The organism is Methanobrevibacter sp. (assembly GCF_017468685.1).
Classification (GTDB): Archaea; Methanobacteriota; Methanobacteria; order Methanobacteriales; family Methanobacteriaceae; genus Methanocatella.
In genome coordinates this window covers 1-57,671 of the sequence record NZ_JAFUHT010000031.1, presented here as the reverse complement: position 1 = coordinate 57,671, position 57,671 = coordinate 1, and the positions used below count along the sequence as shown (strand labels likewise).

Annotated in this window: 51 protein-coding genes and 1 pseudogene (1 of these 52 running past the window's edge); 27 read left to right on the top strand and 25 right to left on the bottom strand. The window is 34.0% G+C overall.

The features are described 5' to 3' along the window. From IJ258_RS04500 to IJ258_RS04465, 8 genes are all read right to left on the bottom strand, one after another. Positions 1–1,840, bottom strand: the 5' portion of a protein-coding gene (locus IJ258_RS04500) for a cation:proton antiporter (RefSeq protein ID WP_292803626.1). It extends 77 nt beyond the left edge of the window; 1,840 of the gene's 1,917 nt are visible here — the first part of the coding sequence; it begins with the start codon at positions 1,838–1,840; its stop codon lies off the left edge, out of view. Positions 1,841–1,919: 79 nt separating this feature from the next. Continuing rightward, the gene (locus IJ258_RS04495; RefSeq protein ID WP_292803542.1) at positions 1,920–2,531 is read right to left on the bottom strand and encodes an orotate phosphoribosyltransferase-like protein; all 612 of its coding nucleotides are present in this window, start codon (positions 2,529–2,531) and stop codon (positions 1,920–1,922) included. 9 nt (positions 2,532–2,540) lie between these two features. Then, positions 2,541–3,497 (bottom strand): Gfo/Idh/MocA family protein, encoded by a 957-nt coding sequence (locus IJ258_RS04490; RefSeq protein ID WP_292803539.1) that lies wholly within the window; start codon positions 3,495–3,497, stop codon positions 2,541–2,543. A gap of 14 nt (positions 3,498–3,511) precedes the next feature. Further along, the gene (hemC, locus tag IJ258_RS04485; RefSeq protein WP_292803536.1) at positions 3,512–4,381 is read right to left on the bottom strand and encodes a hydroxymethylbilane synthase; all 870 of its coding nucleotides are present in this window, start codon (positions 4,379–4,381) and stop codon (positions 3,512–3,514) included. A gap of 110 nt (positions 4,382–4,491) precedes the next feature. After that, positions 4,492–5,403: a hypothetical protein gene (locus IJ258_RS04480; RefSeq protein ID WP_292803532.1), complete on the bottom strand. Its 912-nt coding sequence runs from the start codon at positions 5,401–5,403 to the stop codon at positions 4,492–4,494. Positions 5,404–5,463: 60 nt separating this feature from the next. Beyond that, positions 5,464–5,910, bottom strand: coding sequence for a hypothetical protein (locus tag IJ258_RS04475; RefSeq protein ID WP_292803529.1), 447 nt, complete (start codon positions 5,908–5,910; stop codon positions 5,464–5,466). Between the two features lie 8 nt (positions 5,911–5,918). Continuing rightward, positions 5,919–7,760: a bifunctional NADP phosphatase/NAD kinase gene (locus IJ258_RS04470; protein WP_292803526.1), complete on the bottom strand. Its 1,842-nt coding sequence runs from the start codon at positions 7,758–7,760 to the stop codon at positions 5,919–5,921. 1 nt (position 7,761) lies between these two features. Then, a complete protein-coding gene (locus IJ258_RS04465) occupies positions 7,762–8,223 on the bottom strand; it encodes a pyruvoyl-dependent arginine decarboxylase (protein ID WP_292803523.1) in 462 nt (153 codons plus the stop codon). A gap of 155 nt (positions 8,224–8,378) precedes the next feature. On the opposite strand from IJ258_RS04465, the gene IJ258_RS04460 reads away from it, so the two are divergent. From IJ258_RS04460 to IJ258_RS04440, 5 genes are all read left to right on the top strand, one after another. Then, positions 8,379–8,774, top strand: coding sequence for a translation initiation factor IF-5A (locus IJ258_RS04460; protein ID WP_116592239.1), 396 nt, complete (start codon positions 8,379–8,381; stop codon positions 8,772–8,774). A 38-nt stretch (positions 8,775–8,812) separates the two neighbouring features. Then, a complete protein-coding gene (gene speB / locus IJ258_RS04455) occupies positions 8,813–9,679 on the top strand; it encodes an agmatinase (RefSeq protein WP_292803518.1) in 867 nt (288 codons plus the stop codon). A 7-nt stretch (positions 9,680–9,686) separates the two neighbouring features. Next, entirely contained in the window at positions 9,687–10,508 is an 822-nt protein-coding gene (locus IJ258_RS04450) for a 4Fe-4S binding protein (protein WP_292803515.1), read from the top strand. A 104-nt stretch (positions 10,509–10,612) separates the two neighbouring features. Next, positions 10,613–10,738 carry a hypothetical protein gene (locus tag IJ258_RS04445; protein ID WP_292803512.1) on the top strand — a complete coding sequence of 42 codons (126 nt, stop codon included), beginning with the start codon at positions 10,613–10,615 and terminating at the stop codon, positions 10,736–10,738. A 167-nt stretch (positions 10,739–10,905) separates the two neighbouring features. Beyond that, positions 10,906–12,243: an NCS2 family permease gene (locus IJ258_RS04440; protein ID WP_292803509.1), complete on the top strand. Its 1,338-nt coding sequence runs from the start codon at positions 10,906–10,908 to the stop codon at positions 12,241–12,243. 38 nt (positions 12,244–12,281) lie between these two features. Here IJ258_RS04440 and IJ258_RS04435 read toward each other — a convergent pair whose 3' ends face one another. Then, on the bottom strand, positions 12,282–12,560 hold the full coding sequence (locus tag IJ258_RS04435; protein ID WP_292803505.1) for a winged helix-turn-helix domain-containing protein: 279 nt from the start codon (positions 12,558–12,560) through the stop codon (positions 12,282–12,284). A 118-nt stretch (positions 12,561–12,678) separates the two neighbouring features. Between IJ258_RS04435 and IJ258_RS04430 the strand changes: the two genes are divergently transcribed. The 5 genes from IJ258_RS04430 to ade all read left to right on the top strand — a co-directional run bounded on the left by IJ258_RS04430 (position 12,679) and on the right by ade (position 17,016). After that, positions 12,679–13,128, top strand: coding sequence for a hypothetical protein (locus IJ258_RS04430; protein WP_292803502.1), 450 nt, complete (start codon positions 12,679–12,681; stop codon positions 13,126–13,128). Positions 13,129–13,187: 59 nt separating this feature from the next. After that, a complete protein-coding gene (locus IJ258_RS04425) occupies positions 13,188–13,640 on the top strand; it encodes a hypothetical protein (protein ID WP_292803500.1) in 453 nt (150 codons plus the stop codon). A 9-nt stretch (positions 13,641–13,649) separates the two neighbouring features. Continuing rightward, positions 13,650–13,955, top strand: coding sequence for a DUF5518 domain-containing protein (locus IJ258_RS04420; protein ID WP_292803497.1), 306 nt, complete (start codon positions 13,650–13,652; stop codon positions 13,953–13,955). Positions 13,956–14,076: 121 nt separating this feature from the next. Next, positions 14,077–15,297 (top strand): TIGR00300 family protein, encoded by a 1,221-nt coding sequence (locus IJ258_RS04415; RefSeq protein WP_292803494.1) that lies wholly within the window; start codon positions 14,077–14,079, stop codon positions 15,295–15,297. Between the two features lie 3 nt (positions 15,298–15,300). Next, positions 15,301–17,016, top strand: coding sequence for an adenine deaminase (ade, locus tag IJ258_RS04410; RefSeq protein ID WP_292803491.1), 1,716 nt, complete (start codon positions 15,301–15,303; stop codon positions 17,014–17,016). Here the strand turns inward: ade and IJ258_RS04405 are convergent. Further along, positions 17,013–17,648 (bottom strand): DUF447 domain-containing protein, encoded by a 636-nt coding sequence (locus IJ258_RS04405; RefSeq protein ID WP_292803488.1) that lies wholly within the window; start codon positions 17,646–17,648, stop codon positions 17,013–17,015. The genes ade and IJ258_RS04405 overlap by 4 nt on opposite strands. 73 nt (positions 17,649–17,721) lie before the next feature. Here IJ258_RS04405 and IJ258_RS04400 point away from each other — a divergent pair, with 73 nt between their 5' ends. After that, entirely contained in the window at positions 17,722–18,732 is a 1,011-nt protein-coding gene (locus tag IJ258_RS04400; protein WP_292803485.1) for an SIS domain-containing protein, read from the top strand. A gap of 31 nt (positions 18,733–18,763) precedes the next feature. On the opposite strand, the gene IJ258_RS04395 is transcribed toward IJ258_RS04400, so the two are convergent. From IJ258_RS04395 to IJ258_RS04385, 3 genes are all read right to left on the bottom strand, one after another. After that, positions 18,764–19,357 carry an Hsp20/alpha crystallin family protein gene (locus IJ258_RS04395; protein ID WP_292803482.1) on the bottom strand — a complete coding sequence of 198 codons (594 nt, stop codon included), beginning with the start codon at positions 19,355–19,357 and terminating at the stop codon, positions 18,764–18,766. Between the two features lie 307 nt (positions 19,358–19,664). Further along, positions 19,665–26,396, bottom strand: coding sequence for an Ig-like domain repeat protein (locus IJ258_RS04390; RefSeq protein ID WP_292803479.1), 6,732 nt, complete (start codon positions 26,394–26,396; stop codon positions 19,665–19,667). After that, positions 26,393–29,980 carry a hypothetical protein gene (locus tag IJ258_RS04385; protein ID WP_292803476.1) on the bottom strand — a complete coding sequence of 1,196 codons (3,588 nt, stop codon included), beginning with the start codon at positions 29,978–29,980 and terminating at the stop codon, positions 26,393–26,395. The genes IJ258_RS04390 and IJ258_RS04385 overlap by 4 nt, the downstream gene beginning before the upstream one ends. A 449-nt stretch (positions 29,981–30,429) precedes the next feature. Here IJ258_RS04385 and IJ258_RS04380 point away from each other — a divergent pair, with 449 nt between their 5' ends. The 3 genes from IJ258_RS04380 to IJ258_RS04370 are packed head-to-tail and all read left to right on the top strand — an operon-like array spanning position 30,430 to position 31,956. Next, positions 30,430–31,041: a TetR/AcrR family transcriptional regulator gene (locus tag IJ258_RS04380; RefSeq protein WP_366514568.1), complete on the top strand. Its 612-nt coding sequence runs from the start codon at positions 30,430–30,432 to the stop codon at positions 31,039–31,041. An 18-nt stretch (positions 31,042–31,059) separates the two neighbouring features. Next, a complete protein-coding gene (locus tag IJ258_RS04375; RefSeq protein WP_292803473.1) occupies positions 31,060–31,662 on the top strand; it encodes a TetR/AcrR family transcriptional regulator in 603 nt (200 codons plus the stop codon). 42 nt (positions 31,663–31,704) lie between these two features. Next, on the top strand, positions 31,705–31,956 hold the full coding sequence (locus IJ258_RS04370) for a cation transporter dimerization domain-containing protein (protein WP_366514569.1): 252 nt from the start codon (positions 31,705–31,707) through the stop codon (positions 31,954–31,956). A 129-nt stretch (positions 31,957–32,085) separates the two neighbouring features. On the opposite strand, the gene IJ258_RS04365 is transcribed toward IJ258_RS04370, so the two are convergent. The 3 genes from IJ258_RS04365 to IJ258_RS04355 are packed head-to-tail and all read right to left on the bottom strand — an operon-like array spanning position 32,086 to position 35,048. Continuing rightward, positions 32,086–33,111 carry an NOG1 family protein gene (locus IJ258_RS04365; RefSeq protein WP_292803470.1) on the bottom strand — a complete coding sequence of 342 codons (1,026 nt, stop codon included), beginning with the start codon at positions 33,109–33,111 and terminating at the stop codon, positions 32,086–32,088. Between the two features lie 9 nt (positions 33,112–33,120). Then, positions 33,121–33,678 carry a TIGR00296 family protein gene (locus tag IJ258_RS04360; protein WP_292803467.1) on the bottom strand — a complete coding sequence of 186 codons (558 nt, stop codon included), beginning with the start codon at positions 33,676–33,678 and terminating at the stop codon, positions 33,121–33,123. Then, positions 33,678–35,048, bottom strand: a complete 1,371-nt coding sequence (locus tag IJ258_RS04355; RefSeq protein WP_292803464.1) for a TldD/PmbA family protein — start codon at positions 35,046–35,048, stop codon at positions 33,678–33,680. The genes IJ258_RS04360 and IJ258_RS04355 overlap by 1 nt, the downstream gene beginning before the upstream one ends. 167 nt (positions 35,049–35,215) lie before the next feature. Between IJ258_RS04355 and IJ258_RS04350 the strand changes: the two genes are divergently transcribed. Continuing rightward, complete coding sequence (locus tag IJ258_RS04350; RefSeq protein ID WP_292803461.1) at positions 35,216–36,418, top strand: GMC family oxidoreductase N-terminal domain-containing protein; 1,203 nt, start codon at positions 35,216–35,218, stop codon at positions 36,416–36,418. Between the two features lie 19 nt (positions 36,419–36,437). Here the strand turns inward: IJ258_RS04350 and pyrI are convergent, their stop codons facing one another. Genes pyrI through hisA form a run of 5 tightly spaced genes read right to left on the bottom strand, consistent with a single transcriptional unit; the run spans position 36,438 to position 39,656 of the window. Continuing rightward, entirely contained in the window at positions 36,438–36,908 is a 471-nt protein-coding gene (gene pyrI, locus IJ258_RS04345; RefSeq protein ID WP_292803459.1) for an aspartate carbamoyltransferase regulatory subunit, read from the bottom strand. A gap of 8 nt (positions 36,909–36,916) precedes the next feature. Then, positions 36,917–37,405 carry a flavodoxin gene (locus IJ258_RS04340; protein ID WP_292803456.1) on the bottom strand — a complete coding sequence of 163 codons (489 nt, stop codon included), beginning with the start codon at positions 37,403–37,405 and terminating at the stop codon, positions 36,917–36,919. Positions 37,406–37,417: 12 nt separating this feature from the next. Beyond that, entirely contained in the window at positions 37,418–38,440 is a 1,023-nt protein-coding gene (gene argC, locus IJ258_RS04335) for an N-acetyl-gamma-glutamyl-phosphate reductase (protein WP_292803454.1), read from the bottom strand. 11 nt (positions 38,441–38,451) lie between these two features. Then, positions 38,452–38,913 carry an FAD synthase gene (locus tag IJ258_RS04330; protein WP_292803452.1) on the bottom strand — a complete coding sequence of 154 codons (462 nt, stop codon included), beginning with the start codon at positions 38,911–38,913 and terminating at the stop codon, positions 38,452–38,454. Next, positions 38,910–39,656, bottom strand: a complete 747-nt coding sequence (gene hisA, locus IJ258_RS04325; RefSeq protein ID WP_292803450.1) for a 1-(5-phosphoribosyl)-5-[(5-phosphoribosylamino)methylideneamino]imidazole-4-carboxamide isomerase — start codon at positions 39,654–39,656, stop codon at positions 38,910–38,912. The genes IJ258_RS04330 and hisA overlap by 4 nt, the downstream gene beginning before the upstream one ends. Positions 39,657–39,740: 84 nt before the next feature. Here hisA and IJ258_RS04320 point away from each other — a divergent pair, with 84 nt between their 5' ends. The 3 genes from IJ258_RS04320 to IJ258_RS04310 all read left to right on the top strand — a co-directional run bounded on the left by IJ258_RS04320 (position 39,741) and on the right by IJ258_RS04310 (position 44,444). Then, positions 39,741–40,688, top strand: a complete 948-nt coding sequence (locus tag IJ258_RS04320; RefSeq protein ID WP_292803447.1) for an AraC family transcriptional regulator — start codon at positions 39,741–39,743, stop codon at positions 40,686–40,688. A 220-nt stretch (positions 40,689–40,908) separates the two neighbouring features. Continuing rightward, entirely contained in the window at positions 40,909–42,699 is a 1,791-nt protein-coding gene (locus IJ258_RS04315; RefSeq protein WP_292803444.1) for an ABC transporter ATP-binding protein, read from the top strand. After that, positions 42,699–44,444, top strand: coding sequence for an ABC transporter ATP-binding protein (locus tag IJ258_RS04310; protein WP_292803441.1), 1,746 nt, complete (start codon positions 42,699–42,701; stop codon positions 44,442–44,444). Before IJ258_RS04315 ends, IJ258_RS04310 begins: the two co-directional genes overlap by 1 nt. A gap of 374 nt (positions 44,445–44,818) precedes the next feature. On the opposite strand, the gene IJ258_RS04305 is transcribed toward IJ258_RS04310, so the two are convergent. Further along, entirely contained in the window at positions 44,819–45,007 is a 189-nt protein-coding gene (locus IJ258_RS04305) for a hypothetical protein (protein WP_292803438.1), read from the bottom strand. 1 nt (position 45,008) lies between these two features. Then, positions 45,009–45,662, bottom strand: coding sequence for a hypothetical protein (locus IJ258_RS04300; RefSeq protein ID WP_292803436.1), 654 nt, complete (start codon positions 45,660–45,662; stop codon positions 45,009–45,011). Between the two features lie 209 nt (positions 45,663–45,871). Here IJ258_RS04300 and IJ258_RS04295 point away from each other — a divergent pair, with 209 nt between their 5' ends. The 5 genes from IJ258_RS04295 to IJ258_RS04275 all read left to right on the top strand — a co-directional run bounded on the left by IJ258_RS04295 (position 45,872) and on the right by IJ258_RS04275 (position 53,870). After that, positions 45,872–46,576 (top strand): ABC transporter ATP-binding protein, encoded by a 705-nt coding sequence (locus IJ258_RS04295; protein ID WP_292803433.1) that lies wholly within the window; start codon positions 45,872–45,874, stop codon positions 46,574–46,576. Positions 46,577–46,580: 4 nt separating this feature from the next. Further along, positions 46,581–48,851, top strand: a complete 2,271-nt coding sequence (locus tag IJ258_RS04290) for an ABC transporter permease (protein ID WP_292803430.1) — start codon at positions 46,581–46,583, stop codon at positions 48,849–48,851. Then, entirely contained in the window at positions 48,852–51,122 is a 2,271-nt protein-coding gene (locus IJ258_RS04285) for an ABC transporter permease (protein ID WP_292803427.1), read from the top strand. A 70-nt stretch (positions 51,123–51,192) separates the two neighbouring features. Continuing rightward, a complete protein-coding gene (locus IJ258_RS04280; RefSeq protein ID WP_292803424.1) occupies positions 51,193–51,414 on the top strand; it encodes a hypothetical protein in 222 nt (73 codons plus the stop codon). 197 nt (positions 51,415–51,611) lie between these two features. Then, positions 51,612–53,870, top strand: coding sequence for an ABC transporter permease (locus tag IJ258_RS04275; protein ID WP_292803421.1), 2,259 nt, complete (start codon positions 51,612–51,614; stop codon positions 53,868–53,870). A 297-nt stretch (positions 53,871–54,167) separates the two neighbouring features. Here the strand turns inward: IJ258_RS04275 and IJ258_RS04270 are convergent, their stop codons facing one another. Next, complete coding sequence (locus IJ258_RS04270; protein WP_292803418.1) at positions 54,168–54,344, bottom strand: hypothetical protein; 177 nt, start codon at positions 54,342–54,344, stop codon at positions 54,168–54,170. Positions 54,345–54,458: 114 nt separating this feature from the next. Then, positions 54,459–55,349, bottom strand: coding sequence for a hypothetical protein (locus IJ258_RS04265; protein WP_292803415.1), 891 nt, complete (start codon positions 55,347–55,349; stop codon positions 54,459–54,461). A gap of 476 nt (positions 55,350–55,825) precedes the next feature. On the opposite strand from IJ258_RS04265, the gene IJ258_RS04260 reads away from it, so the two are divergent. The 4 genes and pseudogenes from IJ258_RS04260 to IJ258_RS04245 all read left to right on the top strand — a co-directional run. Continuing rightward, positions 55,826–56,239 (top strand): C-GCAxxG-C-C family protein, encoded by a 414-nt coding sequence (locus tag IJ258_RS04260; RefSeq protein ID WP_292803411.1) that lies wholly within the window; start codon positions 55,826–55,828, stop codon positions 56,237–56,239. 11 nt (positions 56,240–56,250) lie between these two features. Further along, the gene (locus IJ258_RS04255) at positions 56,251–56,706 is read left to right on the top strand and encodes a hypothetical protein (RefSeq protein ID WP_292803408.1); all 456 of its coding nucleotides are present in this window, start codon (positions 56,251–56,253) and stop codon (positions 56,704–56,706) included. Positions 56,707–56,813: 107 nt separating this feature from the next. Next, complete coding sequence (locus IJ258_RS04250; protein WP_292803405.1) at positions 56,814–57,188, top strand: helix-turn-helix transcriptional regulator; 375 nt, start codon at positions 56,814–56,816, stop codon at positions 57,186–57,188. 18 nt (positions 57,189–57,206) lie between these two features. Then, positions 57,207–57,671: pseudogene (locus IJ258_RS04245) on the top strand (cation-transporting P-type ATPase); the annotation flags it as partial.

Here is a 57,671-nt window from a genome sequence, read left to right as displayed (position 1 = left end):
AATCAGATTTAACATCAATAAAAGTATCTTTACCACGAACTACTCCTGTTACTTTTAAATTGTTCTCTTCAAACGGCAAATCATCAATATGAGTATTTTCAGACACTCTTAATGAATCAATTTCTAAATCTGTGTACTTATAGTTGAGATAGCTTGAGATGTCTTCTGAAGTCACGGTTCTAAATGCATCATAGTTATCTGACCTTAAGTCATTTACGGCATCGGTAATTTCATTAAGATCTTTGTTATAGTAATTCATCAATCTTGTAAACATCAAAATACTGGTTTCAAATTCTTTTGGTATTACTTCATCTGCACCGGCTTCAATAACTTCATCAATACTTCTTAAATAACGTGTACGTACAATAATGTGTATGTCAGGGTTCAGGCGTCTTGCAGTATCAATTGTCTTTAAAGTCTCCTCATATGTTGAGGCGGAAATTACAATGCACTGTGCTGAAGTAATGTTCAGCTCTTTTAGGACACTTTCATTTGAAGCTTTACCGTATATGATAGGCAAGCCCAATGCCTGTTGATTTTCAACAATGACAGGATTCATATCCACAATGCGAATAGGTATTTTGAACTGTCTGCAGGCTTTGGCGATATGTTTTCCATTACGGCCCAAACCGACTAAAATCACATGATCTTCTATTTCATGCTCTTCTTCCAATTCTTCAGGCAATGTTTTTAATTCATTATCAATCTGGAAATAGGACAATCGTGCAAATAACCTGACAATTTTTGGTGTTGCCTTTTCTAAAAATGGGGTTAGGGACATTGTAAGAATGCTGACTCCTAAAAATATGCTGAAAAACTGATTAGTCATTAATCCATAATTCATTCCTTCCTTTGCAAGAACAAAAGAAAATTCCCCGATTTGACTTAAAAGAATTGCAATGCTGATGGATATTTTGGTAGGTAATTTCAAAACCATTCCTGTGATTAATGTTGCAGTAAAGTTGATTATTAAAATAACTGCAGTCAACACGAGGATTATTCCAATGTTTGTAAGGAATAAATGCAAATTAACCATTAAACCAATACTGATGAAGAATAAACTCATGAATACGTCTTGGAAAGGCTGGATATAACCTAATGTCTGATGGGAATATTCGGTATTTGATATGAGCAATCCTGCAAGGAATGCTCCTAGTTCTGGACCAATTCCAATTAAACTGGTTGCAAATGTGGTTCCCATACATATGAACAAGGTTAACAGTAAAAACAGATCCCTGTTTTTTGTTCGAGCTGCATCTCTTAAAGCCAATGGGATGAACCATTTGGCACCGGCAAATATTATTAACCCAAGACCAATTGCTTTTATAAGTAATAAGGGGATCGTATTCAGATTAATTGATTCTCCACCTAATAATGGAGTAATTAAAATTACAATAATTACTGCAATGTCCTGAAATATCAAAATTCCTAATGTCACTCTTCCCTGAACAGAATGGGTAATGTGTCTTTGCTGCATTACTTTCATAACAATTGCTGTTGATGAAAATGCAACTAAAAATCCTAAAAATATTGCACTGTTTAAACTGAGACTTAACACTAATCCGAGTAATGTAATCAGTACTGTTGTTAAAACTACTTGTAGTATTCCTCCAATCAGGGCATAGTTTTTAATTGCCGAGAATTTCTCAGCAGAAAATTCCAGGCCGATGATAAACAGTAGAAATATCACTCCTAACTCTGAAAATGTGGATATGATACTTGTATCATTAACGACATGTCCGAGGACAATGCCTGTAATAAATAATCCTATCATTGTGGGTAATTTTAATTTGTTAAATATCAACAATACGATCACTGCTGTAATCAGTATTATTGACATGTTCTGTAGCAATAGTATATTCATGGTTAATGTTCCTTTAATGTGGTGTTATTGGAAAAAATAAGAAATGGTAGTAGATTTATAATCTACTTACTTTAATTAAAGATTCAACAGGCACACCTTCAATTTCAGAAAGTCCTGCTTTATCGATTAATACGGTAACGCAGGTAGGTTCTCCACCTAAGTCTTTAACTGTATGAATCACTTCTTTTGCAGTTTTTCCACTTGTAATGACGTCGTCTACAATTACAACTTTTTTACCTTCAACGGTTCCGAAGTTAGTACTGATGGTACCTTCATCATTACTTTCATCAACGTCTTTTCTGTGTTTTTGAGGGTGGAAAATAGCTAAGGATGTATCTTCACCGGTCATATCCTCAACATGCTCTGCCATGACAGTTGCAAAAGGAATACCACTTACTGCAATACCGACAATAGTGTCAACATCTCCGTGTGATAATGCCATGTCACTTAAAGCACCTGAAACATAACTTAAACGTGTTGAGTTTCCACCGATGCTTTTCCAATTAATAGCAAAATCCACTGGTGCTTCAGCTTTTACTTCAGCGGTTTTTTGAAGTGTTAACCATCTTGCAGTGTCCATACTTACATTAAGTTCATCTGCAATTTCACCAGTTGTAAATCCGTGGCTTCTAAGTTCTTGAGCTTTTTGAATTAATTTTTGTTTCACATTATCACCTTATTGTAGTTCTTCAAAGCTAATTGGTTTATGTTCTTTGGAGGATTGATTTGCAGCAATAACCATTTTAAGAGCTTTTAATCCATCTTCACCAGTTATTTCTGGTTCGTCTCCGTTCATTACTGCATTTAAGAATGAAGTTAATTCACTTTTGAGTGGTTCTTCATGTTTGATTTGAATATCTTGGGCGAATTTACCGTATACCTCAATACTCTGTTTGATATAGTCGACTGAAATGATTCCAGCGGTACCGGTAAGTTCTAATTCTCTACGTTTGTATGGGGTTAACCAGTTTACTTCAATTATTCCAGTAGATTCGTTGTCAAAGTTAACCATAATCTCTGCATGGTCTTCAAATTCACTGTCATCAAAACTACTGTTCATGGTACCGTAAACTTGAGTCACTTCCTCTTCAAATAAATAGTTCATAATGTCTAAATCGTGAATAGCTAAATCTATTGATACTCCAACATCTTTTATTCTTGGTGGGAGTGGTCCTACTCTTTTTGCAAATGCGGATACAATATCTCCAATAACTCCATCATCAATAAGTTCTTTAGCCTTTTGAACAGCAGGATTAAATCTCTCAACATGTCCGGTTGCAAGCATGACTCCTGCTTCTTTAGCAGCAGCAATCATTTCTTCAGCTTCCTGCACTGTAAATGCAATAGGTTTTTCGACTAAAACATGTTTTCCATGTTTAATGGCTTCCATAACCACTGCATGGTGAAATGTGGTTGGTACACAAACACTCACTGCCTCTATGTCAGGATTTTCCAATAGTTCGTTGTAGTCCGTATATCCTTTAGCACCATATTTTTTCTCGATTTTTTTAAGTGCTCTTTCACTTACATCACTTACAGCGACTAAATTTGCTTCTTCTATTTTGTGATAGACACGAACATGGTTTTCACCCATCGCACCTACTCCGACAACTCCTACGTTAATAGTTTTCAATTTAATTCCTCCGTCTAAACATAATCTGTGAAAATTTTTCCGATACGTCTGCCAAGTTCAACCGCATCTCTGATGGATCCTTTTTCACTTTGTTCTTTTAGGATTTCTCCTTCTTTGGTTAATAATATAGAATAAATATTAAATTTATTATCATTCATTCGTGCTATTGCACCTATTGGCCATTGGCAACCAACGCCAAGTTCCTCAAGCACTTTTTTTTCAGCAAGAACTTCCTGCATGGAATAGTAATCATTTAATTTTGAAATTGCCTCTTTTTTATCACTGTCTTTTCTAGTAATAATTGCCAATGCACCTTGGCCTGCTGGAGGGGTGATATAATCCAGTGGAAATACATTCTTGATATATTTGGTTAGATTTAATCTTTTCAGTCCTGCCTGTGCCATTATGGTCGCATCCAAATCACTTTCTAAGGCTTTTTGAATTCTGGTTTCAATATTTCCTCTGATAGGTTTGAGTTCAAATTCCTTGTTGTAATGATTACAAAAAGCTTCTCGTCTAAGACTGCTGGTTCCAAGTTTTGATCCGGGACCTAAATCATTCCAGTCTTTTTTTGAGATTAGCACTTCATTTGGAGATTCTCTTTTAGGAACAGCAACAATTTCCAAATCTTCATCTAATTCTGTAGGCAAATCTTTAAAACTGTGAACAGTAAAATCAACTTCTTCTTCCAAAAGGGCAATATCCAATTCTTTTGTAAAAAGTCCTTTGGAATCCATATTGTACAGTTGGGATGTAGTAATCTTATCACCTTTGGTTTTAATAATTTCTACATCAATTGATTCGCCGGTTATTTTAGATAAATCTGCACATACTTGATTTGTTTGTGCTAAAGCTAATTGACTACCGCGTGTTCCTACAATCATTAATTATCTCCATTTTTAAAATTTGTTTTGTAAGATGACCTTACAATATTTTGTTACATTATTAATTTTTAGAATTAATATATATTAAATGTTTCAATTTTTTGAATATATCATCTTTGTGAAACTTTACGGTAATCTGATCTATAAATAAAAAGAAGATTCTTATTAGTTTTTATAGCTAAATCGTAAACATCTGTGTATTTTTCAATATATGTATAAGGTTTAGTTATTTTTTTTGAAATTGACAAACCTAAATCTCCAGTTAAAATTATCTCACATTGCAGTGTATTTAGGAATTTTGTTAATTTTTCTTCATCAATTTCTTCGCAGGTTATGCCGTAATCTCCTCCAACTGAAATGTAATAATCGTTTAAATTATTAATCATATTGATAGATTCCTTTATGGCTTCTGTATTCAGTCCAGGATTTATTTCTTCAATAATTATTGAATTTTCAACAGTCTTTTTATTTGTTCTGCCGGGAATTCCTCTGTAATTTTCAAGGCCTTTGATGATTCGGCAGACATCAATTTCTAAGCTGAGGCAGCTTAAAACAACTCCTAAAACATTGCTTACATGATGCGGTCCTGGTGCAAATGTTTTTAATTTGATTTCACCTGAAATAATCTGATCATTAATCGTTTTGACATTATTGTATATTATTTCAAGTTCTGTTTGATTTAAATCATACTCTGCTTTTTTAACAAATAGGTTTGATGATAAATCACTTAATGAAAACGTATTGATTTTGTCATGTTTTACATCTTTATAATATTCATCCAATGCCTCCTTTTGTATGCAAACACAAGGACATCGGAATATCTGCTTTTTAGCTTCACTTGCACAGCTTTTATTTCTTGCGATAGGATAATTTTCAGCAATGTTTAATAATAGTCCAACATCTCCGATTCCGCTAACGCCAAGGGATGATTCAAAAATGGTAGAGTTATATTTTCTTAAATTTTCACTTTCAACAACTCCGTCTGCTATTTTACAGATTGGATTAGCGATTTTATAAGCCAAATCGACAGTTTCTTTGATGTTTGCAGGAGTTATTGAAATATCCTTTTTCAGGATTATTTCTTATTTATCTTCATATAATATTGCACCAAGACTGGATAAAATAAGGGGATTTTCATCAATTAAAATTTCTTTAAGCATAAAAACTGAAGTGGTTTTTCCTTTAACTCCGGTCACTTCTATTTTTGGAATGTCATCTCCCCAATCATTGAGAAGGTCCCTGATGCATTCATGATGGGTTTGAAAAGTATAATTCAAGTCAGGATTGTTTTCTTTTATTTCTTCAAAAGACAACGGCATATGAATTGGGTAAATTACATTCATATCTCCTTTAAAATTAATCAAATCTTTCAGTTGAATTAATTCCACATCATAAACTTGTAGCATTTTGGCATCAATGCCTTTCAGGGTGTCATACAGGTCAAATGCTAAAACATTTTTGCCTTTTTTTGCCAGGCTAATGGCTATTTTTACTCCACCATGGGTCAGGTCAATTACAAGATTGTTCATTAATCCACCTATTTGCTGTCAATGCCGCCTTCGTTTAATTTGTCTTTAACCTTTTCATAGAAGTATTTTGAAGAGGTTCTTATGAAATGCGCATCTTTTCTTGATTTTTTAAATTTGATTTCCTCTTCATATTTTGCCTCTTCATTAATTTGACCGTCCATAACAAACACTGCATTTTTACCTTTTTTAAGTAGTTTTACAGTTATTTCACTGTTGTCTGATACGACAAATGGTCTTGCTCCTAGCTTGTATGGACAAATTGGATTTATGATGAATCCTTCAACTTTCGGATCGACAATAGGTCCTCCGGCAGACATTGAATAAGCTGTAGATCCGCTTGGTGTTGATATGATTAATCCGTCTGCTCTGACTTCTTCAATTATCTCTCCATCAACTAATATCTGGAAATGAAGCATTTTTGCAGGTTTATCAGTCATTACAACAACTTCATTCATTGCTTTGAAATTATGATTTTCGTGAGACACGACAAGACGGGTTCTTTTTTCTTTATAATAATCTCCTCTTAATATGTCATCCAATGCATCGAAAGTGTGTTTAACTTCGATTTCAGTTAAAAATCCTACTGTTCCCATGTTAATTCCAAAAATTGGAATTTCGTCCTTCATTTTATTATGGGCTCTAAGAAGGGTTCCATCTCCTCCTAAAATTATTGCCATATCGCAATCAAAATCAAAGAGATTTTCAGAAATTTTATCATAATCGATGTTGAAGTCGATTTCATCCAATTCAGAAGCGATTTCAGGATAATTATCTTTAGTTTCCTGAATAATTTTGCTTAAATCGGGATTTTCTTTTAGTTCAAGTAATTTATGTGCCAGCTGTTTTTCAACTACCACTTCGCGTCCATTTGTGAAGATGTAATCAATAATCTTTGCAGCAAACACTATCGGAGAGTCTTGGTCAATTCTTGAAATCACTCCGATTTTTCCAATTATTTCAGCTTGATTGTCATTTAGAATATCAATAATCTGTTTGTGCATTATTTTATTATTTGCAGCCACAACTATTGCCTTTTCATAAATACTCAATACGTTATCAAGTTTCTGGCCGTATTTGTCGGTAATTATTCCTCCGGCTTCTTCAAGTATTAATTTTCCAGCTGCAATGTCTATTATTCGGCTTCCTCTCAAATCAAGAAATGCATCATATTTTCCGCTTGCCACATAAGAAAGCTCTAAAACAACACTTCCAAGCACCCTCATACGACGTGCACTGTCAACCAGTTTTGAAGCTTCTGAAGTTCCTGTTTTTGTAAATCCTCCCAATGTCATTTCATTGACTTTAATCACATCACTAGGTTTTACTGCTTCATTGTTTAATTTGCATCCTTTTCCTTTTTCGGCTTCAAAAAAGTTACCGTTTGCCAAATTGTATAAAAATCCTAGTTCCACGTCATTTATTGTTGCAACACGTCCCTGATTAACATCAGCTATTGCTACAGAAATTGCATATGCAGGAATTTCTTTAATTGCATTGCTTGTTCTGTCAACAGGATCGATTAAAAATATGAATTTTGGTGTCTCTTCATCAGCTAAATCTGTACGTCTTAATTCCTGAGTTAAATTTATGCTTCTTTTTGTTCCTTTTCCTAACTTTAACTCTCCAACTTCTTCGCTGACTAGGTAGGAATAGACTTCTGCATTTTTCAATATGTTTATGATTTTCTCTTCAGCTACCTGATCTATAAATGATGTTGGGGTTCCGTCCGCACCGGTCTTTACTTCTGTTCCTCCCAAATCTGTTCCGACATATTCTCTTACTGCAGGTCCGACTTCTTTGATAATTTTATTTGCCAAATGTCTTGCGATTTTTCTAGTTTCCTTATCCATCCTATCCCTCGATAATGTCATCATTCAAATAAACAACTGAAGAAACTACGGATGCAATGTTTTTGACTTTTGTTGTGGAGTATTCAACCAGCATTTCCTTAATCTCCACATTGCGTTTTTCCATCATATATCTGACCATTTCTTCAGCTTCTTTTATAAGCTCGTCATTATCTTTATTGATTCCACTTGTTTCAACAACACAGCCTAGTTTTTCTCCAATAGCTAGCGCGATGACTGCTGTGATTTCATCACCAGGATTGTCAGAAGTGACTTCAGATAAAACACAATTCACCATGGCTCCGGCTTTGAGTTTTGGCAACTTTTCTATTTTTGCATTGCCTGCCAGCATGCTAGAAACTTTTATAAGATTTACATCACCAATTCCTGCCTGGGTTAAAGCATTATCAAATGCATTAAGTTTTGTTGGACCTTCATCATTTCCAGATACAATAGCTATTCTCATGTTATCACTTATTTTTTAATATGTAATTTAATGTATTTAATATTATTAATAAGCGAATACTTTAAATAAAATGGAAAAGATAGTTAATAGTAATCTAATAATATTCCTTATTATAAGATTAAAAACCGGTTTTTATATAAAATGGAGGAAAATTAATGTCAACAAAAGTTGTAGAAATCAAAACATTAAAAGTTGGAAAATATATTGTTTTAGGTGGAGAAGCTTGTAAAATCATTAGTTACACTACTTCATCTCCTGGTAAACACGGAGCAGCAAAAGCAAGAATTGAAGCTGTTGGTGTTTTCGATAATCAAAAAAGAAGTCTTGTAAAACCTGTAGATAACAAAGTAGATATTCCTATTATTGATAAAAGATTAGGTCAAGTTATCTCTATCCAAGGTGACAACGTACAAATCATGGATATGGAAAACTATGACACTATCGACTTACCAATGCCTGAAGACTTAAAAGATGAAATTACTGAAGGCAGAGAAGTCGAATACATTGTTGCTATGGGAAATATGAAAATAATGAGAACTAGAGGATCATAAGTTCTCTTTTTTATTTTTTCCTTTTTTTTAGATTTATTATGCTTTTAAATACTTATGAACCGTGGAAATTTGCATTTTCTGCTGAAAATGATGAAATTGTTGAAGATTCATTTGGAATAATCGGAGTTCCATTTGACAGCACTACTTCTTATCATTCCGGTTCACGTTTGGGACCAATTGTTGTACGTGAAGCATCATTTGGTTTTGAAAAATACAATACTGTTTTTAATAAAGATTTAACAACTACTTTTTATGATTTCGGGGATGTCAATGTTGTCCCGGGAAACTGTGAGTCAACCTGCCATATCATTGAGGATACTGTTAGGGAAATGTTGGACTTAAAAATCAAACCGATAATAATTGGCGGTGAGCATTCCGCATCTATCGGAGCGATTAATGCATTAACTGACAAGTATGAAAAATTAACTGTTATTCATCTTGATGCTCACAGAGACCTTGCATTTGAATTTATCGGCGAGAAATACTCTCATGCGACTGTTATGAGAAGGGCTCATGAAATGGGGGTTGATTTAGTTCAGATTGGAATCAGATCATCATCAAAAGATGAAGAGGAATTTGTCAAATCAACATATAATATTCAGACATTTAAGAATAGGGATGTCCACAAACATATGGATGCAATTGAATATTATTTGGTGAATATTGACGGTCCGATTTATATTTCAATTGATATGGACGTATTTAATCCTGCTATTGCACCTAATGTTGGAAATCCTACTCCTGGAGGATTGTTTGTTCATGATATTGAAACAATTCTTGAAACATTGTGTCATAAAAATGTCGTGGGTTTGGATGTTGTCGAAACTGCCAGTGATAAATTGGGTGATGCAACTGCAGTTGTGGCAGCTAAGATTATTTATGACTTTTTAACTTTAATCAAGTAAGATTCACATGATTAAAAAATCGCCAGTTATTATTGAGCTAGTTTTTGTGGCAATAGCCATTTTAGTATACTATTTGACTTCAAATATATTTTTTATATTCAATTTTCTTTATATTGGTTCTGCAATCACTGTAGGAGTGTATCTGATTGGAAATGGCTATAAATATGCAAGAAACTTTATTATGCTTGCAATTGGATCCTATTTGTTATTCTATGTAGGAATTTTGGGGCATGAAAACTTGTCACTTTTCGGATTTTGGTATTATCTGTCATTAGGTGTTTTTGAGGCAGCTGTAATTCATTTTTTAATTGCAAAGATTATTGGACCGTTTATTTTCGGCCGTGGTTGGTGCGGTTATGCATGCTGGACTGCTATGATTTTGGATTTGCTTCCGTATAAAACTCCTCAACATGAGCAAAAAAATTGGGGATATGTGAGATATATTCTTTTTGCAGTGATTTTAACAGCGTTTATAGGTTTATTGGTGGTTAAAGTTAATAATTTGGATGATATAATTTTTTATCTATTTATATTTGGTAATCTGGCGTATTATATTATTGGTATTGCTTTAGCATATATTTTAAAGGATAATCGTGCATTTTGTAAGTATGTATGTCCTATTACAGTCTTTTTAAAGCCTGCCAGTTATTTTTCATTTTTAAGGGTCAGTGTTGATGGGGATAAATGCAATGAATGTGGGCTTTGTGTTAAAAATTGTTCTATGGATGTCGATTTGTTAGATTCATCACGAACAAGACACAATGGTACCGAATGCATTTTATGTGCCGAATGTATCAAAAATTGTCCTAAAAATGCGATTGATTTTTAAATTTAGGTTTAACAAAATTTCTGTGCTTTTTTTAGGTTAAACTAATTTTAAAATGCTTAAATTTATATATAACTTATTAGTTATTATTATTTAGAGGTGAAATCATGTCTGATGATAAAAAAGTATGGTCTTTAAATCCAATAGAAAGAATAGGATATAAATGCCTAACACAGGCTTTCATTGGAGCATATATGGTTAAAGACATTTTAGACCTCAATAATAAAGAATAAATAAATTCTTTGTATTTTATTGCCATTTTTTCCTATGGGAAATAATCTTATCTGAGCTTAGATTATTTTTCCAGGATAAAGTAAAAAATTATAGATAAATTTAATACTGTTTTTTTAAAAAAATAATACTATCTAACGAAAACTATTTTTTTCGTAAGAGGTGTTATATGTTGGATAATTTTTTTAAATTTAAGGAAAATGGTACAGATTTTAAAACTGAAATTCTTGCAGGTATCACCACATTCCTTGCTATGGCTTACATTTTAGGTGTAAACCCAGTAATCTTGGGTGATGGTGGAATGCCTGTTACCGGAGTGTTTTTTGCAACAGCTGTTGCATCCGGTGTAGCTTGTATAATTATGGGGCTAGTTGCTAAATATCCAGTCGGATTAGCTCCGGGAATGGGACTGAACGCACTGTTTACATATACTATAATTTTAGGAATGGGAAACACTTGGGAAACTGCACTTGCAGCAGTATTCATATCAAGTATAATCTTTTTAATAATCACTATTTCTGGTCTTAGGGAAGCTATCTTGAATGCTATTCCTATTGACTTGAAATTGGGTATCGGTGCAGCTATCGGATTTTTCCTTGCATTTTTAGGTCTTAAAGGTGCAGGAATCATTGTTGATGATCCTTCCACTTTAGTTGCAATGGGATCACTCATGTCAGCACCAGCACTTTTAGCATTAATCGGTATTATAATTACTTTAGTATTATATGTAAGAAAAGTGCCTGCTGCAGTATTTGTCGGATTAGTTATTACTGCAATAATTGGTGTAATCTTTACAGCTTTAGGATTCGGTGCAGGAGACATGTTAATGCCTGCTGTTCCAGCTGAATTCATTACTACTAATTTTGATTTATCATTATTTGCAGGATTTACTAAAGGATTTGGACAGCTGTTCTCAAATATTCCAAACTTGATTATGATGCTTTTCTCTCTTGTATTTGTAACATTCTTTGATACAACAGGAACATTAATGGCATTAGGTAGACAATGTGGGTTTATAGATGAAGAAGGTCAAGCTGTTGGAATTGAAAATGCATTTTTAGCTGATGCTGTTGGTGGTATTGTAGGTGCAATATTCGGTACCAGTACTGTAACTGCTTATGTTGAAAGTGCAACAGGTATTGGTCTTGGTGGTAAAACTGGTTTAACTGCTGTAGTAACTGGTATATTATTCATATTATCAATATTCTTTGCACCATTAGTGTTAGGATTATTCACTTCTCCAGTTACCTGTGCTGCATTAGTGATTGTTGGTATACTAATGATTGGTCAATTAAAAGAAATTGAATGGGATAATTTAATTGTAGCAGCTTCTGTATTCATGACCATTGTAATGATGATTTTAACCTACTCCATTTCATTAGGTATCGCTTGGGGATTCGTAGTTTATGCAGTTGCAAGCTTAGCTACTGGAAAAGCAAAAGAGTTAGGTTGGGCTATCTGGTTAATGGTTATAGTATTTGTAATATACTTGTTCTTCGGACTTTAGACTCAAATTTGAGTCTAACTTTTTTTTATTTTTTAAAATTATTCTTTATAGTCTTTTTCTACTTTGTCAAGATAGTATTTGCCCTTATCGGTGATGCTGTAGAATCTATATCTTTTGTCTTCTTCATTAAGACATTCCACTAACTCCGCTTCTTTTAATGTTTTCAGATATTTTGAAACGTGGTTGCTGTTATCATCAATATCTTTACTAATCTTTGATGGAATTTTATCTTCTTTTTCAAGAGATTTTAGCACGTTGATTCTTTTTTTAGAGCGAGCTAGCAGTGATATAATGCTCATATCATCCTTTTTACTCATATTTAAAAATTTTAATTTTAGCTATTTAATAGATATCTATATGATATTAGCATGCTAATAGCAATGTTTATATTATGTGTTTACTAAAAATATCATTACAAAAATAAGGAGGTTCAATATGAACAAGAAAATTTTAACTTTGTTGGTTGTATTTTTTGTAGCGGTTTCAATAGCTACTGTATATGCTGAAGGACTTGAGTCTCATAATTTTGGACAATTTAAAATGGATATTCCTAATGCCTCAAATCTTGAAATAAATGAAACTCAGGGTGGTACTGGAAATCATCCTATATATGAAATTCCAAATTCTGATCTTACTCTTTTTGCATATGTGGACTATATCAACATAACTCATGTAAATGGAACTAAAAATGTAACTGATTTTGCTTTAAAGAAAATTAAAGAAAATTATACCGTAACTATTGAAAATGGCACTCCAACTTGGGTTTATGAAGATAGTGGTGATAATGGATATTTAATATCTTCAGATGATGATACACAGGTAGTGCTTATTCAAGGTAGAGATATTTATCTCCAAGATGCTATGGATAGTATTGAATTTAAATGAGTAAGCAATTGCTTACTTATCTATTTTTAAGGTGATCTTTAATGAATAAAAAGATTATTTTGGGTCTAGTAATTTTATGTGTAGCTATTGCTTCTGTATCTAGTGTTAGTGCTTGGTGGATTTTTGGTGGTGGAAATGATGTTACTGTTAATGGGGTTAATTTCCATTTGCCTGACGGTTTTGATGTTGATAATCCCGTAAAATCTGACATTGATGATGCCTATGAGAATATGGTTTATAAAAATACTGAAACTGGAGATACAGTTGATATTGCAGTTGATAATAAGGTAGCTGATGACTCAGCAATAAGTAATTCCTTAATTAAAAAAGGATTTCAACAAAAAAATATAGCTGGAAAAGATGGATTTTATAAAATGTATTTGTCAACTGATGTGGAGTTTGCTTATATAGATAATGATAAAGTTGTTTCTATTATAGTTCCATTTACCTATGACAAATATGGAGATAATTTTATGAAATATGATGAACTTCTTGGGGAAATAATAAAATAAGGAGATATTATGACTGAAGATATTGCAAGCAATTTTGAATTAAAGCCTGTTATTGTAGGAGCTGTTATTTCAATTGTATGTTTGTTGGTAGGAATGTCAACAGGAATTGGAGTTATAGGTATCTTGGGGTTGATTATTGGTTCGGCAATTTCTGGATTTTTAACTAATAATTCAACAACGCATGCTTTAATTTATGGGGCTATTGTTGGTTTTGTAAGTAGTTTTTTAATGTTTACTGTATTTTCAATACCAATATTTATTATAATAGGTTTATTTGGAGGATATATAGGTAAAGTTGTACAAAACAATTATTAGGTAGAATTCTATTTAAAATAAATTTATTTTTATTATCTTTCTCTTTTTTTAACATAACAATACCATTAAATATCACCAAAAATATAATTATTATATTAACTAAAAAATGGAGCATATTGTTATGAATAAAAGAACTATTGACCTTTCAGGCCATATTATTGACTCATTGATGTTAACTAAGACAATGGGTATAATTATGGACAAAGGAGGAGAATTTGATATTTTAGAAATCGATGTTGGACGTAAAAAATCAGACGAAAGTCATGCGAAAATTCAAGTGTCAGCTGATTCTCCTGAACTATTGGAATCTATTTTAGATGAACTGTCTGTACTTGGTGCATCTATTGATGAGATTAAGGAAGTTAATCTTGTTGCGGCACCTAAGGACAAAGTTGCTCCTGAAGGTTTTTATTCATCATCCAATCACACAACCCATATTTTCTTTGATGGGGATTGGATTTTAGTTGAGGACATTGAAATGGACTGTCTTGTTGTTGTTGATGAGGAAGCTAAACGCGCATTTGTAAAACCAATTGCTGATTTAAAAGCTGGAGATAAGGTCATTGTTGGTCTTGACGGTGTAAGAGTCACTCCACCTCACAGATCAAGAGAAGAACAGCAAGTTTTCGAGTTCATGAACAGTGAAGTGTCTTCTGAAAAGCCTTTAATGAATCTTATTAATGGAATTGCTTCTGAAATGAAGGAAATTAAAGCCAAAGGCGGAAAAATAGGTATTGTTGGTGGGCCTGCAATAGTTCACACCGGTTCCGGAAAATATCTGGCAGAACTTGTCAAACAGGGTTATATTGATGTTATCATGGCTGGAAATGCATTAGCTACTCATGATATCGAATCTAACCTCTTTGGAACTTCTTTGGGTATTGAAGTTGAAACAGGTAAGATTGTCGCTCACGGTCACACTCACCATATGAGGGCAATCAACAGAATCAACAATTCAGGTTCCATAAAGGATGCTGTTGAAGACGGCACTTTGACTGGTGGTATAATGTATGAATGTGTCAAAAATGATGTTCCATATGTTTTAGCAGGTTCCATTCGTGACGACGGGCCACTTCCTGATGTCATAACTGACACTGCTGAAGCACAAAAGTTAATGAGACATTATGCTCAGGAAGTTGATATGGTTATTATGATTGCCACTATGCTTCATTCAATTGCAACAGGTAACCTTCTGCCTTCAAGAGTTAAAAGTATCTGTGTAGACATTAATCCTTCTACTGTTACAAAATTATCTGACAGAGGTAGTGCTCAGGTGGTTGGTATTGTTACAGACATTGGAACCTTCTTGCCATTGCTTTTCAATGCTTTGAAGGAGGATTAGGCAATGTCATTTACAGCTTATATTCTTGACGTTTTGACAGATTCTGTTTATCCTGCAAGAATAACAGTTGCTGATGGAATTTTTAAGGAAATCATACCAATTAAAGTTACTGAAGAAACTAAAATCGATGTTGAAGGATTGTTGCTTCCGGGGTTCATTGATTCTCATATTCATATTGAAAGCAGTATGCTTACTCCTGCACAATTTGCTAAAATTGCAGTTCGTCATGGTACTACTTCTGTAGTGTGCGATCCTCATGAGATAGCTAACGTTTGCGGAATTGAGGGTATTGAATTCATGATTGATAATGCTTCAACAGTTCCATTTAACTTTTACTTTACTGCACCTTCCTGTGTTCCTGCCACTTCATTTGAAACAGCAGGTTGTGTTTTGGATTCCTCTGACATTGAATACTTGCTTAAAAAGGATGAGGTTGTGGCATTGGGTGAAATGATGAATTTCCCTGGTGTTTTAAGTGGGGATGAGGAAGTAATCAGGAAATTGGATTTGGCAAGGCAGTACAAAAAACCTATCGATGGTCATGCTCCACTGCTTTCAGGTAAAGAATTGGATAAATATATGGAGCAGTATATAGTAACTGATCATGAATGCAGTAATTTCTCTGAAGCTATTGAGAAAAAACAGAAAGGCATGAAAATTATGGTTCGTGATGGGTCATCTGCTAAAAATATGGAAGCTCTATTTGATTTCTCTGAACGTATTGACCATTTGAAAAATCAGGACAGTTTTGGCATCATCCCAACTGAAGTATTGGAGAGAAGAATCCACTCACCAATATTTGACTTCATAGTAAGTGACGATAAGCATCCAAATGACCTAATCAAAGGACATTTAAATAAATCTGTCCAAAAGGCAGCAGACCTTGGAATAGATGTCATAAAAGCCATTGGTATGGTTACAATAAATCCTGCAGCGCACTATGGATTGGATGCAGGAGTAATTGTAACCGGTGCAAAAGCCGATTATATAATCATTGATAATTTAAAGGACTTCAATATCCTGAAAACATTCATTGCAGGGGAATGTGTCTTTGATGGTAAAAATGTTTTATTTGATGTTCCGGAAGTTGAGGCTGAAAACTCAATTAACGCAACCAAAAAGACCTCCAAAGACTTTGAGATATACTATGATGGCGATGAATGTGAAGTTAATGTCATTGAATGTTTCAATGGGGAACTTTTAACTCAAAAGACCACTGCAAAACTAAAGTGCTGTGAAGGAAAAGTCATGTCCGATATTTATGATGACATTTTAAGGATATCAGTTGTGGAAAGATATGGTCAAAACCATGTTGCAAATGCGTTTATTAAAGGATTCGGTCTTAAAAAAGGAGCAATTGCATCATCAGTAGCGCATGACTCACATAATATTATTGTTGTAGGTTATGACACTGAAATGATGGCTCAGGCTGTAAACAAGATAATTGATAATAAAGGTGGATTTGCAGTGGTGAGCGAAGACTTCAGCGACTCATTGTCCCTTCCGATTGCAGGTCTTATGAGCAATGAGGATGCATATGGTGTGGCCAAGAAATTAAACACCTTGCATAAGATGTCTTCAGCATTAGGATGTAAACTCGATTCTCCATTTATGACAATGGCATTTATGGCATTGTTGGTAATTCCTTCACTTAAAATATCTGATTTGGGATTATTTGATGGAGATGCATTTGAATTTATTGATGTTATTAGAAATTAAGGTTTAAAACCTTTTTTCATTAATTCTTTTTTTATTTCATTCATTGCCTGAATGTCTTCAGGATAACCGATTTTTCGAACGACTCTATTCGCTTCTCTAAATCTGTCTAAATACTCTTTCTTTTGTGAATTACTAACCAAATCAAAACGTGTAAGATTTGCCAGTGTTTCAACAACATAACCGAAACCTCTATTCAATGCATTGGTGTTGTTTTTGATAACTAATTCTTTTACTTCAGATTTAATTACAATCGCTTCGCCTTTCTTTTTAATCGGGTCGCTTTGCTTTACAGCATCCTTGAAACTAACCACTTCACATTTGAAATAGGCATCAACATTTTTTACAGATCCATCATCTTCAAAATAATCTTCAGGAAGATTTCCAATTGTCGACAGCATAAATAATTCAGGGTCATGGGTAATATTGACAATAAACTTTTTTTGTGACAGGATATTATCCAAAGTTTTTCCACCTTTAAAAATTCTACATACAACTTTATCAATACCTGAACATATGATTCCAATTGGTGCAGCATTTTTGACATTTTGTGAATTTTCAGTGCTCACAATTGTTTCATATTGTTTTCCTTTCTGCATTCCGATTGTTGATAAATTAATTTCTTTAATCGACATTTTCAAAAAACCTTTTTATATGTTGATTAACAATATATAAATTATAATATTTAATTTTAAGGAGTTTAAGCTTATGAAATATAAAATGTATGATGAAATGATGGAACAACCAGACTCACTTAGAAAAACTTTTGAAAGTGAAATGTCTACTATGGATGAAGTTTCAAAATTAATTTCAGATAAGGATAAAGTTTATCTAATCGGTTGTGGAAGTTCTATTTCAACTTGTTATAGTGTTAGGGACGCTATAAGAATGTCAAGTACAAATATTGACCTTGAAGTATATACTGGTTATGAATTTTACTATAATAAAAGATTAGTTGAAAATGAAAACTCTATAGCCATTTTCACTTCACAATCAGGTGAAACTGCTGACACTCTCGCTTCACTTAGAAGGGCTAATGAATTTAATATACATACTGTTTCTATTTCAAATGAACCTGACAGTTCAATGATTAAAGAAGCTGAAACTCCAATTGTCACAAAATGCGAAACAGAAACAGCAATTCTTGGAACAAAAACTTATATTACTCAACTTGCATGTTTATATCAGATTCTTTTCAGTGCAAGTGATTATGAAGCTAAAGATGAATTGTTATCACAATTGGCAGAAATGCCTGATATAATTGAAGACTTATTAAAAACAACTGAGTATGATAATCGTATGCTTGCACAGGACTTTAAAAAAGAAGACATCTTCTATTGTCTTGGAAGCGGTCCTAACTTTGGTCTTGCATATAAACTAGCTATGACCATGCTTATGGAAGGTGCAATCAAGCATGCTTGTCCGGAATATTCAGCTGAATTCAGACATGGTTTGATTGAAAGAGCTGAAAAGGATGTTCCTATCATATTCTTAAGATCTGACTTTGAATCTGATGAGATTACTGATAAGGCAATTGAGTTTTCAGAAAATCTCAAATTAAAATCAATAATTTATGAATTGAAAGACTATGCTGATGTTGATAAATTATTATCTCCATTCGTATTGGTAATTCCGCTTGAATGGTTTATTTATTATTTAGCACATTACAATGGTGAAGATCCTGGTGCTACAAGACACATCGGTAAGGTTAGATACTGATTTTTTTAAAAAAAGATAAAAAATGTGGAGTTTATTCCACATTTACTTTATGTTTTGGTATAATTAATTTTGGAATGGTTATAGTAACGATTCCGTTTGCAAATTTAGCAGTGATGTTTTCCAAATCAAGGCTGTTTTCGAATCTAACTGTTTTTACGCATCTTCCAGATTTGATGGATGATGAGATTACTTCTGCAGTTTCGTCTTCTTCAAATTCTTCAATGTAAGGTTTGAAGGTAGTTTCGATAGTGATATCGTTGTCGCCTGCTTCGATTAATACGTCTTCTTTTTCAACGCCGGGTACTGCAGCTTTGATGTAGTAAATGTCTTTGGTTTCAACTAAATCAATGTCTAATGTTTGAACAGTTGATTTTTTGTAATCAGCGTATTTCTGATCAGCTGTTTTTTGCATGTTTTTAATGTTTTCTTTGAATTCATCAATGCTTTTGTATAAATCATTGATTACATTGTCTGCAATGTTTTTACCTTTTTCTTTTCTTTCTTCAAATTTTTCTTTTTGTTCTTCTTTTTTTTCATCGAACTTTTCTTTTACTTCTTCGACTTTTTCATCAAGTTTTTCTTTTTTATCAGAAATTTTTTCTTCAATGGTTTCGGAATCTACCATATTTTTCACGCTCCTTATTGATGAATCTCTATAAGTATATATTAGTTACTTTTTGTTAGTATATATACTTTTCTATTAAATTTACTAAAAGTTATTAAAAAGTAATACTATTGAACTTTCCTTTTATTGTATTGGAAGTAGTTTATTTTATTTAATGATTAAAATATCATGGTTATATGACTAATTGAAATCTCATATTGGTTAGAATTAAATAAGATTATTTTTATACATGTTCTTCATTTTTGAAAAACATCCAATTTAAAAAAAGAAGAAGTGAGGATTAGATAATCCTCAAAAATTTTGTGTTTTATCTGTATCTTTTAACATAGCATTTAGCTGTGTTTTTAAGTGTTTTTCCGTTTGCTTTTACCTTGTAGGTAAAGGTTGCTTTGTATTTTTTACCTTTCTTAAGTTTTTTGGTAACTTTTTTAGGTACTTTGAATGTTGCAATTCCTTTCTTATTGGTTTTTGCCTTGTATGTTTTACCCTTAAATTTCATGTAAACTCTTTTCTTCTTAAGGACTTTTTTGCCTTTGAGTTTAACTTTGATTTTAAGATATTTAGATTTCTTTTTAGCTTTTGCAGTCTTTTTAGATTTGCTTTTAGATTTCTTATTAAGTTTCACTAACTTTTTAAGAGGTTTCACAACAGATTTAACAGTCACTGTATTTTTAGTGGTAAATCCTTTGTATGTTATAGTAATAGTGTGTTTTTTAACTTTTAAGCTTAATTTAAGGGTGGCATAACCATTCTTATCGGTTTTAACAGAGTAGGTTTTGCCTCCAACATTCATTTTAACAACTTCACCTGCTCCAACATAATTGCCGTCGTCACCAACAATTCTAACAGTATATTTGGAATTGTCAGCAAAGAAGATTTTCACGTTCTTATTACCTGTAATCCTTGCAGCTATCTTTAAATTATTCAATTTATATTCGCCGGTTACCGGATTAATGATAACAATAGCATGATTTCCGACAGCCAATTTATTGTTTAATCTCAAGACACCATTGGAATCGGTTTGGACAGTGTATGTGTTAGTATCCACCTTGACGGTTACCTTTGCATTTGCAAGTGGAGATCCTTCTGCATCAAATAATGTTGCAGTGTAATCCAAGCCACTATTATAACCTCTGGTCATGTCAGAAGAAATAATTGAAGCATTGTTCTTGACGACAGCTGACTTATTGACTGGATCATAGTTATCATCACCGCTGTAGACAACAGTAACAGTATTATTACCAGGTTTTAAGCCTGTAACGTTGACAACTGCACTGCCGTTGGTCACGTTAACGACTTGTATCACTTGGCCATTTACATAGAGAGTTACATTTCCAGTGGCATCCGCAGGCAATCTCACGGTTATTGAAGGGGTGCTGCCAGTTATGTTTTCAAGGTCGATATCGATATTTGGTTCGCCTTTAATCACGGTTATTGCACTGGAGTTGACTCTTGACTTATTGGTGTAGTAGGAGTCGCCTTCAAAAGTACCTGTGACAATGTAGGTTCCTAGTTTCAAGTTAGGGACAACAAGGTCTTCAAGACATGATTGTTTGATAGTGTAAACTACTTCCTCGTTTTGATATACAGTGTATGTAATGTTTCCATATGCATTGACAGGAGCAGTTACTCTAATGGTTGCATTTTCACCATAACCAATCACATCGTTTGATAACCTGAAGAATCCATCATCAGATTTATTGACTGTTAAAGTGGCGTTTGCATATGCTTCGGTATAATTTTCACTTTCAAACACATAAACTTTGATTTCATAAGTGCCTGGCTTGAAGAGTGTACCGTCGAATGTGAATGTTGAGGTATCCTCAACAAGTAATGAAACTGATTCATCACCTATGAATACGGTGTAATAATCAGTAACATTTGCGCTTACAGGTATTTTGATCTCATCGCCATAGTTGACTTCAACATCACTTACTGTCATGTTTGGTACGGCCTTGTGAACTTTCACATGAACGAATGCAGTAGCCGGAAGGTAGTTTTTATCTCCGCTAGATTTTGCAACAATTACATAATCACCCGCTGCCAATGTGAGATTTTGCAGAGTCTCATTAGTGTAGGTCTTGCCGTTCAATTCAAAGACAACATTGTTAGGTTTATTAGCGAGTATGGTAACATTTAATTTCTCACCATAGGTAATGTCTTTAATTGTAACGTTTAATAGCTGTTCTACTTGGTTGACAGTAAATATTTTAGTTACTTTATCAAAAGTGTAACTGTTTGAATTACTGTCTTTGGTATTCAATACTACAGTATGGTCTCCAGCGCTAGGACGTGTTAATTTATGGGTGAACTTATTGTCAGTTACGTTTACTGAATAAGTTTTGGAGTCGACTTTCAAATTAACAGTAAAGTTTAGGTTTGTACCGATATCGATAGTACCTTCAATTGTTTCATTTTGTCCGTAGTCAATGTCATTAACAGTAAAATCAACGTTTATAGCATCAAACACGGTATTGGTGATTTTTACATTAGGAGTTTCACTATAGATGTTTCTGTAATTGTCTGCATTATTGTCTGTAAATACACAGCCATCGACAGTTGTATTTATATTTGTTCCAATGTATAATGCACCGTTTTCTGAAAGTGTGTTGGCTGTAAATGTGGATTCAAGAACAGATATGTTTTTGTCATTAATTTTAATAACATTTTCAACAGCATTATCTGTGAATGTACAACCTGAAATAATGGATTGTTTATTATCTATTGTTTGGATCACATCACGATCCATGATATTGGATGTGAATATTGAATCTTCAATGAGTAGATTGGAATTTCCGCTTGCATGAATAACATTTGCACCTTCAGTGTTATTGATAAATGCAGAATTAATGAGAACATTTCCACAGCCTATAACATCAATGATATTTTCCGCTAATCTGTTTTCAACAAATTCAGTTGATATGATTTTTACTGAATCTGCATTTCTTATTAAAATCATGTTTCCCGGACTGTTTGTGTTGTTCTCAAATGTTGATTCGTTAATAATGACATTGCTTGATTTAAGACTACTATAAACTATAGGAGAGTCAAGAATATTGTCATTAAATCCAGATTCAACAATGGTTAAATTTCCTTTATTGTAGATAACGGCTTTATCTGAACCGCTACTTAAAGTGTTATTGACAAATGTACAACCGTTAACAGTCACATTACCTTCATTATAAATAATTGAATCATCAGTATTAAAACCTGTGATTACAATATCTTCTAGGGTAACATCGGAAGTTGAATAAATAGTCAAAAAGCTATAATCTGCTGAAGCCGCATCAAAAACAACATCTCCAAGTGGAGTAATAGTTAATTTCTTACCTATAATTGATATTCCGAAATTTCCAGGACCAGTATAATTTCCTTCGTTTACATAAATGATGTCTTCATCTGAACAATCATCGATTGCTTCACGTAATGAATCGAATTTATGACCGGTACTGTTGACAATGAAATTGCCTTCATATTCACTGACTTTGAATGCGGTTGTGTTCACTGCGTCATTATAGTTTTCATCACCTTCACGGACTGCAAATACAGTGTAGTTTCCTTCCCCAACACTTTCCAAGGTTATTTCAGCATAACCACCAGTAATGTTGGCAGTTGTAAACTTGTTATTGAATAGAATGTTGATGATTCCGTCTTTGCTTGCATTGACTTTTAAAACAGGTGCAGCTTCGAATGCATCCTTAAGTTCAATGTCATCAACAGTAAGAGTGATGTGTACATTTGCCTTATGGATGATGAGCCTGTCAATTACTGCTTCACCATAATAGATGTTGCCGTTGCTGTCATAAATGATTTCATTTAATATGACGTCATAAATGCCTTTTGGCATGACTCCTACATTGTGTTCAAATATGCCTTCTGTAATGTCGACTGTTGCATCAGTATTGTTGACAAATCCAGGTAATACAAGTTGAAGATCCATGTTGAATTGAGGGTCAAGGGTACCGGTAATTATTACAGGGACGCCGTATTCACCATCAGGTATGTGCAATATCACATCATAGAAATCAAATATGTTTTTACTGAATTGAATATCTCCAGCATTGTATATGTTTGCAAACTCGTCGGCATAGTTAATTCCAAAGACAGATTCTGTAAGTTCCAAAGATTTGTTGTTATAAATTGCTCCACCTTTACCGTTTGCGGTATTGGCAACGAATGTTGAATTATTCACAGTAGCAATATTATTATTGTAAATAGCACCACCGTCAATTTCTGCATAGTTTCCTGTGAATGTTGAATTAAAGACATTTAATTCATTTTCACTGTAAATTGCTCCACCGTATCCGTTTGCGGTGTTGTCTTCAAAAGTGGAGTTGATAACTTGTAATGTTCCTGTACTGTAAACTGCTCCACCATTAATACCTTCATTTTCTGTGAAAACACTGTTGTTAATGTTTAATGAATTTGTGCTGTATATTGCACCACCATTTCCATAATTAATGTTTTCTGTGAAATTAGATGATATAATGTCTGCATTTCCATTGTTGAATATTACGGAATTAGCATTAATGATATTGCTTGCAAATACAGTTGAATCAACGGATAATTCTCCTTCATTTAAAACAATTGCACTGTTAATTGTATTGTCGGAAAATTCACTGTTTAATATGTTCAATATACCAGCATTGTATATGATTGCTTCGGTTTCAAAATCAGTGAATATACAGTTTTTAAATGTTAAATTACCATTATTTTCAAATGCTGCATTGGTTTTTATGATTCCATCGGTAAAGTTTATGCCTTCAAACACAACATTGTATCCTTCATTCACTGTAAAGAACCAGTTTGTACTGTTTCCATCGAAAATAACAATACGGTCTCTGAAATTTTTAAGAGTGAAGGATTTGCGGATTTCTATTTCCATATTCTCCTCAATATGGTAATTATGATTTGCATAAATAATGCCATTTTCCACAACTGCATCAATAGCATCGGTTAAGTTTTCATACACTTCATCCTCTGATATGATGAAATTCGCATTAATCATTTCAAATTTATACCCAAAGAGATAAGTATTGAAGTTATGATCATTCATTAGACCTACTGTATAGTTACCTCCCAATACTTCTTCAAAAGTGATGTAGAAATTCTGGGACCCGTTATTGTACATTGTGTATGCTGGTACTTGGTCGAAGTACATTAAAACCACTGAATCAAATTGATCTAGGGTTGTACCGTTAATTATGACTGTCTGGTTGATTTTATCAATGGTAACATTGTATATTTCACCAGTACCGTTGAAGACACAATATTTGCTGGTTATTTCACTAACTTCAGGGCCTGCAAAGTAATTCATCTTACGGTTTTCCCCTTCTCCCTGGAAGTTATCTAAAAATGTACAGAATCCAAATGTTGCTGATGAATATTGTTCGAGATCGGCCTCAATATAAATTGCTCCACCTTCTTCACCTGCAAAATTGTCTATAAATGTACAGTTTAGTGCAATGAGGGTTGCATCCTGGTCTGAATCCATTGAACCGATACATATTGCTCCACCATAATCTTCAGCAATGTTATTGTAGAAATTACAGTTAGTCATGGTCAAGGTACCTGCAACCAGTTCAATAGCTCCACCTTCAGAGTTGTATCCATTAATTACTGTAATGTTTTCAAGTGTAATTGTAGGACCTTCGGTATTATATGGAACTGGAATAGGAGGTACTGTTTCAATCCATTCCACCTCAGTATCATATGTTAAATGCAGGAAGTAATCTTCACCTTCACAGTCAAAGATAACCTCTTCGCCAGGATAAGCTCTGATTGTTATTTCCAATTCTCCTTCAATGTCAATGCCACGGAAGTCTTCTCCTTTATAGGTTCCACCTCTAACTGTAATGATACCGCCCATTAGTGAAGCTTCGTCGATTGCATCTGCTAGGGTGTCGAAATATTGTGGTTCATCATCTTCATCCTCTTGGTATATGAAGTTGCCAGTTTCTTCATAGTCATCGAAAATGGAATCTTCATCACTAAGTAGGTCATTGTTTGAGGCAATAAGAAGATCATCATGGGAATTCCAATTGAAATTATTAACGTTTTCGTCATCTACTTCCTCAATTGAGGATTGGCCGAGAACATTGCTGGTAGTGCCAAGTGATGATCCGCCTTTGACATTCAAAGTGGCCTCAGCAGAACCTGATAAGTAGTTTACACGTTCCTGTGAAGTGACCTTGATTGTGTAAGTTCCAGGAGCAAATGTTTTATCCACTTCAATGGATTTGCTGCCATTAATCAATGTGATGAGTTTGTAATCACCAATTTCTATTGTGTAGATTGATGGAACATTTGTTTCAATGTTTACAGTAATGTTTTCGTCAGATCCAACTTCCACATCCGCTACAGATATGGTTGGATTGGCCTTTTTCACTTCAAAATCAATAATGGAATATGTAGGCTCGAAAGCTTCGTCATTATAGAAGGCTACAAGAGAGTATTTTCCTGCATCTAATTTCAATGATTCAAGTTCCTCTTTTGTATAATATACTCCATTCAACTGGTAGCTTATTGTACCCATGGCATTTGCAGGTAGTGTTTCAGTTACTTTTATTGTTTCACCATATGTGATATTGTCAACGGAAACATTCAAATCAAAGCTTGCACTGTTGACTTTGAACATTTTAGTAATGCTGTCCATATGATATGCATTTTCATTGTAATCTACAATACCGTTTAAAACAGCATGATATTTGCCCGGATTCAATATGTCTGTATTATAGGTGAATGCATTGTCTTTGATTTCCACAGTGATGTTTTCACCAGCGACTGTTAAATTAGCTGCAGCATAGATATTAGCACCAATATCTGCTGTACCGCTGATTATTGAGCTTTCACCGTATTTAACATTCAATGCTTTTAATTCAACATTTTTAACATCAAAAATGGTATCATGAGCTACGGTAAATCCATTGTTGTAAATATTTCTGTATTCACCGGTGTTATTTGCAAGAACACAACCGTCAATGAATGCTGTAACTTTAGGAGATGTTGCAATAGCTCCAATTGTTGCCTCGTTGTTCATAATGAGGCTGCTGTCAATAAATAACCTGAGCTTTTCATTATTAGGGTTTTGATTAAAATAACAGAACCCCTTTTACCTTTATTGTTATTGAAAGTACAGGTGTCGATGTTTGCGTTTGAAATTCCGTCAAGGCAAATGACTCCACCATTAACATCCTTGTTGGAGTTGCTTTCAAAGTTGGATGAGTCAATATTAAAGGTTACTTCCGCATCGTTTGCGTTGACATAAATTACTCCACCTTCAAGTTCTGCATCTTCGCCTGCATCATTTTTGATGTCGTTTTTAATGAACTCTGATAATGTGGCGCTCACATATATGGAGTTATTTCCGATGTATATTGCAGATCCTTTAACAGCAGTATTCTGTTCAAAGTCACATGAAGCAACTGCTGGTTCAATTTGAATTAAGTTTTTGAAGTGCAATGCTCCGCCTTCACGTGCAGTGTTATTAATGAATTTGGAAGATGTGATTGAAACATCACTATAACCTAGTGATGTGACTGCTGCAGTGCTTGCTTTTAAAGGAGCGACGTTGTTTATGAAATTACAGTTCTCAATTTCTAATGATTCCCCATCACTGAATATAGCTGCTCCACCATTTTCGGCAAATGATGTCTTAGTAATCATATTGTTAGTAAAGTTACATGAATCCACTGTAAGATCTCCATGATTGACTATAGCTCCATAATTGGTGTTTCTGTTGCGGATTCCTTTGAATGTTATTCCGTATATGGTGACTTCAGAGGTTTCCTGAACTATAATGAAATTGCCGTCATGGCCTTGGGCATCAAAGACTGCACCTTCCAATGCAATGAGGTCTAAAGTCTTATTGGATATTACAATTCCGGTTTCACTATAAGTTCCTTTTTTAATGAAAATTGTATCTCCATCATTGGAATTTACGATAGCCTCTTTTAAAGTATCATATTCAGCATTTGTGCTCACTACAACGAAGTTGCTGTAGGTTTTGCTTACTGAAAATGTTGTGAAATTCAATGCAAGAGTGAAGTTCTCATCACTACCGCTCATACCAAGGACTGTATAATTACCTAAATCAAGGCCAGTCAATTGTACACTGCCTTTACCGTCTACAACTTCAACCTGATATTGTGTGTTTCCAATGAAAATTGTGAAAGTTTTATCCCAATTTGCATAAACATTTAAAACAGGTATTTCAGGTATTAATACATCTTTTACTTCAAGTTTCATTATTATTTTAGCTCTTTCAATAAATATTTTTGCATATGGGTAATTATCCAAATAGAATTCGTTTCCATTTATATCGGAGTAATAGTTATGTCCAAAGAAATGATCATTACTGTCGGATTGTGTATCACTTCCGGACATATCGATTTCATGTGTTCCTCCGGAAAGTAATCCCATACTCATATTGAATTTATTATCTTCAATTGTAACTACATCCCCAATAATATCATCATCTAAAAGTCCTGATAAAAGGGTATAATTGTTATTCAAATTGGATCCCCAATCAAAAATACCATCAAAAATATACTCAACACCATAGACGCTGTCTTTTACATTTATTGTTAAGTTCAAATCATATTCATTATACTCCAAATTAATTTTCCTTGTGAGTGATTCAGAGTATATGTTCCTGTAAGTGGTTGCAACATTTGTATCGAAAACACATTCAGTAATATTTATGAGACTGTCTGCGAGGTCGGTTATATAAATAGCACCTCCAATTTCAGCAATATTTTCGATAAATAAGGTGTCATGAACCTCAAGATTGCTTGCATATATTGCTCCACCTTCACCAGTAGCCACATTAGTTGTAAATTCTGAGTCAGTAATGTTTAAATAAGAAGAGGAATCTGCATTGATTGCTCCACCTTGACTGCCTGAATTGGAATCGAAAGTACAATCATATATGTTTGCAATAGTGTTTTTCAAGAGTGTTTGACCATTTGATTCAAAAGTACATTCATAAAGTCCTAAGTTTGAATTTTCTGCCTTAATAGGAGTTCCGGGTTCATCTTCGGAATTGACAGTGTTGTTAAATACACAATCTGTAATTGTACATTCCAAAGCAGTATTGAATTTTAATGCCGCATCTATAAATTTACCGATTACAGTTATATCTTCCATGTCTAGTTGCCCATTAGCCCCTACAGAAAACAAATAATTTTGTGAATCTGATGAAAAGATGACATCTTCAGCTAATTCAGTAGTATCTAATTTAGGGCTGATTGAAACCATCTTATTTACAATATCCACATTAAAATTATCACTTCCAGTCCAGGTTCCACCTTCAACAGCAATTTCACCAGCTCCACCAAATGGAATAGCGTTTACTGCGTCTTTTAAAGTTTCAAATACTTTAACATCTTCACCCATAGTCAAAACAAAATTAGGTTCTACAATTGTAAAAGTATTTCCAGGATATGAGTATCTTTTTTCACCATCTTTCATCATGTAAACTGTATATGTTCCTTTTTCAAGATCTGTGAATTCGACAGAATGGAGACTAGCCCAAGGTTTTTCCGCATAATAAGAATCATCTTTATATAAAACCACTAAATTTACGTCCTCTTCAATGTCAGGTGTTATTTCCACTGATTTAACAGTAGCATCAACATCGATATCAAGGGAACCATGTCCTTTAAAGCGACAATCGTTAAACTCCCACTCTCCAGGTGCACCCTCACCGTCTTCATATCCAAAATCGTTTTCTTCATAACCGTCTTCATCATTACCCACTTTATTGCCTTCGAAATAACAATTATTAAGGGTAACACTACCGTCATCCTCACAGGAAATGGCTCCACCAGTTTTAGCTGCCTTGTTATTTGTGAACACACAATTGTTGGCTATAAATGAACCTCCATCGGACACACTTATGGCTCCACCATAACGGCCTCCTTCATTACCAGTCAGTACACAGTTGTTCAATGTCAATTGTCCTTCGGAAATTTCAATAGCTCCACCATCTTTTGTTGCTTTCCCTTTTGTGAAGGATATGTCATTGAATGTAATTTTACAGTTAGCATTTTCAAACCAAAACAGGTAATCATTATTACTTCCGTCGAAAATAACCTGTTGACCATCAAATGGTCTTATTGTTATTGTCGCTTCATCTGAAAAATGAATATATATGTCACCATCAGTTGTAGCGTCACGTTCAGTGTATGTACCGCCTTTAACCAATATTGTTCCTATTTTGGTATCACTGTCTGCGATTTCATCCATAGCGTCACGTAAATCTGTGTGCCATGTACTTGCCTCAACATAGTAAAAACAATCCGTGTCGGCTTTAAGCACATCATCGTTTGAAGCGGAAAGCAATTCTCCTTTTGCACTAGGAGCTGCTTTCACCTCTTTCTGATTTGATACTTCTATTGAAGTATCGCTTTCACTTATTTCTTCAACGTCATTGACACTTTCACTCTGATAAACTGGAGTGGCATTGTCTTCTTGCTCATAAGCAATTGACGTCATTTCAATATCTGTATCGCTAACGTCCTCAAGCAATGTTTCATTCGTATCGGCCGCTGCAATTGCTCCGATACTCATGATCATTACAAGGGATATTATCAGCAATATTCCTATCCTTTTTTTCTTCATTTTTAAAATACCTCATATTTTAATAAAGTAATTGAACAGAACGAACGTTCGGTTACTTATATGCTTTTTAAAGAGCATACATCCTTTATTATACTATAATCTTTATTTTTAACTAATATATATGAATTACTATCTTTTGGCGAATGTAAAGTGGAAATTTTTTCTATGAATTTACATTATTGATACGATATTTATATACAAAAACTAAAATTATGATTAAAAAAATAAATAAAATTATAATTATTTAAAATAAAATTAAATATATAGAAAAAAACACAAATATTTTTCATTTTATAGTTATATAAAATTTTTGGTGTTTTAATGAACAGAAATATGAGTTTAATTTGTATTTTCCAATATAACAGAACACTCGTCCCCATATCTATTTTTATCATAACAGAACGTTCGTTCTCTACATCATTTAATAAGTAAAAAATATAAAATATTAAATGATGAATACAAAACAATTAATTTTAGAAACGACTTTAAAATTAATGATTGAAAAGCAAAACTCCATTATTTCAATTAGACAAATCAGTAATGCATCAGGAATTGCTATCGGTGGAATATACCATCATTTTTCAAATAAAGAAGAGATATATAATGAAATTACTGAAAGATATTTTATAAACTATTATAAATTTGATTTTGACAACTTCCAGCAGATAAAGGGAAATGCAAAAGAGAAAATCCACAATGTCATGGCTGAAATTTTTAAGCAAAAAGAAACCGGAATCCCAATTGAATCCATTGATGAGGAAATAGACTACAGATCCATATTGCTGGTTTTAAGTGGAAATGGATTTGCTCATGAAAATAATGAGGAGCTTAGCCAAAGTATCATAAAAGAATCAAGGGAATTTTTAACTGAAATTATCAAGGAAGGTCAAGAAAATGGGGAAATCCGACAAGACTTCTCAAGCGAAGATATTGCAGAATCATTAATTCTTATGTACATGGGAATTCAATATAGATGGGAAGTAAATTTAATTTATGATATGAGTTCAGTCTTTGAAGATAATTTTAATTTGGAATGGGAAAAGATAAGGTTCAGAGAATAATTAAAACAATGTGGTTAGATGAATACTAAAGAATTGATTCTTGAAAAAACGCTAAAATTGATATTGAAGAAAGGCACAATTGACATTTCAATTAGTGAAATTCGAAATTGTACTGGACTGACAACCGGGGGCATATATTATCATTTTTCAGATAAAAACGACATATTTGAAGAAATTTTACAAAAGTATATGGTGGATTATATTAAAATCGATTTTGATAAAATCTTCCTTGAAGGTTCATCAAAGGACAGAATCCATGATGCATTGTTTTACATTTTATATCATTACATAAACGGTGTGGAAATTGAAAGCATCAACGAAAAAATCAATTATAATAGCGTAATACTTCTTTTAACCTCAGTGGGATATGCCCATGAAAGAGTTAACCAGATAATTTCACAAACCGGGAACGATGTTAAAATGTTTTTAACTGACCTTGTCGAAGAGGGCAAAAGGCAAAAGGAAATCAGACAGGACTTCTCGACTGAAAACATTGTGGAATCATTGTATATCATGTATATGGGAATTCAATATTATTGGTTGATTTTCCCGGATTATGATGTTGATTTGATGTTTGAGAAAAACTTTGATATGACTTGGCAGGCTATCGAATGCCAATGAAACATAGTTATTTTCCATTTTTTTTAAAATAAAGCATTTAATATAAAGGATATTGCAAATAGTATGCCAAATGCTCAAAATGCACATGAGGTCAAAGTGGATTACATGGGAAATTATGCAGTTGTGGCATTATACATTCAGGTTGATGGTGATTTGACTGTGAACGAGTCACATAAGATTGCTCATGAGATCCAGGACAAGCTTCGCGAGGAAAAATCAGAAATCCGATATGTGATAGTTCACACTTGTCCAATCGGTTTGGATTATGACCATCATCAGGGAATTGATGGTTGAATAGGGTATAGTAGGGTCAAATAGTCAGACCCCCTAATTTTTTTAACATGTCCTTTTGGGTTTAAATTAAATGTGTGGTAATGGTTTTGGTAAGTATACGATTTAATCGCATACTTCTTTTCTTAAAATCTAGTAATATTCGTCATCATCTTCTTCATCAAAATTCCTTTCAATCTTTTTGATTCTGTCGATTTTTTTATTGATTTCTTCAATTCCGTCTCCCTCAATGGCGGAAATGAATATTGAATTTTCTTCATTGTCAATATATTCACTGAGATATTCGGTATCTTCAATCAAATCCATTTTGTTAAACAGATAAATCACTGGAACTTCTGAAAAGATCTTTTCAATCTGCTTTAAGAGATTGTACTGATTGTCCATGTGGAATCCGCAGGTTTCAGATGCATCAAAAATAAATAATATTGCATCGGCCAAATGCTCCAAAGCAACAATAGCGTTCATTTCAATGTCATTCATCTCTAAAACGGGCCTGTCCAGAAGTCCTGGAGTATCGATGATTTGAATATGCTTCCAATGCCTTTCAGTGTGTCCGATTTGTATACCTTTTGTTGTGAATGGATAATTTGCAACTTGCGGGTCTGCACTGCTTAGCTGTGTAAGCAAAGTGGATTTTCCCACGTTCGGAAAACCTGCAATAACGATTGTTGTTGCATCAAAATCGATTGTAGGCATGTTCCTTAGGTTTTGTTTTGCAAAGTCAAGGAAATCCAGGTTAGGTTTGATCTTATTTACAACAGATGCAATTCTTCCGTAAGCCTGTTTTTGGATTGCAGTTGCCTTTTCAGAAGGATTTTTCCTAATCTTTGCACCATATTCCTTTTCAAGTTGAGTAATAATTCCATACGCCCAGTTGAGGCCTCCAAGTGCCTGTTTCATGTCATCCACACCAACAGTGATGTCGATGTAGTCCTGATAGAATGGGTGTAGGCTTTCAATTTCAGGAACTGCATCAAGAATGGATTTCAATTTGTCTTTAATAACCTGACAAGATGTAACTACTCTTCGCTCTTCAATTCTTTTTCCTTTTAAGTGTTTCGGTATCTTTTGACTTCTAAGTAAGTCAGCTTGTTTTTTACCACGGCTGAATCCTTTATCCAATAATTCGTCAGGCGTTGGTATTGTAGGTATCATCATTTTTATCACTCATTTAAATATTTGTCCTTGGAATTTAAGTACATCACAGCTTTCATCCATCCAGCTGTCTGCACTTATTCCTGCTTTCATGCAGGTGTGTTCTAAAAAGTCTTCTTTTGTAAATGCATTTTCCACTGCAACTTGTGGGAGAAGCAATCCTCTTGCATAACCTTTTTGAATAATCAGTCCGTCACGTCCGATTTCAATCTCATCGAAATATTGGTCGGGATGTGCCACTTCAATAATTTCAGGTTTTGTTAAAACGGTCACTTCAAATTCTAAATCATCAAATTCTTTATCACTTAATTCAGGAAATCTCGGATCATTGAATGCAGCTGCAAGTGCAACCTCCATTGTTGCATCGATTGCAGGTTTTATCGGTTCGGCATAACCTATGCATCCTCTTAAATTATGATTTTTATTTAAAGTTACAAAAACCCCTAATTCCTCATTAAGTTCAATAGGATAATCGGTTGGTTTAACCATAATTTTTCCATTTTCAAGATGATATTTGATTGTGTCTTTAGCTAAATTAACCAAATATGCTCCTGCTTTGTCACTTAGCATTATCCCATTCCTCCAACTAATGCGTTTAGTATTTTGGTATGTGGACCTCCGTCACCGACAGGTACTGTCTGTCCGTCTTTTCCACAGAATCCTACACTTAATTTGAAATCATTTCCGATTGCATCAATATTTTTCAGGGTTTCCAGGATATTTCCTGAAAGTGAAACGTCTCTAAGTGGATTGCTTATTTCCTCATCTTTGATTAAATAGCCTTCAGCAGCATTGAATTGGAAAATTCCTTTTCCAGTATCCACTTGTCCTCCCCTTGAACCTTTAAGATATATTCCATCTTTTATTCCTTCAAATAATTCTTCAACTTCCATGTCTCCCGGTTGAAGGTAGGTATTGCTCATTCTAACAATCGGTTGGTCTGCAATAAGTGACCTTGCATTTCCTGAAGATTTCATACCTAACTTTGAGGAGGTTGATCTGGAATTTAAAAGGGATATCAGTTTTCCCTCTTTCACTAACTGGTTAGGTTTGGTCTTAACACCTTCCACATCGTATGGGAAGTATCCGAAACCATCTTTTCTGCTTGCATCATCAAAGATATTCACGATATCTGATGCGATTTGCTCACCTAATTTTCCTTTTAATATGGAATCGTTTTGAAGTATCAAATCTCCTTCAACTGCATGACCTAACGCTTCATGAATCAAAACTCCTGTTAGTTCGGGATCGGCAATAACAGGGAATTTTCCTGAAGGTGCAGGTTTTGCATCAAGTAATCTTACAGCTTTTTGACCGATATTTCTTCCAAATTCTTCAATATCTGCATCAGCAATCACTTCAAAACCTTTAACCCCTCCGAGACTCCCATGTCCGAACTGGATTATTTCTCCATTTGTTGCAGATGCATTTAATGCCATTCTGACTCTTGATGTTTTAACTTCAATTTCACTGCCTTCGCTGTTCATAAAAAGTTCATTCATTTCGCTGTCTGAATAGCTGACTGTTGTACTGTTTACTTTTTCAATTGTAGCAGCATCAGCAGCATCTTTCATGATGTCTTTTTTCTCTTCAATTGAAATATCCTTGAATGGTATTTTAACATCCACTGCCACTTTATCCTTAATTACTTCATTTTCGCTTAATTCAACATCTCCTTTAAGTGATGAAGATAATTTTAAAGCGGTTTGAGTAATTTCATTGATTTTTGATAAGTCTGTTGTATATGCAAATCCCCAAGCTCCATTGTTCAGTACTCTTATTCTTGCGCCTAAGCTCATTCCAGTATTTATTTCATCTACATTCCTATCTTTCATTAATATGGAAGTGTTACTGCCTAAGCCTAATCTAATATCCATGTAATCTACTTTTGGGGTAGTTTCTGCAATAATTTTTTCGAATAAATTAATGTATTCTTCCATTTGTTATCACCCGAAATATTAATCTAATATTTATATTGGATTACATATTTAATAAAAGGTTTGTACTAGAATTTTTATATTTATAATAATATAATTCAAAAAAATAATTTTTTATAATATGAGATACTATATAACAATTGTTAAAAAAATTTAATTTTGGTGATTGAATGTATGTTATTGTGGGTACTGGTGCAGGTGGAGCAATAATTGCTCGTGAACTTGCAAAAAATGATTTACCAGTAACAATTATTGAAAAAGGACCATATATAGAATCAAAAGATGCTTTTGAATATTATGATAAATACAATGACAGCGTAGATTTGTTAACCACCACATGTATTGGTGGAGCAACAATCGTTTCAATGTCAAATATGGTAAGGGCGCTTGATGAAGAGCTTCTTGACTATGACATTGACCTGACACAGGCATATGAAGATGTGGAAGAATTACTGAATGTTCATCAATTGGATGATTCACACATAGGCAAAGGAACCCAAATGTTTTTGGATGCAGGTCATGAACTGGGCTTGAACACCTTAAAAATGCCTAAGGCAATTCGTGAAAAGGATTGCATACAATGTGGAAAATGTGCATTCGGATGTCCTGCAGATGCAAAATGGTCTGGAAAAGACTTTGTTGATGAGGCAGTAAAAGCAGGAGCAACATTAATATGTGACAGTGAAGTAACTGAAGTCACATCTGAAAATAATGTTGTAACTGGAGTTAAATATCTTAAAGATGGTGAAGAACAGTTCATTGAAGCTGAAAAAGTAATTCTATCTGCTGGTGCAATCGGTTCAACACTGATTTTAAGAAATTCAGGATTCACTGGTGTTGGCGAAGAAATTTTCTTTGATCCGTTCGTATCAGTTGGAGGATACATCAAGGACATCAATTTCAACACAGAAGTTCAAATGGCAGGATTGGTTATAGGTAAAAACTTTGTTTTATCACCTCACTTCTCATCATTTTTAAAAGGAAACATTCCGTATGGGGATGTTGAAAATAATGATATATTCAGTATTATGGTTAAAACCGCTGATGAATGTAAGGGATATGTCGATGAAGACGGGGATGTTTGCAAAATCAACACTATCCAGGACATCAGATATTTGGCAGAAGGTGTTGCAACTGCCGGTTTGATTCTTGAAAAGATGGGAGTTGACCCTAATACTATTGGTTCAACAGTATATCGTGGAGCACATCCTGGAGGAACCGCTCCAATTGGTAAGATAGTTGACAGCAATCTTGAAACAGAAATTTCTAATTTCTATGTATGTGATGCAAGTGTTCTGCCGATATCACCTGGAAAACCTCCAATATTAACAATACTTGCATTGGCAAAAAGATTGGCTGATTATTTAATTTAAAAAAAGAAAAAATGGAAGATTATTCGAATTGTTTGTCGATATCTTCTGTTTTAATTAATTTTTCACAATAATGGCACCTAACAATAGGAGGATATGTTTCAATAACATTGAAAATAGGTGTTATAGGTTCATTTTCATAATTTGTAATACATTTTGGATTTGTACATTTGATAATTCCAGTAATCTTTTCCGGAAGAACGATTTTGTCTTTTTTAACAGGTTTATAATCTCTGATAATATTGATTGTTGCTTTAGGAGCGATTAAAGCAACTTGATTAAGTTCTTCGTGGTCCAATTCTCGGTTTTCAATTTTCAAAATGTCTTTTCTTCCGATTTCTGCTGATGAAACATTCATAGCAACAGTAACGTTAGTGGTATCGGCATCCGGAAGTCCCAGTATTTTAAGAATGTGCAATGCTTTATTTGCAGTAATATGATCAATTACTGTACCGTTTTCAATCGCTTTAATTTTCAATTCTGATTTTGTCATTTTAACACCTAATACATTTTCAAGTCTTTCATATCAATTATTGCTTCGGTATCTCTAACTAATTTTTCAGTATCTTTGCCTTTGGTTGGAATGGTAAATGTTTCAATGACCCTTGCCCCTCTTAATTTGACTTTTTCCTCAAGACGGCCGATGTTTGAATCTCCACGATTTGCATCCATGGTAGCAAATAAAACAACATCTTTTGCTCTTAAATCGCACCTGTCAATGATTGTCAATATTGCAGGGGTCGGATTTCCGTTCCATGTTGGTGTTCCAAAGTATATTGTATCATAATGAGTTAAATCAACGTGAGCGGGAACAATATCAGTTTTTGTTTCTCTGAATGCATTGATTGAAGCTAATAATCTGTTTTTAAATCCTTCACGATTTTTCAAATCATGTATTCTTACAAGGTCTGCATTCAAGTTTTTAGCTAATGTTTTTGCGATTAAATCTGTTGTTCCGCCTTGGGAGTAATAGATTATTATTCTTCTCATTTTTTGCCCTCCTTAAGGGTGAAGACCGTAGTGTCGTAGACCTAATGTCTCATCAATTCCGAGCAGAATATTCATGTTCTGTATTGCCTGACCTGATGCACCTTTGACAAGATTATCAATACAGGATAACATCACGATTCTGCCGGTATCATCAATTTCAAATCCTCCAATATGAACAAAGTTGGATCCGCGTACTGAACTTAAATGAGGGATTTCTCCTTCATCCATCAGTTTAATGAAGAATTCTTCACCATATTCTTTTTTGTAAAGATTCCTAATTTCTTCTGGTGTAATATCCAGATTCTCATCATTTAAAAAGCTATGGGAAGTGGTTTGAATTCCCCTAATCACAGGCACCAGGTGTGGTGTGAATGATACTTTAACATCATCAAATCCATGAAGTTCCTGCTGAATTTCAGACATGTGCCTGTGTGAGGATATCTTATATGGATTAACGTTATCAGCAATATTAGGGTAATGTGTAGTGCTTGACGGGTTAACTCCAGCTCCGCTCACACCGGTTTTTGAATCAATAATGATTCTTTCAACCAAATCGTTTTTAACCAATGGATAAGATGACAGTATTGCACCTGTCGGGAAACATCCGGGGTTAGCGACAAGGTTGGTCTTTTTGATTTCATCACGGTATAGTTCAGGAAGTCCGAACACTCCTTTGTTTTCTTTATCCAAGTGTTCCATGCCGTACCATTTTTCATAAACTTCAGTGTCACGGTATCTGTAGTCTCCGCTTAAATCAACCACTTTTGCACCAGTTTCCAATATTTCAGGAACAATTTTCATGGATGCGCCATGAGGGGTTGCGGTAAATACAACATCAGCATCCAATTCGGATGGGCTTTTATTTTTAAACTCCAATCCTGAATCCCTTATATGGGGATGAATCTTATGTGCAGGTGTTCCATCATATTGTCTTGAAGTGATGTCTGTTACTTCAACTTCTGGATGGTTTAAAAGCATCCTCAATAATTCTCCACCAGTATATCCACTTGCTCCTATAATTGCTACTTTAAACATTTAACTCCTCCTTAATCTTCACAATGGTCCATTATTTTTCCTTTAAAGTCAGTATTTTGAATTTTACGAATGATTTTGCAACTGCTGTCAAGTTCACAGTCACGATATTTTTCAATGCGAACTGCCTTTGCCTTCAGGCCTCTTTTATCAATTGCCTCTTGCAGTTTAGCTATGTCATGATTCTGGTCTGCTCCAACAGTGATTATGTCTGGGTCGATTTCACGAACTATCTTGAATACATCACCATTTGCATCACCAAGAAAAGCGTCAGTTACGGGTTTTAACATTTTTATTAACTCTAAACGTTGGTCTTCTCCAACAATTGGTACTCTTTTTCTTCTCTCAACTGTTGCATCTCTTGCAACTACTACATAAAGCTCAGCATCTTCTCCACCGAGTTTTCTGGACTCTTCCAAGTAAACACCATGTCCTGGGTGGAGTATATCGAATGTTCCGGTTGCCATTACTTTCATTTTACAATCCTCTTCTGGTATTTTAAAGCTTCAGTTAAATCAATTTTATTTTTATAAAGTGCAGAACCGATTACAACTCCTTCCACACCACTTTCATTCAATTTTTTAATGTCATCTATTGTGGTTATTCCACCGGAATAAACAATAGGTAAATCCACAGATTTCTTCAACTCTTCTACAGGTTCTGTGTAAAATCCGCCTAAAAGCCCTTCAACGTCAACATTTGTGAATAATATGCTTCCCGCACCATGTTCCTTGAACTCCTGTGAGATTTCAGTGGGGCTTTTGTCAATCTTTTCCTGCCATCCTTTGATTACTACCTTATTGTCTTTGCTGTCAAGTGAAATCATTATCCTGTCTGATCCGTATTCATCGGACAGCTCTTCTATTGTTTCCGGGTGTTCAATTCCCATTGTTCCGATGATTATTCTTTCAATATCCAAATCAAGGAGTTTTTTAGCATAATCAATATCCCTTATTCCTCCGCCCAATTGAATTGGAACGCTGACTTCATTTAATATCTTTTTGATAACATTGAAGCTGGTTTCACCGTCAATTGTTCCGGATAAATCAATGACATGGATATTTTTAGCTCCTAATTCCTCCCAGTGGGAAGCAACCATCTCAGGATTTTCTATTTCAACCATTTCACTTCCAGGTTTGCCTTGAACTAACTGGACACATTTTCCATCTTTGATGTCCACTGCAGGCATAATTAACATTTCATCTTTATTGAATGACATTTCGGATTTTTCCTGTAAACTTTTATTATAATATAAATATATGTTTTGAAATGTTTTATATGTATTGTTCATATAATTAAAAATATGAATGAAAATCTCTATGAATTGTTTAACAGTGTGCTTTTGTCTGATTTTTCAATCAAAAAGGATAATGATAAAAGCATTGTTGAGATAGGTGAGAATGCTAAATATGGAAAAATGGAAACCTACTCAATATTTCCAGGCATTGTCATTGCATATATGGATATGACCATTGATAACATTGGAGATGTTTTTGTTGAAGAAAAAATCACTCATCGTCTTCTGGAAATCAATCATTGTAGTGACGGAAGATATGCGTATATGGTTGGTGATGACAAAATAATCTATTTTGGAAAAGGCGATTTGAGTGTCAGCATCTATGAGCTTACCAAAACATTATCTGATTTTCCATTAGGATATTACAAGGGTTTGGAGATTTTCATTGATGTTGATGTTGCAAATGATTATGTTAAGGAGTATATTCCTGATTTTGATTTGATTGAGTTTTATGAGGATTTAAAAAGGAATAAGGGTTATGTTTTGGCAAGGGCCAATGAAAAAATCGACCATGTAATTGGAGAACTCTATTGCGTGGATGAAAGAATCAAGGAATCCTATTTCAAGTTGAAGTGCATTGAACTGTTGCTCTTTTTCTCGATTACAAAATTCAGTGAAAATGAATCAATCCTTTCCCAAAAGCAAGTTGAGATGGTTGAAAATGTAAAAAATGATTTGATTAGTGATTTGGAAAGTAAAATCACAATAGATGAGCTTGCAGTTAAGTATGATGTCAGTAAGACCACTTTGAAAAACTGTTTTAAGGAAGTCTACGGAAAACCCATATTCAAATGGAGAAAGGAGTATAAGCTTGATTATGCCTGCAGACTAATCGAAGAAAGTCAATATTCAATTTCTGATATATCCAAAATGGTAGGATATTCCTCACCTTCAAAATTCGGCCAGGCATTTAAGGATTATGTGGGATGCACTCCGTCAGAGTACAATAAATGATTTTTGTCTTTTTGGTATATTTTTTGTCTTTTTAGTTCAAATATATTTATATACTTATTAAAATTAACCTTATAATTGAAAATAGGTTTATTTAATTTTTTTAATTAAAAATACTTTAAATCACTCATTTATTTTATTTTTAGATTATTTTAAAGTAATTGTCTTTTTAGATTAATTTAAATTTTTAGGTAAACCTAAATTAAATTATGAGGAGTTTATTATGGCAAATACTCAAAATAAAAATAAATTTATCAGATTATTGAACTATTCTGGAAACTACAAATATCTGACAATCTTAGGCTGCATATTATCAGCAATAAGTGCTGTATGTTTGCTGATTCCATTCATCTATATATGGGATGTGGTTAATGCACTTTTGATGGTAGCTCCGGATTTTGCAAAAGCACAAAACATAAGTGACTATGCTTTTAACGCATTTCTCTTTGCATTTTTAGGAATTGCACTTAATTTCTGCGGACTGATGTGCACTCACTTGTCTGCTTTTAAAAATGAAAAGAACATGAAGGATGCTGCCCTAAACCACTTGCTTAAATTGCCGCTTGGATACTTTTCAAACCATACAAGCGGAGGCCTTAGGAAAGTCATTGATTTCAGTACAGGAAAAACTGAAGGCTTTCTTGCACACAACTTATTTGACCTGGTTGGTGCAATCGTCACACCAATAGCATTCCTAATATTATTGTTCAGTTTTGACTGGGTTTTAGGCTTAATATGTCTGATACCGATAATATTATGTTTCATATTCATGTATCCGATGTTTTCCAAGGAATCACAAAACGTAATGGCACAATATCAGATGTATCTGGAAAAGATGAATGCTGAAGCTGTGGAATATGTGCGTGGAATTCCAGTTACAAAAGCATTCCAGCAAAGTGTCTACTCATTCAAGAACTTCATAGATGCTATCAGAAATTATGGAAAATTCTCTGCAAACTATGCCTTGTCAACTCAACTTCCAATGACTGCATTTACAGTATCCATAAACGGATTTTTCGCATTGCTGATTCCGGCAGGAATATTGCTTGCAGGATCTGTCGTTGAGGTTAAATTTTTAGCGGATTTCCTCTTCTATGTGATTTTCACACCAATTTGTGCAGTAATGATGAATAAAATCATGTCAGTATCACAGGATTGGATGCTGGCAGGATATGCACTTGAAAGCATTGAAGAAATCCTTAATGAAAAACCATTGGTTGAAGCGGTCAATCCTCAAAAACCAAAAAATCACTCAATAGAGTTTGAAGACGTGATATTTGATTACGATGAAACAGAATCAGACGAACACATCCTAAATGATATTAATCTAAAAATTAATGAAAATGATTCCGTTGCATTGGTCGGACCATCAGGAGGGGGCAAAACCACTATTGCATCATTGATTCCAAGATTCTGGGATGTGAAATCAGGATCAATTAGGATTGGAGGTGTTGATGTACGTGACATTTCAACAAAAGAGCTGATGGAAAACATTTCATTTGTTTTCCAGAATACCAAGTTATTCAAAGATTCCATTTACAACAATGTGGCAATAGGAAGAAAAGGAGCCACAAGAAGCGAGGTTTTAAAAGCATTGAGCCTTGCACAATGTGATGATATTATCAATGAGTTGCCACAGGGAATTGATACAGTAATAGGCAGTGAAGGAACATACCTTTCAGGAGGCCAGCAGCAAAGAATAGCACTTGCAAGGGCAATACTTAAAGATGCACCAATCATCATTTTAGATGAGGCAACTGCACTGGCAGATCCTGAAAATGAATACCTAATCCAAAAAGCGATTTCAGAGATTACCAAGGAAAAAACAGTAATAATGATTGCACATAGGCTTTCCACAGTTAAAAACGTTGACAATATATTTGTCGTCGAAAACGGCCGCATTGTTGAGAAAGGTTGTCATGATGAATTGGTTGATAATGACGGTTTATACTCAAGGATGTGGGATGAATTTAACAAGTCAATTCAATGGAAAGTAAAAAGCGAGGTGATATAATGTTGTCAGAATATTTCACCGAAAGATTCGGACTTACAAAGGACGGTTCCGATAATCTGATTAAGGGAATAGTCTACACTGCACTTCAAAACATTTCATTCATGTTTCCTGTAGGATTATACGCATTGCTTTTATATATCTGGATTGGGCCATTAATGGGTGGTGAAATAGTTGATGCAAATCTTGGAATGTTTATAGTGGCCATTCTGGTAATTTTAGGAATAATATTTGCATTTTCATGGAAACAATACCATTTTGTTTATAATACCACTTATGTTGAAAGCGAAAACAGAAGAATCAATCTTGGTGAAAACCTGAGAAAACTGCCGTTGTCATTTTTCGAAAAAAGAGACCTTGCAGATTTGACTTCAACAATAATGAATGACTGCACAGATTTGGAGCATGTATTCTCTCATGCAATCCCTCAATTGCTCGGTTCAATAGTGTCAGTAATTCTTGTAGCAATAGGACTTCTGATTTTTGACTGGAGACTGGCCATTGCACTCCTATGGGTTGTGCCTGTGGCATTTGCAATAATGTATATCTCAAGAAACATGGTTCAAAAAGGTTCAAAAATCGTTATGGATGATTTGCTTGACTGCGGAGATTCCATGCAGGAATGCATTGAATCAATAAGGGATTTAAAGTCATACTATCATGAACAGGAATATCTATCAAAATTATCTGGTCTTACCCGTAATGTTGAAAAATCAAGAATAAAATCTGAACTGATGGCATCTGCTGGAGTAATTACTGGTACTGTGGTTTTAAAGCTTGGAATCGTATCCGTAATCTTACTGGGTTCCTATTTGATTATGAATGGTCAGGTATCCATATATAATCTTTTAATATTCCTGATTGCATCTGCATCGATTTACGCACCTGTTGAAAACGGATTGACATTTTTAGCTGAAATACTGATGATGGACATTAAGATTGACAGAAGCAAGGAAATAGAGTCCCAGGTAATTCCTGAAGGATTAAAGGATTACTCTCTTGAAGGATATGACATTGAATTTAAGGATGTGAACTTTAACTATGATGATTTGAAGGATGTTTTATCTGATATAAACTTCACAGCCAAACAAGGTGAAGTCACAGCACTTGTAGGTCCTTCAGGTGGAGGAAAATCAACAGTTTCAAAGCTCGCTGCAAGATTCTGGGATCCGGTATCCGGAAGCGTTAGTTTGGGCGGTCAGGATTTATCAAAACTTGATTCTGAAAAACTTCTTGAAAACTTCTCAATTGTTTTCCAGGATGTTATACTATTTAACAATTCCATTTTGGAAAACATACGTGTTGGAAGAAAGAATGCAACAGAAGAAGAGGTGATTGAAGCTGCAAGACTTGCCGAATGCGATGAATTTGTTGAAAGACTTCCAGATGGATATGATACTGTCATCGGTGAAAACGGTGAACTGCTCTCTGGTGGTCAAAGGCAGAGAATCTCAATTGCAAGGGCATTGCTTAAGGATGCTAATGTTATTCTTTTAGATGAGGCAACTTCATTTCTGGATGTTGAAAATGAAACAAAAATCCAAAAGGCATTGTCCACATTGATTAAGAATAAGACGGTGATTATTATAGCGCACAGAATGCGTACAATTGCAAATGCAGATAAGATTATTGTTTTGGATGAAGGTAAAATTGCTGAGCAGGGATCACCTGACGAGTTAATGGCTCATGAAGGATTGTTTAAAAGAATGGTTGAACTGCAGAAGTTAAGTGGAGAATGGGAGATTTAATTTTCCACATTCATTCATCAAGAGGAGTATTATCTTTTTTAAATTTTCAAAACAAATATGGGTACTCCTCTTTTAAGTTTATATTGTCTCCCTAATTCTTTATGCATCTTAACGATAAACAGATTAAAAGATGATTGAAGATGAAAAAACTGTTGAATAAGTGATGTTTGTTGAAAAACTTCTGATAGGTAGTATATACACTAATCGATGAAAACTGTGAATGGTAATCTGGTGGTTAAAACTATTTACTTGAAAATTTAAATATTTTTTTTAAAGTAACATTATTTTTGGATGTGTGTTTTGTATATGGAAACTGCGGGTAGGGTTATCTGATGAGTTGATGGTTTGTTTAAAAAGATGAAAGAAGTTTAAATCTATTCAAAAATTTCAGGATACATTTTTTTTAGTTCTTCTGGTAATCCCATAATTTCAAAATCTTTTCTAAGTCTTTCTTTTATTATTTCATTTTCTTTTTCAATTAATTCATTGGGATAATCATCATTAATGAACCTATTTCCACCATCTCTTTTTGATAATTCCCATCCATTAACATTTTTGCTCATATTATCGATATTCCTTTCTAGTTAATACTATTTTTTGATTTAAATTGTTAATATAATTTATGACAATTTCGGAGTATATATTATTCTTATTTTTTGAATTTGAATTTTTGATGGATTCAAATATTATAGATATGTCTTTATGAATTTTTTCACGTATTTCATATTTTCCTATTGCTTTTAAAATCCAAAATTCTTCTTGTGAACAGATTATTTCATAATCTTCAAATTCATATTCTAATATTTCGAAATTAGCTGCAGAAGGTGCAGAATATGTATTCTTTGGGTGATTATGTATGCTTAATATTTTTCTATTTTTCATTTCTTCAGTGTTTATCCAACCAAGTGATTGGTTAGAACCGCCAAGAATACAATGGATTATCTCATTTTCCGCATAATCAATGTAAAAATTCCATTCAATTGATTCATTTGCTGTTTTTCTTCTAAATAACTCAATAAATTCACATGTTTCATCACTTAATTCTGAGGGCAAATCATTTCTATTAATTGATTTGGCAGTTGTGTCTACTTTTAGTTTTTTAAAGCTTTCAAAATTTTCCTTATTATAAATTGAATAGGAAAATGCTTCTTTTTTGGTTTCGTTCATATTGTCATTTTTTCGAATAGTTTTGGTTGTTTTGTTGTTTTTAGTGTTCATACATCTTATTTTGATTTTAAAGTATTTAAATTTTATTAAAATTATTTTTAAATGCAATTTTATAGGTTTAAAGCAATTTTACAAGGTTATGGCAATATTTCAAAGTGGGGTCAATTTTACAAACTCAGATAATTTAGGTTTGCCTAAATTTTAAATACTTTATTAAATATAATATGTAAATATATAATTAATTCTAAGAAGGTGTGTACATGAGTACAATTATTGAATTTAAAAATGTGAACAAGGAATATAAATCTGGAGATCACATTTTAAAAGCTATGGATAATGTTAATTTCACAATAGATGAAGGGGAATTCGTTGTAATTCTGGGCCCGTCAGGTGCAGGTAAATCAACACTCTTGAATCTTTTAGGGGGACTTGATTCTGTAACCTCAGGTGAAATCATTGTAAATGGCAATCATGTTGAATCATTTAAGGATAATCAATTAACAGAGTATCGTGCTAAAAATGTTGGTTTCATTTTCCAGTTCTATAATCTGATTCCAAATTTAACTGCAATTGAAAATGTTGAACTGATGAAGGATATTGTGGATGTTAATATTGACGGATTAAGTGTGCTGGACTCAGTTGGTCTGAAAGACCATGCAAATCAGTTTCCTGCACAACTGTCAGGTGGGGAACAGCAAAGGGTGTCAATTGCACGTGCAGTTGCAAAACAGCCAACAATGCTTTTATGCGATGAGCCGACAGGAGCACTTGACTCAAAAACAGGCGTGCTAATTTTAAATTTACTTCAAGTCATGAGCAATAACAGAAATACCACTGTGATTATTGTAACTCACAATGCAATACTTGCTGAAGCAGCCGACAAGGTAATCAGAATCAAAAACGGTCAAATCGAAAACATTGTAGTAAATGAGAATCCGAAGAAGGTTAATGATTTAGACTGGTGAGCAGATGCTTATAAAGAAGATGTTGAGAGACATCCGCAAGCACAAGGCTCAATTCATATCAATTTTTTTAATGGCATTTCTGGGAGTATTTGTGTTTGCAGGTGTCGGCGGAGAATCAGTCGGCCTTGAAGTAAACAGTGATAACTTTTATGAGGACACCAACTTGGCTGACGGCTGGATTTATTCAGCATACATCAATGACCTTTTTATGTATCAGGTAGACTGTTTGGGTGCAACCACTCAAATGGAAAGGCAAGTGGTAGTGGATTCGGTGGCTGATTTTGACAATGACCCTGACGTTACACTGCATTTCGTGGAAAACAATACAATATCCAAATTCTACCTGCTTGAAGGTGAAAAACTAGATATTGATGATAAGAATGGCGTATGGCTGGACAAAAGCTTTGCTGATGCAAAGGGCTTGAAAGTCGGAGATAAAATCAAGTTCGAGTTTGAAAACTACACTATAGAAAAGGAAATCAGGGGACTTGGATACTCACCGGAATATGTTTATCATGCATCAAGCTCATCCATAATACCTGATTTTAACAAAATTGGTTTTGCATACCTTTCCTACAAGGCATTTCCAACAGATACTGTGCCGTACAATGTATTGAACGTTAAGTTTGAAGGAACACCTGAAAACTACAATGATATTCTTGATTATCACATGAACGGCTATTACAATTCATTTGTTGAAAGATCCGAACACACCAGTGTAAGCCAGTTTGCAGATGAAATGGATCAGCATCGCATGATGGGAGATATTTTCCCTGTAGTGTTCATACTTATTGCAATGCTGATTCTTTTAACAACAATGAGAAGAATAATAACACATCAAAGAACACAAATCGGTATTTTAAAGGCATGCGGATTTAAAAACCGTTCCATTATTCTGCATTATGTTTCATACGGGTTCTGGCTGGTTTTGGCAGGTTCTATTCTAGGATTGATTTTAGGGCCAATGACCTTGCCTCAATTATTCTATCCGTCAATGAGTGCAACATATAAGTTGCCGGCATGGAATCCTGCATGGAGCATGAATTTCGTTTATGTGGCTGCATTGATGGTTTTAATGTCACTTGCGGTTTCATACTATTCAGTTAAGGGAATTTCCGATGAAAAACCGGCAGACACTATCAGGCCGAAGGTGCCTAAGATTTCCTCATCAGGATTTGTTGAAAAACTCGCTATCTGGAAACGCTTATCATTTAACATACGCTGGAATTACAGGGACGCTAAAAGAAACAAGTTCAGAGCATTAATGACAATTGTAGGTGTAATCGGATGCAGTGCACTTCTGGTATGTGCATTTGGAATGTATGATGGAATGAATGACCTTAAGGAATGGGAATATTCACAGATCAATCATTATGACTCAAAGCTTGTGATTGAAGAGGATACTGCGCAATCTGAAATTGATGACATTACAGACAAGGTCAACGGTGATGAAATAATGGAGGGAGCCATTGAAATCGAATCGGATTCGGCTAAAAAATCAGGTTCGCTGCTGGTGCTAAACGACACTGATTTGGTCACACCGACAGATTATGACTGGAACAAGATTGAAATAGATGATGATGAGGTTTCAATTTCACAAAAAATGGCGGACATGCTTGATGTGGGCATTGGAGATACTGTCAAATGGCACATAATGGGTTCAGACAAATGGGTTAAAACAAAAATAGATAAAATCCATGCAGATCCAATATCACAGGGATTCATAATGTCTTCAGATAAGCTTGAGGATTTGGATTTAAACTACACTCCAACAAGCATAATAACATCTGAACACGTTACAAAAGAGTATGATGGCGTAAAGGCAGCCAATTCAATGAAAGACATGACTTCAAGCTGGGATGAAATGACCGAGTCAATGTGGCTTTTAATCTACATTTTAATATTCTTCGCATGCCTTTTGGCAGTTGTCGTACTGTATAATTTGGGCTTGTTGTCATTTACAGAAATTGAAAGGGAAATTGCAACATTGAAAGTTCTCGGATTTAAGACAAGAGCATTGAGAAAGCTATTGCTGACTCAGAACCTGTGGTTTACAGCTATCGGATTTATACTGGGATTGCCTGTAGGATATTATATTCTTGCGATAATGTGGGAATCATCAGGTGATTCATTCTACATCCTGCCTTCAATATCCCTTACAAACTTCCTTTTGACATTGGTGATAACATTTGCACTGTCAATTGTTGTAAACCTGATGTTTTCACGTAAAATCAAGAAATTGGACATGGTGGAATCCCTTAAGAGTGGTGAGTAGATGTTAGCAAAAAAGATGATTAGAGATATTAAAAACCATAAGATTCAATTCATATCTATCTTTTTAATGGCCTTTCTAGGGGTTTATGTATTTGTAGGATTTGGAGCTGAATCATTTGGTTTTGAAGAGACTGCAGACGCATATTATGGTGAAACCAACCTTGCTGACGGTTGGATTTACACATCAAATCTTGACAGTGATTTTGTAGATAATGTGAATGATTTAACTCTCACTAAAGATTCAGAAAGACAACTAGTCGTTAACTCGATAGCAGACTTTAAAAACGACCCGGACATTACATTGCACTTTCTGGAAGATGATGATATATCAAAATTCTATCTCATCAGGGGTGATGAGTTTGACCTGGATGATGGTGAAGGGGTATGGCTTGATAGTCGATTTGCACAGTCCAAAGGCTTGGATATAGGTGATGAGATTACATTTGAGTTTAATGGAATTGAAATCACAAAGAAAATCAGGGGACTTGGATATTCCCCTGAGCATTTGTATCAAACCTCTGATTCATCAATGATACCTGACTATGACAAGATGGGCTTTGCTTACATGTCTCATAAGGCATTTCCAATGGATAATGTTCCATATAATGTTTTGCTTGTGAAATTTGATGGGGATTCTGCAGATTATGAAAAACAACTGGATGATGATTTGGATAGGGATTATTCATCATTTCTTCCAAGATCACAGCATCCAAGCTTTGCAGAATTTCAGGATGAAACAGAACAGCACAAGATGATGACTGATGTGATTCCAGTCATATTCATTATCATTGCAATGCTGACACTATTGACAACAATGACAAGAATCATCAATGCCCAAAGAACACAAATCGGAGTCCTTAAGGCTTTAGGATTTAAAAATCGCACAATAATGTATCATTATATATCATATGGTTTCTGGCCGGTTTTAACTGGAAGCGTATTGGGCTTTATCCTGGGACCGTTGACACTGCCTCCGATAATGTTTGATGAGATGAAACAGTTGTACTCAATACCTAACTGGCTGACAGGTTTTGACACTAGCTTCATCATCGTAACTGTTTTGATGGTTGCTCTTGCAGTGCTGATTTCATATTTGGCATGTAAAAATATTGTCAATGAGTCTCCATCCAGTGCAATACGACCAAAAGTTCCTAAAATTTCAACTTCCGGTTTTGTAGAAAAATTGGGAATCTGGAAGAAATTATCTTTCAATGCAAGATGGAACTGGAGGGATGCAAAAAGAAACAAGTTCCGTGCATTAATGAGCATTGCAGGAGTGCTTGCCTGCACATTAATCATTGTCGCTTCATTCGGATGCATGGATGGTTTTGATGAGATGAAGGAATGGTCCTACACTGACATCAACCATTATTCATCAAAACTGGTTCTGGAGGATGATGCAACATCATCACAAATCGATCATGTGGTTGATGAGGTTGACGGTGAAAAACTAATGGAATCAGCTATTGAGATTAAATCAGGGGATGTTAAAAAATCGGGTGTCATAACTGTGCTTGATGATAATGAGCTTTACACTCCAACTGATGATGATAAAAATCCAATTGAAATAGGGGATGATGAGATTTCATTATCCAAAAAGATGGCTGAACTTTTGGATGTTAAAGTGGGTGATACAATTAAATGGCACATCATGGGCTCTGATAAATGGGTTAAAACAAAAGTCACTAGCTTGCATTCAGATCCGACATCTCAGGGAATCATTATAACAAAAGAAAAACTGGATGATTTGGGATTGAATTACACTGTAACAAGTGTGATTTCATCAAAGGAAGTTGATGATAACTTTACTGGTGTTAAAACAATATTTTCAATGGATTCACTGACAGACAGTTGGGATGAGATGATGGAATCATCAATGACTGCAATATATCTGTTGGCAGCCTTTGCAGCATTATTGTCACTGATTGTATTGTATAATCTTGGACTGTTGTCATTTACCGAAATCAAACGTGAATTTGCAACCCTGAAGGTACTGGGATTCAAGTCCTCCTATTTAAGAAAGCTATTGCTCACTCAAAACCTGTGGTTTACAACAGTAGGTTTCATCATAGGTGTTCCTTTGGGTCGTGAAACATTACAATACTTATGGGGAACAATGGGTGATTCATTTTACCTGAAAGCAACATTATCCCTTAAAACACTGGTGATAACATTTCTGATTACATATGTGGTTTCTGTTGTTGTCAATCTCATGTTTTCAGGAAAAATCAAGAAATTGGATATGGTTGAATCATTGAAAGACAATGAATAACCTTTCTGACACTCATTAAGTGACAAAACCTTTAAAAATAGTCATTTCAAATTATAAATTAGGTGATATTATGGTTGAAGTAACTGCTGAGTTAAAATATATGGATTTGCTGAACGAATATCCCTTGCTCAAAACTGACCTTGTGAAAAGGAACTATAAATTCAAGTTTCTGGTCACTCCAATGGGTAAGCTTTCTCTTTGGGAAGCAAATCTTGAAGAGGTCAGTGAGTGTGCTGAAATGAGTGTTGATGAAACAGTTGATTTGTTTAATGAACTAATCTGTTCGTACTAACATTAACATCAAATATTTTTATATTTGAAGTTAAATCAACCGTTTCATATATATTCTTATTTTCAGATAACTTATAATTGCTAATTTGGTGATGTTAATGTAAATTAAGTTTCACCATTCAGTAGTTTTCTAATTCAAATCTTATTTAAATCAATCAACTTATTGTTTTTTATATGTCCTTTTTCTAATAGTATATTATGTCTTTATCTAAAAAAATGCTGAGGGATATTAAAATCAACAAGACACAGTTCATTGCAATATTTCTAATGGCATTTTTAGGTATTTTTGCATATACTGGAATTTATGCTGAGTACTATGGGTTAGTGCAGACTTCCGATGAGTACTATGCAGATACCAATATGGCTGATGGATGGATTTACAATACTGATTTTGATGATACATCGGTTGAAAAAATAAGTGAATTTACAACACAGACTGACAGGCAATTGGTTGTCCAGTCACGGGCAGACCTTGAAAACAGTCCCGACATTACGCTGCACTTTGTTGAAAAGGGAGTCCTGTCGAAATTCTACACAACGGAAGGTGAGGATTTCAACCCATCAGATTCCTCTGGAGTCTGGCTGGATGCACGCTTTGCAGATGAAAGAGACCTGGAAGTTGGAGACAACATCACTTTCGAGTTTGATGATATTGAATTTACAAAAGAAATCAGGGGAATAGGGTACTCTCCGGAATATATTTATGAGCTTTCTCCATCATCTCTGACACCTGATTTTTCCCAGATGGGCTTTGCATACCTGTCATATAAGGCATATCCAGAGGATTTAAAATACGACACCATGCTTGTTAAGTATGACACTTCAGATGATGATTTTACAGACAAATTGGATGATGCAATTGAATATTTGTCATTCACCAAAAAACAAGACCAGATTAGTGTTTCGAAATTCTCTGATGAAATGGCACAGCACAAAATGATCGGGGACGTTTTCCCAATAGTATTCATTCTGGTAACATTTTTAACACTTCTGACAACAATGACAAGAATCGTAACTCATCAGAGGACTCAAATAGGTATTTTAAAGGCAGTTGGATTTAAAGATAAGACTATTATTCTGCATTATCTATCTTATGCTTTCTGGCCGGTTTTGGCAGGTGCCATTTTAGGAGTGATAATGGGGCCAATGATAATTCCTCAGATGTTTTATCCTACAATGGCTACAAACTACAGTATGCCAAGCTGGCATCCGGGCTTTGACATGAGCTTCATATACATTGCCGCACTGATGGTTCTCTCCTCTGTTGTTGTAACATATTTATCATGCAGAAGAATCTCAAAGGAAAATCCGGCCAATACCTTAAGGCCTAAAGCACCTAGTGCATCTTCAAAATCATTAATTGAAAAATCAAGAATCTGGAATCGTTTAAGCTTCAATATTCGTTGGAACTGGAGAGATGCAAGAAGAAATAAGTTCAGAGCTTTAATGGCAATAGTGGGTGTTATGGGTTGTGTTGCATTATTGATTGCGGCATTCGGAATGAATGACAGTATGGATGAGCTGAAATCATGGGAATATGATGATATAACACATTATGAATCAAAATTATTGCTTTCAAGTGAAGCTAATCCATTGGAACTATATTACATTATGAATTACACTGACGGAAGTTTCATCATGCAGCAGTCCATTGAGCTTAAGGCAAATGATATGGAGGATACGGCATCGCTTCTGGTTTCAAACGATACTGATTTGATATCATACACTGACAGCAGCAGAAATCCTATCGATATTGATGAGGGGGATGTTTCAATTTCCACTAAACTTGCCGAAAGATTCAATCTGGGCATTGGAGATAAGATCAGATGGCATATTGTTGGAAGTGATGAATGGGTGACATCTAAAATAGGTCAGATTCATGCAGAACCGATATCACAGGGATTGATAATGTCTCCGGACACTATTGAAGATGAGGGATTGAACTTCACTCCAACCAATATTGTAACAAAGGACAAGTTCGGTGAGAATTATGATTCCATTAAGTCCGTTACAAGCATTGATGATATGAAGGAAAGCTGGGATCAGATGACAACAGCAGTGATGATGATGGTTTACGTGGTCACATTCGTAGCTGGAGCATTGGCCATTCTGGTTTTATATAATCTGGGCATATTGTCATTTACAGAAATGGAAAGGGAAATCGCAACCCTTAAGGTTCTGGGCTTTAAGACAAATGTCTTAAGAAAGCTATTGCTGACACAAAATGTGATTTTTACAGCAATTGGATATCTTTTGGGAATTCCATTGGGCTTTTATTTCATGACTCTTATGATGAATGCTGCAGGTGATTCTCTTTATTATGTTGCGACATTGACTTGGGGCAATCTGTTATTGGTGGCTGTTATAACCTTTGCAATATCGATCGGTGTTAATTTAATGTTTTCAGATAAGATTAATGATTTGAATATGGTTGAAGCATTGAAGGATGTTGAGTGATAATTCTATTTAAATGTTTTGGAAGTGTGCTTTTGTGTTTTTTTGCACTCAATAACTTTTTTTACTTGGTTTATGTAAATCTGTTTTCAGATTATTTTGAAAATTTTTTCATGAAAATGTGTTCTATTGAATCGAACCTGTCCAATCAAATAATTATTTACCTTATGTTTCATTAAATGGAACATGTTCTATTAAATTGGATATGTCCAATTGCATAATTATTATGTTGTATAGAATAAAACTTGTCCAATAGTATGGGTTATGTTCTTTTAAATAAATTTAATAGAGTTGATTTAACTAAAAATCAATATTGTGTTGATTAAGTATGGCTTTTAACTTTTTATTTTCATTATTTTTTTTAGTTAGTTCTTCGTCTTTTTCTTTTAGTTCTTTTCTTAAAGCTTTTCTTTCGTAATCGATTTCGAAATCAATTACTTCTCTTAAGCTGTTATTAATTACTTCCCGTTCCATCATTTTTAGCAACTCCTTTCCCTTATCTGTTAAATCAAAATATTTTTTTTACCATTATTGATAATGCAAATGCAATATCATTTCTAAATATTTCAGTTAGGAATGTAGGTAAATTAACTAAAAATCAATATTGTGTTGATTAAGTATGGCTTTTAACTTTTTATTTTCATTATTTTTTTTAGTTAATTCACTATCTTTTTTAGATAGTTCATTATTTTTTTTAGTTAGTTCTTCGTCTTTTTCTTTTAGTTCTTTTCTTAAAGCTTTTCTTTCGTAATCGATTTCGAAATCAATTACTTCTCTTAATCTGTTATTAATTACTTCCCGTTCCATCATTTTTAGCAACTCCTTTCCCTTATCTGTTAAATCAAAATATTTTTTTACCATTATAGATAATGCAAAAGCAATGTCATTTCTAAATATTCCTATTATGGACTTGTTTTTTCTAAATAACTTCACTAATTCTTCAGTTACATGACAGGCTTGTTTTTTTGAAGCAAACATGGGAAGCAATACCATATCAATTGCTTCATCATCACTTAAGTTATCTATATTATTTTTGATGTTATTTAATCTTTCGATAACTTCAGTTTCGTCCATGTGGATATAGAATGGTTTGAAAATATCTGAAGTAACTCTTATGTATTCTTTTTTGGAATTTTCATATCCGTTGGTTATAACAACTACTGTAAGAACCGGCAGTCCATAGTAAGTTTTTGCATAGTCTTTGTAGTCTGCAAAAACTTCTATTTTATCTTCATCCACAAGTGAGGATTGAAACTCTACATTGATTAATATTTTTTCAAATAATGTCACATTATCCGGTTCAACCAGCATTAACCAATCCATTTCACGTTCGCTACCGTCTCTTTTGATTATATTAGGGGGAAAATTCTTGACAAATTTTCCAGGTAATCCTAATCGATGATGTAGCTTTTCGGGCATCACATCAATCAGGTATTTAATTGTCACATCATTGGGGTGATGTACAGTTGGTCTTAAAATCATACATTTAACCTCAAAATTTATTTTATTGAGATTTCATGAAATCTAAATTAAACTTGTACTAGCACATATTATTCTTTATTTTGAAAGTATATAAACTTTTAACAAGTTTAAAGCAATATTTGCTTGAATTTAATAAAAATAAGTTCATATCAATATTGCAATTTATTTGTAAATGCTGTGAGCATGTTAAACAAAATTTAGAGAAAAATATGTCTAAATCAATCTCATTTTTTAAGATAATTTCTCTTCTGATTCTGTTTTGTGGCGATAGATTAAAAATTTCTGTCAGTTGTTTTAGTAAAATAACGAATTTAAAGGAAAGTTAGATTATTTTCTATTTTTGCACTGCATTTTTCAAGGATTGGATTGGAAATACTCAATATATTGGTTTTTACTGAATTCATCGTTTTTTTTTAAATGTTATAATATTTTTCATTTAAATAAATTAATTAATGAGATTAATAAAATAATTAATCATGAATTCAATTGAGGAATCAGTTCAACTATTTAATGAGGGTTACATGTGTTCGCAGGCTGTTTTTGCAGCATTTTCAGAAGAATTTGGACTTTCTAAAAATCATGCTTTAAAAATTGGGGCCTGTTTTGGAAGTGGGATGCGAAAAGGTGAAGTTTGCGGAGAATGTACTGGTGCGCTCATGGCTTTGGACCTGAAATATGGTGACAGTAAGGCTAAATGTGATGAGGTTTGTGATAAATTTTTGAATGAGTTTAAAAATGAAAATGAGTCTTTCATCTGTCGTGATTTGCTGAATTGTGATATAAACACTCCTGAAGGAGTCAAGTATGCAAAGGACAATAATCTGTTTAAGGATTTCTGTCCAAAAATGGTTGAATCAGCAGCTAAAATCACTGATGAAATAATTCATTAAGAGGTGTTTTTATGGCTAGAAAAAGTGTTATTGCAATAGTGATGGTTCTTGTAGCTGTTTTGGCATTGGTTATGGTATATAATATTCAAGAAACTCCAATCAACAACAATATTTCCTCTGCAACTTTAGATGTGTATTCTGAAGGGCCGATTGAGTTAAGTGATGTCATTGAGGATATTGAAACTGCCTCATATTATGAAGGTTATGACAATGATACTTTGAACTGGATGAAATCACTTGGTGATAAAGAAGTTTTCAGTGGAAATGGAACATTTGTGATAATGGATGCTGATGAAGCAGGCAAAATTCCTTCCCAATACGTTACAGATGTGACTATAATTGAGCATATTGAATGTGATGTTTTGGAAACTCATTCACTGGGGGATACTGAGTATCCTCGGGATGTGATACTTGTTAAAAATGTCAAATATTTGGGAGAAGATGTAATTGACATGGGTTTGGCATAGTCAATTACTTTATTTTTTTAAATTAACATATCATAATATCATGATATGAAAACCTTTAAATACATAAACATATCATAATATGTAAATATATAATATATGTGATGAATATGGAAAAAAATAATCTTGAAAATACTAATGAAGATATGTGTGAAGTATGCAATCCTCATGAAGATGCGGTAGAACGTGTCAAAGGACGCATGCCATCACAGGAAGAATACGCTGAGCTGTCTGAATTCTTCAAAATATTCGGTAATCCCACAAGATTAAAAATTATTTCCCTGCTTTCAGTAGAAGACTTATGCGTATGCGATATCTGCGAAGCACTAGATTTAAACCAGACAACAGTTTCAAATCAACTCAGGATATTGCGTGCAAACAACATAGTCAAATATCAAAAAGAAGGTAAAATGGCAAGATACTCACTTACAGACCTTCACATTGAAATGATTTACAAAGTAGGTTTAGAACATATATTAGAATAATTTTTAATTGGTGATACTATGGTAGAAAATAGATGCTATGATGCAGATTGTGCAGATGAAAACTGTCACAACCCCGAACATTACAATTACATCTGTTTTGACCCAAATTGTGAAGAGATTCACTGTGAAAATTCTAATCATTATGATAAACAGTTACTTAAAGATTATCAAGAAAATGCAGATTTAAGTGTGTATGATCACAGAGAAGAGATAGACTACGATGAAGATGTTGACATAAACATTTGCGGATGCCCAGATTGTGCAGATGACCATGATCACGACCACGATCATGACCATCATCACCACGACCATGAGCATGAAGAAAAAGATACCTGCTCTGACCCTGATTGTGGTTGTCATGATGAGCATGAGCATGATCACGAGCATGAGCATGAAAAAGTAGATGTTTGTACTGATGATGATTGTGGTTGTCATGATGAGCATGAGCATGAAAAAGTAGATGTTTGTACTGATGATGATTGT

Coding starts and splice junctions, on each gene's coding strand:
- IJ258_RS04450 (WP_292803515.1), top strand. CDS start 9,687: ATGATTAAAAAATCGCCAGTTATTATTGAGCTAGTTTTTGTGGCAATA.
- IJ258_RS04405 (WP_292803488.1), bottom strand. CDS start 17,648: ATGTCGATTAAAGAAATTAATTTATCAACAATCGGAATGCAGAAAGGA.
- IJ258_RS04350 (WP_292803461.1), top strand. CDS start 35,216: ATGTATGTTATTGTGGGTACTGGTGCAGGTGGAGCAATAATTGCTCGT.
- IJ258_RS04285 (WP_292803427.1), top strand. CDS start 48,852: ATGTTAGCAAAAAAGATGATTAGAGATATTAAAAACCATAAGATTCAA.
- IJ258_RS04250 (WP_292803405.1), top strand. CDS start 56,814: ATGGAAAAAAATAATCTTGAAAATACTAATGAAGATATGTGTGAAGTA.
- IJ258_RS04320 (WP_292803447.1), top strand. CDS start 39,741: ATGAATGAAAATCTCTATGAATTGTTTAACAGTGTGCTTTTGTCTGAT.
- IJ258_RS04275 (WP_292803421.1), top strand. CDS start 51,612: ATGTCTTTATCTAAAAAAATGCTGAGGGATATTAAAATCAACAAGACA.
- hisA (WP_292803450.1), bottom strand. CDS start 39,656: ATGTCATTCAATAAAGATGAAATGTTAATTATGCCTGCAGTGGACATC.
- IJ258_RS04305 (WP_292803438.1), bottom strand. CDS start 45,007: ATGAGCAAAAATGTTAATGGATGGGAATTATCAAAAAGAGATGGTGGA.
- hemC (WP_292803536.1), bottom strand. CDS start 4,381: ATGATTGTAGGAACACGCGGTAGTCAATTAGCTTTAGCACAAACAAAT.
- IJ258_RS04435 (WP_292803505.1), bottom strand. CDS start 12,560: ATGAGTAAAAAGGATGATATGAGCATTATATCACTGCTAGCTCGCTCT.
- IJ258_RS04260 (WP_292803411.1), top strand. CDS start 55,826: ATGAATTCAATTGAGGAATCAGTTCAACTATTTAATGAGGGTTACATG.
- IJ258_RS04420 (WP_292803497.1), top strand. CDS start 13,650: ATGACTGAAGATATTGCAAGCAATTTTGAATTAAAGCCTGTTATTGTA.
- IJ258_RS04295 (WP_292803433.1), top strand. CDS start 45,872: ATGAGTACAATTATTGAATTTAAAAATGTGAACAAGGAATATAAATCT.
- IJ258_RS04470 (WP_292803526.1), bottom strand. CDS start 7,760: ATGGATAAGGAAACTAGAAAAATCGCAAGACATTTGGCAAATAAAATT.
- IJ258_RS04445 (WP_292803512.1), top strand. CDS start 10,613: ATGTCTGATGATAAAAAAGTATGGTCTTTAAATCCAATAGAAAGAATA.
- IJ258_RS04300 (WP_292803436.1), bottom strand. CDS start 45,662: ATGAACACTAAAAACAACAAAACAACCAAAACTATTCGAAAAAATGAC.
- IJ258_RS04270 (WP_292803418.1), bottom strand. CDS start 54,344: ATGATGGAACGGGAAGTAATTAATAACAGCTTAAGAGAAGTAATTGAT.
- IJ258_RS04395 (WP_292803482.1), bottom strand. CDS start 19,357: ATGGTAGATTCCGAAACCATTGAAGAAAAAATTTCTGATAAAAAAGAA.
- IJ258_RS04380 (WP_366514568.1), top strand. CDS start 30,430: ATGATGAATACAAAACAATTAATTTTAGAAACGACTTTAAAATTAATG.
- IJ258_RS04330 (WP_292803452.1), bottom strand. CDS start 38,913: ATGAAAGTAATGGCAACCGGAACATTCGATATACTCCACCCAGGACAT.
- IJ258_RS04265 (WP_292803415.1), bottom strand. CDS start 55,349: ATGATTTTAAGACCAACTGTACATCACCCCAATGATGTGACAATTAAA.
- IJ258_RS04475 (WP_292803529.1), bottom strand. CDS start 5,910: ATGAACAATCTTGTAATTGACCTGACCCATGGTGGAGTAAAAATAGCC.
- IJ258_RS04280 (WP_292803424.1), top strand. CDS start 51,193: ATGGTTGAAGTAACTGCTGAGTTAAAATATATGGATTTGCTGAACGAA.
- IJ258_RS04465 (WP_292803523.1), bottom strand. CDS start 8,223: ATGAGAATAGCTATTGTATCTGGAAATGATGAAGGTCCAACAAAACTT.
- ade (WP_292803491.1), top strand. CDS start 15,301: ATGTCATTTACAGCTTATATTCTTGACGTTTTGACAGATTCTGTTTAT.
- IJ258_RS04390 (WP_292803479.1), bottom strand. CDS start 26,396: ATGAACAACGAGGCAACAATTGGAGCTATTGCAACATCTCCTAAAGTT.
- IJ258_RS04340 (WP_292803456.1), bottom strand. CDS start 37,405: ATGAGAAGAATAATAATCTATTACTCCCAAGGCGGAACAACAGATTTA.
- IJ258_RS04400 (WP_292803485.1), top strand. CDS start 17,722: ATGAAATATAAAATGTATGATGAAATGATGGAACAACCAGACTCACTT.
- IJ258_RS04375 (WP_292803473.1), top strand. CDS start 31,060: ATGAATACTAAAGAATTGATTCTTGAAAAAACGCTAAAATTGATATTG.
- argC (WP_292803454.1), bottom strand. CDS start 38,440: ATGTTTAAAGTAGCAATTATAGGAGCAAGTGGATATACTGGTGGAGAA.
- IJ258_RS04355 (WP_292803464.1), bottom strand. CDS start 35,048: ATGGAAGAATACATTAATTTATTCGAAAAAATTATTGCAGAAACTACC.
- IJ258_RS04365 (WP_292803470.1), bottom strand. CDS start 33,111: ATGATGATACCTACAATACCAACGCCTGACGAATTATTGGATAAAGGA.
- IJ258_RS04415 (WP_292803494.1), top strand. CDS start 14,077: ATGAATAAAAGAACTATTGACCTTTCAGGCCATATTATTGACTCATTG.
- pyrI (WP_292803459.1), bottom strand. CDS start 36,908: ATGACAAAATCAGAATTGAAAATTAAAGCGATTGAAAACGGTACAGTA.
- IJ258_RS04440 (WP_292803509.1), top strand. CDS start 10,906: ATGTTGGATAATTTTTTTAAATTTAAGGAAAATGGTACAGATTTTAAA.
- IJ258_RS04460 (WP_116592239.1), top strand. CDS start 8,379: ATGTCAACAAAAGTTGTAGAAATCAAAACATTAAAAGTTGGAAAATAT.
- IJ258_RS04255 (WP_292803408.1), top strand. CDS start 56,251: ATGGCTAGAAAAAGTGTTATTGCAATAGTGATGGTTCTTGTAGCTGTT.
- IJ258_RS04385 (WP_292803476.1), bottom strand. CDS start 29,980: ATGAAGAAAAAAAGGATAGGAATATTGCTGATAATATCCCTTGTAATG.
- IJ258_RS04315 (WP_292803444.1), top strand. CDS start 40,909: ATGGCAAATACTCAAAATAAAAATAAATTTATCAGATTATTGAACTAT.
- IJ258_RS04360 (WP_292803467.1), bottom strand. CDS start 33,678: ATGCTAAGTGACAAAGCAGGAGCATATTTGGTTAATTTAGCTAAAGAC.
- IJ258_RS04310 (WP_292803441.1), top strand. CDS start 42,699: ATGTTGTCAGAATATTTCACCGAAAGATTCGGACTTACAAAGGACGGT.
- speB (WP_292803518.1), top strand. CDS start 8,813: ATGCTTTTAAATACTTATGAACCGTGGAAATTTGCATTTTCTGCTGAA.
- IJ258_RS04430 (WP_292803502.1), top strand. CDS start 12,679: ATGAACAAGAAAATTTTAACTTTGTTGGTTGTATTTTTTGTAGCGGTT.
- IJ258_RS04290 (WP_292803430.1), top strand. CDS start 46,581: ATGCTTATAAAGAAGATGTTGAGAGACATCCGCAAGCACAAGGCTCAA.